The organism is Rhodopirellula sp. SH410, assembly GCF_055811895.1.
On record NZ_CM147949.1, the window covers coordinates 861,724 to 918,486 of the forward strand.

Annotated in this window: 52 protein-coding genes and 1 tRNA gene (2 of these 53 cut by a window edge); 32 read left to right on the forward strand and 21 right to left on the reverse strand. The window is 58.4% G+C overall.

Features of this window, described 5'->3' with window-relative positions; all coding sequences use genetic code 11:
• The 10 genes from SH410x_RS03440 to SH410x_RS03485 form a co-directional block, all read left to right on the forward strand.
• A protein-coding gene (locus SH410x_RS03440; protein WP_473674637.1) for a glycosyltransferase crosses the window boundary here: on the forward strand, positions 1-312 show its 3' portion. Its footprint begins 897 nt before the window's first position; 312 of the gene's 1,209 nt are visible here — the last part of the coding sequence; its start codon lies beyond the left edge, outside the window; the stop codon is at positions 310-312.
• Positions 313-524: 212 nt separating this feature from the next.
• Entirely contained in the window at positions 525-1,709 is a 1,185-nt protein-coding gene (locus SH410x_RS03445) for a glycosyltransferase (RefSeq protein ID WP_473674639.1), read from the forward strand.
• A gap of 69 nt (positions 1,710-1,778) precedes the next feature.
• Positions 1,779-2,318: an acyltransferase gene (locus SH410x_RS03450; protein WP_473674641.1), complete on the forward strand. Its 540-nt coding sequence runs from the start codon at positions 1,779-1,781 to the stop codon at positions 2,316-2,318.
• The gene (locus SH410x_RS03455; protein WP_473674643.1) at positions 2,315-3,649 is read left to right on the forward strand and encodes a glycosyltransferase family 4 protein; all 1,335 of its coding nucleotides are present in this window, start codon (positions 2,315-2,317) and stop codon (positions 3,647-3,649) included. Before SH410x_RS03450 ends, SH410x_RS03455 begins: the two co-directional genes overlap by 4 nt.
• Positions 3,633-3,809: a hypothetical protein gene (locus tag SH410x_RS03460; protein WP_473674645.1), complete on the forward strand. Its 177-nt coding sequence runs from the start codon at positions 3,633-3,635 to the stop codon at positions 3,807-3,809. The genes SH410x_RS03455 and SH410x_RS03460 overlap by 17 nt, the downstream gene beginning before the upstream one ends.
• Positions 3,810-3,996: 187 nt before the next feature.
• Positions 3,997-5,004 (forward strand): glycosyltransferase family 4 protein, encoded by a 1,008-nt coding sequence (locus tag SH410x_RS03465; RefSeq protein ID WP_473674647.1) that lies wholly within the window; start codon positions 3,997-3,999, stop codon positions 5,002-5,004.
• A gap of 194 nt (positions 5,005-5,198) precedes the next feature.
• Positions 5,199-6,578 carry a hypothetical protein gene (locus SH410x_RS03470; RefSeq protein ID WP_473674649.1) on the forward strand — a complete coding sequence of 460 codons (1,380 nt, stop codon included), beginning with the start codon at positions 5,199-5,201 and terminating at the stop codon, positions 6,576-6,578.
• Between the two features lie 100 nt (positions 6,579-6,678).
• Positions 6,679-7,848, forward strand: coding sequence for a glycosyltransferase (locus SH410x_RS03475; protein ID WP_473674651.1), 1,170 nt, complete (start codon positions 6,679-6,681; stop codon positions 7,846-7,848).
• A gap of 2 nt (positions 7,849-7,850) precedes the next feature.
• Positions 7,851-8,390: a WcaF family extracellular polysaccharide biosynthesis acetyltransferase gene (locus SH410x_RS03480; protein ID WP_473674653.1), complete on the forward strand. Its 540-nt coding sequence runs from the start codon at positions 7,851-7,853 to the stop codon at positions 8,388-8,390.
• A gap of 19 nt (positions 8,391-8,409) precedes the next feature.
• A complete protein-coding gene (locus SH410x_RS03485) occupies positions 8,410-9,156 on the forward strand; it encodes a glycosyltransferase family 2 protein (RefSeq protein WP_473674655.1) in 747 nt (248 codons plus the stop codon).
• Positions 9,157-9,163: 7 nt separating this feature from the next.
• Here SH410x_RS03485 and SH410x_RS03490 read toward each other — a convergent pair whose 3' ends face one another.
• The 6 genes from SH410x_RS03490 to SH410x_RS03515 all read right to left on the reverse strand — a co-directional run bounded on the left by SH410x_RS03490 (position 9,164) and on the right by SH410x_RS03515 (position 13,566).
• Complete coding sequence (locus tag SH410x_RS03490; RefSeq protein ID WP_473674657.1) at positions 9,164-10,189, reverse strand: GHMP family kinase ATP-binding protein; 1,026 nt, start codon at positions 10,187-10,189, stop codon at positions 9,164-9,166.
• Positions 10,186-10,791, reverse strand: coding sequence for a DUF447 domain-containing protein (locus SH410x_RS03495; RefSeq protein ID WP_473674659.1), 606 nt, complete (start codon positions 10,789-10,791; stop codon positions 10,186-10,188). Before SH410x_RS03495 ends, SH410x_RS03490 begins: the two co-directional genes overlap by 4 nt.
• Positions 10,788-11,600 (reverse strand): anthranilate synthase component II, encoded by an 813-nt coding sequence (locus tag SH410x_RS03500; RefSeq protein ID WP_473674661.1) that lies wholly within the window; start codon positions 11,598-11,600, stop codon positions 10,788-10,790. Before SH410x_RS03500 ends, SH410x_RS03495 begins: the two co-directional genes overlap by 4 nt.
• 108 nt (positions 11,601-11,708) lie before the next feature.
• Entirely contained in the window at positions 11,709-12,200 is a 492-nt protein-coding gene (locus SH410x_RS03505) for an ExbD/TolR family protein (RefSeq protein ID WP_473674663.1), read from the reverse strand.
• Positions 12,197-12,634, reverse strand: a complete 438-nt coding sequence (locus SH410x_RS03510; protein WP_473674665.1) for an ExbD/TolR family protein — start codon at positions 12,632-12,634, stop codon at positions 12,197-12,199. Before SH410x_RS03510 ends, SH410x_RS03505 begins: the two co-directional genes overlap by 4 nt.
• 2 nt (positions 12,635-12,636) lie before the next feature.
• Positions 12,637-13,566 (reverse strand): MotA/TolQ/ExbB proton channel family protein, encoded by a 930-nt coding sequence (locus SH410x_RS03515; RefSeq protein ID WP_473674667.1) that lies wholly within the window; start codon positions 13,564-13,566, stop codon positions 12,637-12,639.
• Between the two features lie 174 nt (positions 13,567-13,740).
• Here SH410x_RS03515 and SH410x_RS03520 point away from each other — a divergent pair, with 174 nt between their 5' ends.
• Complete coding sequence (locus tag SH410x_RS03520; protein ID WP_473674669.1) at positions 13,741-13,914, forward strand: hypothetical protein; 174 nt, start codon at positions 13,741-13,743, stop codon at positions 13,912-13,914.
• A gap of 36 nt (positions 13,915-13,950) precedes the next feature.
• Positions 13,951-14,451 carry a tRNA (cytidine(34)-2'-O)-methyltransferase gene (locus SH410x_RS03525; protein WP_473674671.1) on the forward strand — a complete coding sequence of 167 codons (501 nt, stop codon included), beginning with the start codon at positions 13,951-13,953 and terminating at the stop codon, positions 14,449-14,451.
• A 541-nt stretch (positions 14,452-14,992) separates the two neighbouring features.
• Here SH410x_RS03525 and SH410x_RS03530 read toward each other — a convergent pair.
• Positions 14,993-16,114: a Gfo/Idh/MocA family protein gene (locus SH410x_RS03530; RefSeq protein ID WP_473674673.1), complete on the reverse strand. Its 1,122-nt coding sequence runs from the start codon at positions 16,112-16,114 to the stop codon at positions 14,993-14,995.
• 236 nt (positions 16,115-16,350) lie between these two features.
• Entirely contained in the window at positions 16,351-16,575 is a 225-nt protein-coding gene (locus tag SH410x_RS03535; protein WP_473674675.1) for a hypothetical protein, read from the reverse strand.
• 482 nt (positions 16,576-17,057) lie between these two features.
• On the opposite strand from SH410x_RS03535, the gene SH410x_RS03540 reads away from it, so the two are divergent.
• The 4 genes from SH410x_RS03540 (at position 17,058) to SH410x_RS03555 (ending at position 20,258) form a co-directional block, all read left to right on the forward strand.
• A complete protein-coding gene (locus SH410x_RS03540; RefSeq protein WP_473674677.1) occupies positions 17,058-17,498 on the forward strand; it encodes a secondary thiamine-phosphate synthase enzyme YjbQ in 441 nt (146 codons plus the stop codon).
• Between the two features lie 132 nt (positions 17,499-17,630).
• Positions 17,631-18,326: an RNA polymerase sigma factor gene (locus SH410x_RS03545; protein WP_473674679.1), complete on the forward strand. Its 696-nt coding sequence runs from the start codon at positions 17,631-17,633 to the stop codon at positions 18,324-18,326.
• Positions 18,320-19,093: a peroxide stress protein YaaA gene (yaaA, locus tag SH410x_RS03550; RefSeq protein WP_473674681.1), complete on the forward strand. Its 774-nt coding sequence runs from the start codon at positions 18,320-18,322 to the stop codon at positions 19,091-19,093. Before SH410x_RS03545 ends, yaaA begins: the two co-directional genes overlap by 7 nt.
• A 103-nt stretch (positions 19,094-19,196) precedes the next feature.
• On the forward strand, positions 19,197-20,258 hold the full coding sequence (locus SH410x_RS03555) for a 3-deoxy-7-phosphoheptulonate synthase (RefSeq protein WP_473674683.1): 1,062 nt from the start codon (positions 19,197-19,199) through the stop codon (positions 20,256-20,258).
• 399 nt (positions 20,259-20,657) lie between these two features.
• On the opposite strand, the gene SH410x_RS03560 is transcribed toward SH410x_RS03555, so the two are convergent.
• Positions 20,658-22,787: a HEAT repeat domain-containing protein gene (locus SH410x_RS03560; protein WP_473674685.1), complete on the reverse strand. Its 2,130-nt coding sequence runs from the start codon at positions 22,785-22,787 to the stop codon at positions 20,658-20,660.
• Positions 22,788-22,852: 65 nt separating this feature from the next.
• Entirely contained in the window at positions 22,853-24,166 is a 1,314-nt protein-coding gene (locus SH410x_RS03565) for a Gfo/Idh/MocA family protein (protein ID WP_473674687.1), read from the reverse strand.
• Between the two features lie 170 nt (positions 24,167-24,336).
• Here SH410x_RS03565 and SH410x_RS03570 point away from each other — a divergent pair, with 170 nt between their 5' ends.
• Positions 24,337-26,238, forward strand: a complete 1,902-nt coding sequence (locus SH410x_RS03570) for a serine hydrolase (RefSeq protein ID WP_473674689.1) — start codon at positions 24,337-24,339, stop codon at positions 26,236-26,238.
• A 65-nt stretch (positions 26,239-26,303) separates the two neighbouring features.
• Here SH410x_RS03570 and SH410x_RS03575 read toward each other — a convergent pair whose 3' ends face one another.
• A complete protein-coding gene (locus tag SH410x_RS03575) occupies positions 26,304-27,743 on the reverse strand; it encodes a PDZ domain-containing protein (protein WP_473674691.1) in 1,440 nt (479 codons plus the stop codon).
• Between the two features lie 167 nt (positions 27,744-27,910).
• Between SH410x_RS03575 and SH410x_RS03580 the strand changes: the two genes are divergently transcribed.
• The 4 genes from SH410x_RS03580 to SH410x_RS03595 all read left to right on the forward strand — a co-directional run bounded on the left by SH410x_RS03580 (position 27,911) and on the right by SH410x_RS03595 (position 33,145).
• Positions 27,911-29,176, forward strand: coding sequence for a GNAT family N-acetyltransferase (locus SH410x_RS03580; protein ID WP_473674693.1), 1,266 nt, complete (start codon positions 27,911-27,913; stop codon positions 29,174-29,176).
• Between the two features lie 59 nt (positions 29,177-29,235).
• A complete protein-coding gene (locus SH410x_RS03585; RefSeq protein WP_473674695.1) occupies positions 29,236-30,162 on the forward strand; it encodes an ABC transporter ATP-binding protein in 927 nt (308 codons plus the stop codon).
• A 75-nt stretch (positions 30,163-30,237) separates the two neighbouring features.
• Entirely contained in the window at positions 30,238-32,088 is a 1,851-nt protein-coding gene (locus SH410x_RS03590; protein WP_473674697.1) for a phospho-sugar mutase, read from the forward strand.
• Positions 32,089-32,248: 160 nt separating this feature from the next.
• Positions 32,249-33,145 (forward strand): universal stress protein, encoded by an 897-nt coding sequence (locus SH410x_RS03595; protein WP_473674699.1) that lies wholly within the window; start codon positions 32,249-32,251, stop codon positions 33,143-33,145.
• Between the two features lie 79 nt (positions 33,146-33,224).
• Here SH410x_RS03595 and SH410x_RS03600 read toward each other — a convergent pair whose 3' ends face one another.
• Positions 33,225-33,674 (reverse strand): hypothetical protein, encoded by a 450-nt coding sequence (locus tag SH410x_RS03600; RefSeq protein WP_473674701.1) that lies wholly within the window; start codon positions 33,672-33,674, stop codon positions 33,225-33,227.
• A 23-nt stretch (positions 33,675-33,697) separates the two neighbouring features.
• Positions 33,698-34,783: a flotillin-like protein FloA gene (floA, locus tag SH410x_RS03605; RefSeq protein WP_473674703.1), complete on the reverse strand. Its 1,086-nt coding sequence runs from the start codon at positions 34,781-34,783 to the stop codon at positions 33,698-33,700.
• A 244-nt stretch (positions 34,784-35,027) separates the two neighbouring features.
• On the opposite strand from floA, the gene SH410x_RS03610 reads away from it, so the two are divergent.
• Positions 35,028-36,203, forward strand: a complete 1,176-nt coding sequence (locus tag SH410x_RS03610; protein WP_473674705.1) for a Gfo/Idh/MocA family protein — start codon at positions 35,028-35,030, stop codon at positions 36,201-36,203.
• A gap of 341 nt (positions 36,204-36,544) precedes the next feature.
• Here the strand turns inward: SH410x_RS03610 and lipA are convergent, their stop codons facing one another.
• Positions 36,545-37,462, reverse strand: coding sequence for a lipoyl synthase (gene lipA, locus SH410x_RS03615; RefSeq protein WP_473674707.1), 918 nt, complete (start codon positions 37,460-37,462; stop codon positions 36,545-36,547).
• 112 nt (positions 37,463-37,574) lie between these two features.
• Here lipA and smpB point away from each other — a divergent pair, with 112 nt between their 5' ends.
• From smpB to SH410x_RS03645, 6 genes are all read left to right on the forward strand, one after another.
• On the forward strand, positions 37,575-38,153 hold the full coding sequence (smpB, locus tag SH410x_RS03620) for an SsrA-binding protein SmpB (protein ID WP_473674709.1): 579 nt from the start codon (positions 37,575-37,577) through the stop codon (positions 38,151-38,153).
• A gap of 147 nt (positions 38,154-38,300) precedes the next feature.
• A complete protein-coding gene (locus SH410x_RS03625; protein ID WP_473674711.1) occupies positions 38,301-38,987 on the forward strand; it encodes an ABC transporter ATP-binding protein in 687 nt (228 codons plus the stop codon).
• Positions 38,984-40,345 (forward strand): ABC transporter permease, encoded by a 1,362-nt coding sequence (locus tag SH410x_RS03630; protein ID WP_473674713.1) that lies wholly within the window; start codon positions 38,984-38,986, stop codon positions 40,343-40,345. The genes SH410x_RS03625 and SH410x_RS03630 overlap by 4 nt, the downstream gene beginning before the upstream one ends.
• Positions 40,346-40,520: 175 nt before the next feature.
• Positions 40,521-40,925, forward strand: coding sequence for an SseB family protein (locus SH410x_RS03635; protein WP_473674715.1), 405 nt, complete (start codon positions 40,521-40,523; stop codon positions 40,923-40,925).
• Positions 40,926-41,171: 246 nt separating this feature from the next.
• Entirely contained in the window at positions 41,172-41,750 is a 579-nt protein-coding gene (locus tag SH410x_RS03640) for a hypothetical protein (protein ID WP_473674717.1), read from the forward strand.
• 11 nt (positions 41,751-41,761) lie between these two features.
• Positions 41,762-42,352 carry a hypothetical protein gene (locus SH410x_RS03645; RefSeq protein WP_473674718.1) on the forward strand — a complete coding sequence of 197 codons (591 nt, stop codon included), beginning with the start codon at positions 41,762-41,764 and terminating at the stop codon, positions 42,350-42,352.
• 296 nt (positions 42,353-42,648) lie between these two features.
• Here the strand turns inward: SH410x_RS03645 and SH410x_RS03650 are convergent, their stop codons facing one another.
• Together SH410x_RS03650 and SH410x_RS03655 are read right to left on the reverse strand one after the other, a co-directional pair.
• On the reverse strand, positions 42,649-42,924 hold the full coding sequence (locus SH410x_RS03650) for a (2Fe-2S)-binding protein (protein WP_473674720.1): 276 nt from the start codon (positions 42,922-42,924) through the stop codon (positions 42,649-42,651).
• A complete protein-coding gene (locus tag SH410x_RS03655; RefSeq protein WP_473674721.1) occupies positions 42,921-44,900 on the reverse strand; it encodes a GntP family permease in 1,980 nt (659 codons plus the stop codon). The genes SH410x_RS03650 and SH410x_RS03655 overlap by 4 nt, the downstream gene beginning before the upstream one ends.
• Before the next feature lie 394 nt (positions 44,901-45,294).
• Here SH410x_RS03655 and SH410x_RS03660 point away from each other — a divergent pair, with 394 nt between their 5' ends.
• The gene (locus SH410x_RS03660; protein WP_473674723.1) at positions 45,295-46,044 is read left to right on the forward strand and encodes a sulfite exporter TauE/SafE family protein; all 750 of its coding nucleotides are present in this window, start codon (positions 45,295-45,297) and stop codon (positions 46,042-46,044) included.
• 44 nt (positions 46,045-46,088) lie between these two features.
• On the forward strand, positions 46,089-49,637 hold the full coding sequence (locus SH410x_RS03665; RefSeq protein ID WP_473674725.1) for a DEAD/DEAH box helicase: 3,549 nt from the start codon (positions 46,089-46,091) through the stop codon (positions 49,635-49,637).
• A gap of 41 nt (positions 49,638-49,678) precedes the next feature.
• On the opposite strand, the gene SH410x_RS03670 is transcribed toward SH410x_RS03665, so the two are convergent.
• The 5 genes from SH410x_RS03670 to SH410x_RS03690 all read right to left on the reverse strand — a co-directional run bounded on the left by SH410x_RS03670 (position 49,679) and on the right by SH410x_RS03690 (position 54,942).
• A complete protein-coding gene (locus SH410x_RS03670) occupies positions 49,679-50,932 on the reverse strand; it encodes a zinc ribbon domain-containing protein (RefSeq protein WP_473674727.1) in 1,254 nt (417 codons plus the stop codon).
• A 147-nt stretch (positions 50,933-51,079) separates the two neighbouring features.
• Positions 51,080-51,274, reverse strand: a complete 195-nt coding sequence (locus SH410x_RS03675) for a hypothetical protein (protein WP_473674729.1) — start codon at positions 51,272-51,274, stop codon at positions 51,080-51,082.
• A 109-nt stretch (positions 51,275-51,383) separates the two neighbouring features.
• Positions 51,384-53,510, reverse strand: a complete 2,127-nt coding sequence (gene uvrB / locus SH410x_RS03680; RefSeq protein ID WP_473674731.1) for an excinuclease ABC subunit UvrB — start codon at positions 53,508-53,510, stop codon at positions 51,384-51,386.
• Positions 53,511-53,768: 258 nt separating this feature from the next.
• Positions 53,769-54,632, reverse strand: a complete 864-nt coding sequence (locus SH410x_RS03685) for an SDR family NAD(P)-dependent oxidoreductase (RefSeq protein ID WP_473674732.1) — start codon at positions 54,630-54,632, stop codon at positions 53,769-53,771.
• A gap of 237 nt (positions 54,633-54,869) precedes the next feature.
• Positions 54,870-54,942: transfer RNA gene (locus SH410x_RS03690), tRNA-Phe, on the reverse strand.
• 144 nt (positions 54,943-55,086) lie between these two features.
• Here SH410x_RS03690 and SH410x_RS03695 point away from each other — a divergent pair.
• Positions 55,087-56,103: a hypothetical protein gene (locus SH410x_RS03695; RefSeq protein WP_473674734.1), complete on the forward strand. Its 1,017-nt coding sequence runs from the start codon at positions 55,087-55,089 to the stop codon at positions 56,101-56,103.
• A 267-nt stretch (positions 56,104-56,370) separates the two neighbouring features.
• Positions 56,371-56,763 carry the 5' portion of a MotA/TolQ/ExbB proton channel family protein gene (locus SH410x_RS03700; RefSeq protein ID WP_473677235.1) on the forward strand. Its footprint extends 288 nt past the window's final position, so 393 of the gene's 681 nt are visible here — the first part of the coding sequence; its start codon is at positions 56,371-56,373; its stop codon lies beyond the right edge, outside the window.

Consider the following 56,763-nt stretch of genomic DNA (forward strand, 5'->3'; position numbering starts at 1 on the left):
ACGACCGATGTGATGCTGCTTCCATATCGCGAACCCTACCGCTATCGTGTTTCGCGAGTGGTGATCGAGGCGATCGTTCGTGGGATGCCTGTGGTGGCAACTCGCCAAACCACGCTGTGGGAACAGGTCAATCAGTTCGGCGTCGGGCTTCCCTGCGAACTGGATGATTCAGATTCGCTTAGCCATGCGATCTGGGAGATTGAAACGCAGTGGCAACGATTCGCACAGCCAGCGATCGACGGAGTCGCAAACGCAAGAAAGCATTTTTGCGTTAAGACGTTTGCTGACCGCCTGCACACGCCCCAAAGCTAGTTCGGTTTCAATAGAACCTCGTGTTGTTCGTTCTCGATGGGATCAAAACCAACTCTGTCGGCTGCTGTGGAAGTGTTTGATCATCGATGGAACAAAGACCGGCAAGGCAACGAGTTGCCTGTGGTGGCCAGACCGATTTTTAAGTCTTCTCGAATTGAAGAAGAAAAAACACCTCAATGGCGACTTCGTGTGGCATCGAGACTTTTAGCCGGATGATCACACGTCCGGAACGAACGAAAGGCAATGGCACATGGGTCTACTTCGCCCCCGTTGGCGAAGGTGGGCTGGCAAAATATGCCGTGCACCAGGCGGCCGCACTCTCTGATGCGGGTGCCAGGGTGGTTTTCTTGGGCTGCACGCACATGCGATCGGCGCTTGAGAGCATTGCGCCGCAAATTGAATTCATTGCCCTCGAAGAACACCAACCAAGACGCGGTCGCATCGCGAAGACGCTAAGCTGGATCCGACGGCTTCGCCGTGAAACCAGGCAGTTGGTGGATTTGACTAAGCAACGCGACGCCTCCTATGTACTATTTGCAAGTTATGCTGAATACTTTTCACCATTTTGGGTTCGCCCATTAGTCCGTCTGCGTCGACAGGGAGTCCGCATGGGAACGGTCGTGCATGACCCAGTGCGAGATTTTTGCATTGGACCAAAGATTTGGCACGACTACTGTGTCGCACAAGCGTATTGCTTTGTGGATGTGGCGTTTCTTCACGACGATACTGAGATCGATTTTGGGTTCCCCCAACGCAAAGTTCATGTGGAGGTCATCCCGCATGGCCCATACCGTGTTCCGGATCCGGGGACGGAGCATTTGCGGGAAACTGTCCGCAAGTCGTTTGGGATCCCATCGTCGGCGAAAGTAATGCTTTCGTTCGGCCACGTTCGCGACGGTAAGAACTTGGACCTTGCAATTCGCGTCCTGGCTAAGTTTGCCAACCTACACCTCTTGGTTGTTGGACGTGAGCAATCCAGTAGCCAGCGTTCCATTGCTGAGTACAGGAAGTTGGCGGATCAAGTCGGTGTTGCGGATCGCTGCCACTGGGTCAACGAGTTTGTCGCTGATACTGCCGTCCATCGGTATTTCCATGCGGCGGACATGTTGTTGCTCCTGTACTCGGCCGACTTTCGATCTGCGAGTGGAGTGCTATCGTTGGCATCGCAGTTTGAAATACCCGTTTTGGCTAGCAGTGGGGCTGGTCCGTTGCGTCGGTGTGTCGAAAAGTATGAACTTGGGATTTGGGTGTCGCCTGATGATTCCGAGGCTGTTGAAGTTGGCCTCGGACAATTAATTATGTCCCACAATTTTGATCACCAGAGGTCATGGGATGCATTTCGACGAGATCATGGATGGCAAAAGAATGCTGAGTCAGTGATTCACAGCCTTGGTTGATGCATTTTTCAACTACTGAAATCCATAAAGAAACCGTATTGTTAATTGAGTCTAAAGCTGATTCGCATGATGAATATTCGTCTCATTTTGGGAGGCCTGCTTTCCTACGGTTACAATTCCGTGTTGGGGAGGATTCCATCCCGCGTATTGCGAAAGTGGTATTTGAGAATTTTCTTAGGCGCTTTTGGCGAGAACGCGAGTGTTCAGTTGGGATGCCGGTTTTTAAATGGACGCAAGGTGCACTTGGGTGATCGCAATGTTATCAACTTTGGTTGCTTGTTGGACGGCCGCAAGTTCAAGATCGTGACGGGCTGTGATGTCAGCATGGGGCCTGAGGCGACCATTTTGACGCTCGGGCATGATCCGCAAAGTCCCACGTTTGAAGATCGTGGTGGCGATGTGATCATCGGTGATCGCGTTTGGATTGGATATCGTGCTCTCGTGATGCCGGGGGTCACAATTGGCGAAGGAGCAGTGGTTGCGGCTGGGGCAGTCGTGACCAAAGACGTGGAACCCTTCACGATTGTTGCCGGTGTGCCTGCCAAACCAATTGGAGCACGCAACCGCGATCTTGACTATCAGTTGGACTATCATCCTTGGTTGGTATGAAAAAGCTGCTCCTGCATTTCGTTCGTTTCGGCCCGTACCATGTGGCGCGGTTGAAATCGGCTTGCGTATCGCTTTCTGCATTCGGGTGGCAGGTGCATGGTTTGCAGGTGTGTTCTTCCGACGCGACCTACGCTTGGGAAGACCCGACTTCGGACGAATCGCTGTTGGCGGCGGGGCTGCCAGTTGGTTGCATCGAAACGCTGTTTCCGGGGCGAGCGTATGAGTCGATTCGTCCCGCTGAAGTGCGGCGTCGCATGGGATCCACGTTGGATCAGTTGGCCCCCGATGGGATTGCGATTGCAGGATGGGCGAGCCAGGACGCTTTGGCGTGCTTGGGCTGGTGCCGCCAGCACGAGCGGACATCGATCCTGATGAGCGAGACCCGGGCCGCCGATGGGGCGAGGCGGTGGTGGAAGGAAGTAATCAAGTCGCGGCGGGTGCGTCGGTTTGATGCGGCGATCGTGGGGGCGGCTTCCCATGCTGATTATCTTCATCAACTGGGGATGCCGCGGTCTCGCGTTGTGATGGGGTACAACGTCGTCGACAATGGGTTCTTTCGAGGCGCGGTGGGGCGTGAGAGAAGCGACGAGTTGGACGAGAGGCGACCGTTTTTGTTGGCGAGCAACCGGTTTGTCGAGATCAAGAATTTGCATCGAGCGATCGAGGCGTTTGGGAAAGCCACGAAGACCGCCCGCTCGAGCCATGGGGATCCGCCAGAGAGCGGCTGGGATCTTTGTTTGCTGGGAGATGGGCCGCTGCGGCAGTCGTTGGTCGATTCTGCGCGGGCGTTGGGGTTGGATGTGGTCCAGGGGCGGCCTTGGGGTGAGGAAGATGACTCCTTACGGACGAATCGAGTTAGGGTGGAAAAGGAATCACGACAGGCGGGCAGCCTATCTGACGGGCCGAGGGTGTTTTTTCCGGGGTTCGAGCAGATCGATGCTTTGCCACAGTATTACGCTCGCGCTTCGGCGTTCTTTCATCCGGCGACGAGTGAGCCTTGGGGGTTAGTGATCAATGAGGCGATGGCGTCGGGATTACCGATCCTGGCCAGTCGGAACGGCGGGGCTGCGGAGACGTTGGTGGTGCCTGGAGAAAACGGGATTTTATTTGATCCGACGGATGTCAATGAGATGGCGGCGGCGATTCGGGAGTTCTTGCGGATGCCGCCAGGCGACGCAGGGCGATGGGGGCGACGATCTCGAGAACTGGTCGAAGAACGGGCGCCGATGTCAGCGTTTGGCGAAGGGCTAAGGAGGCTGCTCCAGGAAAACCTGCTGAATGTTCCTGGGGTGAACGATCGGTTATCATCGGAGCATGTTGACCATCAATGATTCTTATGCAGCGGCCTCCCATGCGGCGGTCTTGATATCGCCTGAAGCGGTCATGATGGTTGACGATTTTGGTCGAATCGATGGTGGCGAGGTGTTAGCGGGCTGGACCGTTGAACTTGAAAAACTCTTCTCGGAACTGGAGCGACAAAGTCCGCAATAGCCTCCCTTGGATCGTTTGCCAGCTTGGGGCACGCGAGCATTTCGCGATTCCTCGTGCCTTGCACGCCGCCGGACGACTGGATCGACTGTTGACGGATGTTTGGTGTCCGCCGGGCTCTTGGCTGCGGAAGGTGCCGGCGCTGTCTCGGTGGCATGATCGGTATCACGGCGACCTCGCGGACGCGCCCGTGAAAGCTTGGCCGGCTTCGTTTATTCGAGAGGAATTCTCGGCGCGTCGGAAACGTCTTCAAGGCTGGGATCGAATTCGGCATCGCAATGAATGGTTCCAAGATCGCGTGGCTGCGGAACTGGGGCGTGTCGACGATTCGGAGCGTCGCTTCTTCTCGTACAGCTACACCGCTTCGCGATTGCTGCCAATATGCCGGCAGCGGGGTTGGTTGAACGTGATCGGGCAGATCGATCCGGGGCCGGAGGAGGAGCGGATCGTGGTGGCTGAGCACGAACGCTACGCCCATGTTCCTTCGCATTGGCGGCCGGCACCGACGGCGTATTGGGACGATTGGCGGGGTGAGATGGAGCTGGCCGACCGGATTGTGGTCAATTCGGCTTGGTCGGCGGAATGTTTGGCGACCGAGGGGATTGATACCGAGAAAGTAGACGTGATTCCGCTGGTATTTCGTAGCACCGGCTTCCAACGTGTCAGCGTCTCGGCTGAATCGACAGGTTGGAAGCCTCCACGACAGCACCGCGAATCTTTGAACGTCTTGTTCCTCGGCCAAATCAACCTTCGCAAGGGCGTCGGGCGTTTGATCGAAGCGATGGGGCTGCTTCGAGATGATTCACGCATTCAATTGACATTGGCGGGACCATCGGAGATCAATGCTTCGTTTTGGGCGGATCTGCCAAATGTGAAGTGGGTCGGTCCGGTCCGGCGCAGGGAGGTGATGGACGTTTACAGCCAATCGGACGTGTTTATCCTGCCGACGCTTTCGGATGGATATGCGTTAACGCAATTAGAGGCATTGGCGGCGGGAGTTCCGGTGATCGCGTCAAAACACTGTGGCGCGGCGGTCACCCACGGTCAGAACGGTTATTTGCTCGATGATTTGGAACCTGGGACCATTGCCCAAGCGTTGGTGCATGCGTTGGAGCATGCTGACGAATTGCCCTGGGCGAACGCGTCGGAACCGTTCGGCATCGAACAACTTGGCGAACGCCTCATGGAGCTCACGTGATGAACGAAGGCAGAATCGTGCATGGTTTCATCAAATCGGAAGTTGCGATGGAATCCAAGGCAGGGCGAAGTCATCGCATTTTCATCTTCCCACTTACTGGCCCCAGATTTCGAGAGTCCTCCGTGCTCTGCTAATTAAATACAAATCCCCCCAAAACGCATTGACGATTCCAGCCTGGAACGCATTCTTCACTGATGCCTGATTTCACCCTCTTTCCGTTTTCGTTCGTGATCGCCTGTTTGTTGCTGGTGATGGCTGGAATGTACGCATGGAACCAGCGTCGCCGTGGTTGGGGAATTCCAGCCCTGGCCGTCATCGTGACGGTGTCGATATGGTATGTGGGTGATGTGCTCTACAACGATTACGCCCGCTACTGCTTGACGATCGGTGACGAGGCCTTGGAGAAGGCGTGGTGGCAAGTGTGTCTTTTCGTGGGGGCATTCATGCTCTTGACCCCTCCGGTGGCCGAGAGTCTTGCCGGTGAGCAACGCCCCAGCCAAGCGGTTGAGATTTTGGAACGGCGTCCGCTGGATAAACCTCACTTGCAGGCCAAGCTTGATTTGCTGTGCAAGCCGTTGCTGGGCATTTGGATCGCGTTGATGCTGGTCGCGTTATATCTGGTTCAAGGCGATGTCGTTGGCCTGTTCGCGCCTTACCTGGGCCACAAGGCAGAGCCTTGGTCTCGGAACCGTATTGGCGGCGGGATTGACGCGTTGCTTGCGTTGGCAGGCTATTTTCAGATTTTTGTGACAGCTAGTTTCGGCGTGATTCTCGCTCTGTCCCGAAATCAACAAACACGTCGAATCGCCTTCGTCGTTTGTCTGCTGGCGTTTCCCTATTACATTTTTGATCGTACGCGAAACACCATGCTGGCAACGGTGATCCCCGGTTTCGGTGCCTGGGTTTTCGGACGGGTGCGTGGTCGGTTGTCAGTCAAGCTCGCTTATATCGGTATGGGATTCATCATCACCAGTCTGTGGTTTAGTTTCGTCCTGGAGAATCGAACAAGCAAAAGTATTGCCTCGGCATTTTCCGGTGGGGTGAGCTTGCGTGAAGCGGCAAGCACCAAGCATCTTGGTTTGAACATGGGCGAGGAGCTTGGCTGGATCAACAAGTTTATCGACCAAGGCAGTTACGAACCGAACTGGGGAATGCGGTATTTTGCCGAGGCGGTCAACCCGATCCCTCGTGTGATTTGGCCAGGGAAACCCTTGATCGGAATCGACTATGCGATCGCTCGCGGCCAAGGCGGCGGGAACGCGGGGAGTGCCGGTGTGTTCGCTACAATCTCAACCGGAATGATCGGCCAGGGCGTTGTGAATTTTGGGCCTTGGCTCGGGCCAGTCGCTGCCGCATTGCTGATGGCGGTTTGGTGTGGTGTCCTAGCCCGGCAAGATCGCATGGGGACTCGCCCGGCTCGTTTGCTCCTATACGCACTCGGTTTGATTCTCACCTTTAACATGGGACGTGACATCACGCTGTTAACTCTTTACCCGTTCATCTTTGGATGGATGGTGATTTGGTATTGGGAGCGGCGTGAACGCGCCAATGAGTCCCGGGCGGCCATGGGGTGAAGGGTGCCCTGGTAAACAAATCGTTGTCTCGCAGTGCCGTGTCGATCCGCATCCTCTTGTCGTTGGTCATTCCCGTGGATAGGTATTGAGCAGTTTTTCGATGCGTGCAACATTTTTAACTCTTTCCGCTTCACGAAACGCAGGCGGAATCTATTTTTGTCTCAATTCGCTGGCGAAGTCGCTCGTGGAGTGCGGTGTCGATACGGATATACTGGCTCCGAGGGATGACCATACGCAGGCTGACCAAAGTTCTTGGCCACCGGTCAACGTTACCACGTTTGACCCGGTGGGCCCCAAGTCGTTTGGATACTCATCCGAAGTTGAAACGCACTTGGCTAAACGTATGCCGGACATCATGCACGTGCATGGATTGTGGATGTACCATTCCTGGCAGTGTCAGCGTTTTGCTCAAGCGAAGCAAATTCCTTATGTCGTTTCGCCGCATGGAATGCTGGATCCTTGGGCGTTGCGGCAGGGACGCTTGAAAAAGCGAGTAGCGGGGGCGTTGTTTGGGCGACGCGTGTTGGACCAAGCGAGTTGTTTGCACGCGCTGAATGAGTCGGAGTTGCAATCGATACGAGCGTTTGGTTGCAAGAACCCGGTCTGTGTTCTCCCCAACGGGATTTCGCTGCCGCCCCCGCGCAATGCGCCAGCGGCTCAAGACGCGCCGTGGAAAGAACAGGTGGACGGCCGTAAATCGCTGTTATACATCGGTCGAATTCATGCCAAGAAGGGATTGATCAATTTGATTCAAGCCTGGGCGAAGCTGGAGCGTTCGATGAGCTCGGACTGGGTGCTGCAAATCGTCGGTTGGGGCCAAGATGATCATGAGGTAGAGCTGAAAGACTTGGCTGAGACGCTGGGGGTTTCCCAAAGCGTGCTGTTCTTAGGGCCCCGATTTGGGGATGAAAAGGATCGCTTGCTGAGAGAGGCTGATGGGTTCGTGCATACTTCCTTTTCAGAGGGATTGCCGATGGCAATCTTAGAGGCATGGGCCTACCGTCTGCCGGTTGTGATGACACCTGAGTGCAATCTGCCCGTTGGATTCGAGCGAAATGCGGCGATTTCAGTCACCACCGATGTGGAGGGAATCGGCGTGGGGCTGCGAGATCTGATGCAGTCGACCGATGTGCAGCGGGATCGAATGGGGCAAGCAGGTCGGACGCTGGTCGAAGATGAGTTTTCATGGCCGAAGATTGCTGCGAGCACGCAAGCGGTTTATCAATGGCTGCTCGGTGGCGATCGGCCTGACTGTGTCAGGAGTGTTTGACGATGCCCATCAACCTATTGAACTATCGATCAAATCTTGACCGCGGAGCGAGTCGGCCGAAGCAGATCGGATGGGCGATCGTCCAGTTTCTGTTCTTCTCGCTGCCGTATCCCTTGCCCTCTCGCATTCGTGTGGGGCTACTCCGCTGGTTCGGTGCATCGATTGGACACGGAGTCGTGATTCGAGCTGGTGTGAAGATCTCGTTTCCATGGCGGTTGGCGGTGGGGGATTATTCGTGGATCGGTGAGGACGTGATGATTCTCTCGCTCGATCAGGTGACCATCGGGTCGCATTGCTGTGTTTCTCAGCGAGCGTTTTTATGCACAGGGTCGCATCGGTTTGATCGGCCTGGGTTTGATCTGGTGACCAAGCCGATCGAGATCAAGGATGGCTCTTGGGTGGCGGCGCAAGTGTTTGTCGCTCCCGGGGTGACGATCGGCCCGAACAGCATGTGTGTGGCTGGCAGTGTTGTTCTGGGAAATGTAGTGGCCGACACGACCGTGTGGGGCAACCCAGCGATTGTGAAGACTGTGGTTCGTTGACAAGAGTACAGGCGAAAGAATGAAAATCTCGGTCATTACGGCGGTCTACAACCGGGCCGATACCCTCGGTGATGCGATTGACTCGGTCTTGGCTCAGCGCGATGTCGAGGTGGAGCTTGTCGTGGTTGATGGGAATTCGACGGACGAGACACCGCGTGTCGTTGCAAGTTATGGGGATCGCGTGACACGTTCCATTCGCGAAGCGGATGCAGGGATCTATGACGCACTCAACAAAGGGATTGCGGCGGCGACCGGAGATGTGATCGGATTTCTTCACGCGGATGACTGGTTCGCCGATGAGGGCGTGCTCCGGCGAGTCTCCGATGGGCTGGCCGACGAAGCCATCGATGGCGTTTACGGCGATTTGGTCTATGTCGACGCGGAGTCGCCCGGACGTGTTCGTCGCAAGTGGATATCAGGTGAGTACGAGGTCTCCAAATTTCGCCGTGGTTGGATGCCACCTCATCCCACGGTGTATTTGCGGCGGCGGTGCTATGAACGATTCGGTGTGTTCAATGATCGCATGAAGACGGCGGCCGATTACGAGCTGCTGGTACGGATGATGGTGAAGCATCAAGTTGCGATGCGTTATCTGCCGCAGGTGATGGTCAAGATGCGAGTCGGTGGTGCGAGCAACGCATCTCTCCGCAATCGGATTAGCGCCAACGCGGATGATCGTGATGCGTGGGTCAGCAACGGTCTGCTGCCGCCGTGGGGATTGCGGCTGACCAAGCCGCTGAGGAAACTACCGCAGTTTTTGCGGTAGGCCGAGGCTAGTCCATTTCAGCGAGGCGGCCGGTGGACAGAGGGCGTGCGATGAAGACTTGGAGATCGGAACTGTTCCAACGCTGTTGGAACTGCGTGGCGGATGCTTCATCAGGGTGCCAAGCAAACACTCCCGGTCCCCAGCTGCTTTGGCCGACCCCTGTGAATCCTGCGGCGCGCAGCCGTGCGATCAGTCGTGTGGTTGCGACTCCATTGTAGGCACCGCCTTGGACGGGAGCGAATAGTTCGCCGCTGCGTTGGTTGTACAGTGTGGTAGCGGCACAAAAGGACGCGAAGTCAGCATCTTGAATTGCTGGCACGAGCCGCGTCCTGAGAAGATTCGCCAGTGCGTCGCGACGCTCGGCCGCCGCAGGGCCGAGTGCATCGAACTTGGCCTGCTCTTGATCGCCGCTGACGGTACCGGCACTCTCGGCCTTCGCGATCGGCAGCAGGATTGCAACTCGCCAGGCGGGCGGCATCTCCAAGCGTATGTCGAGTGTGTTGAGCGGAACGTTGCCGGTCGCGGGCGTGAGTCCCTCGGCAATGAACCCGCCACTCAAATACCCGTGGGTGCCGACCGCTGAGCGTCTGCCGCGATCTGCGGCACCGAGCCAGAGTTTGCCCTCTCGCGGCGGCATGCTCCGCAGGTCAGCAGCCAGGTTTAGCGAAGGCGAGACCGGTGTCACTCGCAGGATCGCTTCCGCGATCGCCAGGGAGAGCTGTGTGCCGCTGCCCAGTCCAGTGTGGGAGGGTGCCGCGTCGAGCACCTCGATGTCGACGGGCGGTAGACGCGCCGGTGAGCCTATCGCATCAGCAATTCGCTGGGCAATCGCGGTAGCACGCTGGTGGAGTTCGCGGCCCTGGGAATCGGGATTCTTCTCATTTGCCGTGCACGAGAAAGCGGTCGACGCTCTCGCGGTCACGATCGTTTGGGGCGTGTCGATCATCACGCCGCAACCGCCAAACGGCGCGGCGACATCGAGCAGCCCGAAGTGCAAACGAGCGCCTGTCGTGATCCGAAGTCGCTGCGTCATGCCGGATTCTCGGCCATGGACGTTAAGTGCTGCTCGATGTAGGCCTGCACGAGTTCGAAGGCCGCCAACTCGTCCGGCCCCGCCGTTTTCTGCACGGGGAGACACAATCGCTGCAACTCTTCTTCGATTTGCGCCGGGGCGATCAAGCCGATTCGTGTCGCCAGGATCGCGGCCTCAATGACCGCGTGTTTGGCTCGGTTAAATCCGAAGAACGGCCGAACGACTCCCTCGGCAACGCAGTCTGCAATCAACTCGTGCCGTGGAGGGGTGCCGCCCGCGTGCGTGACTTCAATGGCGAACCAGCGGTGGCAATCGCGGAGCCGAACGTGTCCGGAGGAGGCTTGTTCGGCCGGGCAGGTCAGCCCGGTTGGGTCGACGCTTCCAATGGCCGTTCGAGCGAGCAGCAGCACGTCGTCGGTGACATGAATGACAGCTTTTCCAGTCGCCAGCAAGTTGCGGCAGGTGCGTGAGCCTTCGTAGGGACGTAGGCAAAATGTGGGCAGCGTTTCGTTGGCCCTTGGCGGGCGAACGATCGGGCCCAACGGTGCAATGTTCACTTGTCCCTGGGGACTGACGGTCGTGACAATCGATTCCAGGATCATTGGGGCGCCTCGCCGGCTAGCGGAGTTGTGCGTGCCGGCAGCGGTCGCGGTTGGGCGATTGAGAGCGTGGGGAGAGGCGATTTGCGATACAGAGCGGTCGTCGGTATGGTGTTTGTGTTTTCGGTCGATTCCAGCTCGCGGTGGGGATAACCGGACCGTGACATCCAAACGACGGGGCGCCCGGTACCAACACTTGCACCGAAAATACGGCGGGCGCGTTGGTGATGGCGATCGACCAGGGCGAAGAAATTCTGAAACAGATCATGGCCATGCTCGGTCAGCAATGACTCGGGATGAAACTGCACCCCGTGGACGCAGCGTGCATGATCGGAAACGCCCATCACGATGGATGGGGACTCGGCGGTTTCCAAAGTATAGGCGGTGATGTCGAGTGACGTTGGCAGGGTTGCCGCATCGACGCTGAGGGAGTGATACCTCCCCACTGAGATCGATTGCGGCAAGCCGCTGAAGATGCCTGTGGAGTTGTGGTTGATGATCGAGGCCGTCGCATGGGCGGGCGGAGAGACGATCACGTTGCCGCCATACGCAGCGGCAATCGCCTGGTGTCCCAAACAGATGCCGAGGATGGGGATCTCGCCGGCGAGTGCCCCGACGACATCGAGGCAGCATCCCGCTTGCTCGGGCCGGTGAGGCCCCGGCGAGAGCACGATCGCTTCGGGTTGCAACTGGTAGCACTGGTCGACCGTGATTGCGTCGCTGCGGATCACCCTCGTCGCCTTGCCGGCGAGCCGCAGGTATCGCGCCACGTTGTGCACGAAGGAGTCGTAGTTATCGAGCAGTACGATCACGATGATTCCAGCAAAACCGAAAAGGGGGGCTGACCCTCTCACGTGATTTTCCGGGCAATGAGTAAGCAGAATGTCTGGAAAGGGTCAGCCCCCTTTTCAGATCGACGCTTAGCGCCGTGGTTTGGCAAATTTGATTTTCTCGATCAATTTGACGACTTGATTGCCATCTTTGTAGCCGCTGACGGCTGTGATCGCCCGAATCACATACTCATATCGCAGATTGTAATCGGTATCGATTTCCACCTCCGGACCCTCACCGGCTTCTTCGGCGACGGGGCCTGCCGAGGCGATCTGCCCCACGATCGTGGTACGCAGTTTGTCGAACCCGGCGGTCCCGATGCCCATTTGAATATCGTTGAGTTTCATCCCCGAGAGGTTCCCGGTGTCATCGGCGAGCAATCGTAGTTTCAGCGGCAGGTCCGTTGGATCGATGGTCGCGTTGGAGGTGCCCGCCAACGGCATTTTGATGCTGAAGTCGCCTTCGAGTTCGACGACTTTGAAAGTCATCACGAAGAAGATCAGCAACAGGAACACGATATCAATCATGCTCGTCATGTTCAGCTCGTTCTTCTCCGGAGCCGGTGGGTTGCGGATTTTCATGACTTGTCCTCTTTCACTCGCAGGGCGAAGTTGACGAGTTTCGAGTCCTGGCAAACCCGCACGATTTCTTGAATCTCGCCAGCCGCACAGTCCTTGTGTCCCCGGATAACCACGTTGGCATCGGCGGGCGTTTTGCCTTCACCGCGAATGACCGCGAGTTCGCGGTCGAGACCGAGACGCAGGGTTTCGGCAGTGTAGTCGTCGCCGCCCAAATAAATTCGCCCATCGGCGGCGACATGGAGAACAATGGGCGATTCGAGGGGGGCTTCGGGCGGTTTGACGAGTTGGCTGTTGGGCAGCACGACATGATCGTTCGCTTCGGTTTGGGCGAAGTTGATCAGCACCATAAAGAATGCGATCAACTGGAACGTCATGTCAATCATCGGCGTCATATCGCCTTCGGCCATGTCAGCCGGCTTTCGTTTGACACGCATGCTCAGCGACCTCCGGCCTTGGGCGCTGTGTCTTCAAAGCGGCTCATCAGGTTCTCGCTTTCGACGCCCACCTCAAGCAACAAGCGTGCGACGCGGTTGCGGAGGATATTGTAGGCTGCGATCGCGGGGATCGCGATAAATAGACCGACCAGGGTGGTGAACAGTGCGGTGGAAATACCCTCGGCGAGCGCGGATGGCTCGGGGGTCGTCCCGCCGTTGGCAATGACCTGGAATGATGCGATCATCCCTTGCACGGTGCCGAACAATCCGATCATGGGGCTGAGGTTGCCGATCAGCGCCATGTAGCTGAGTCGGTGTTCGAGCTTCATGCTTTCCTCTTCGCCAACCTCTTGCATGCCCTCAAGTGCCTTGGGGTAGCCTCGCGAGACTTTCGCGAGACCCGCAGCCAGGACTTGGCCGAGGACCGATTCGTCGTTCTTGGCTAAGTCATAGGCACCTTGATTGTCATTCTCGTCGAGTCGCTGGCCGAATTCCTCAACCAAATCATGGGGGCAAAGCGTGTCGCGGCGGGCGGCCAACATATTCATCACGAACAGCGAGACGAGTGTCACCGAGAGCGCCAGGAAGACAATCACGTAAGGGATGCCGAGCGATTTGATGAACCAGGTCAGTAGCGACTGGTCTTTCTTCTTGGTGTCCGCACCGCCGTTGGCGCCCGCTTGGCCGCCGTCGGCCGGGCCTGCGACCTCCTCCTCGACGATCACCTCACCGCCCCCAGCATCAGCGGGTTGCTCGGCGGGCGCTTCCATTTCGTCGCCACCTCCAAACTCGGCCGCGGCATCGTCTTGAGCGCTGGCGGTGGAGAGTACCAGCGGGCTGGACAGCGACAGACCAATGACGAAAATCGCAAGCCAGGACGCGAGACTCCTGCTGGAGAAAGCGTCGCTCAACGGGGCGGAAATAGATTTCATTGAGAGACCTTCAGGAGAACCGGTTGGAATCGAGACGTTGAATCATCCGCGGCGCGGGTGATCCGAGAAAAGGTGGAGGGCAGTGGCATCCGCGTTGGTTGGCCACTACTGATAGAATAATCGACATCATGCTCGCTGGCATCACCCTGAAGAGGGCATTTTGGAGACATCACCATGACGGACGACTGGGACGACACGGACGAGTGGGACGATGACGATTATGACGAATTTGTCCAGCAGGAGTTTCCTGATGCGAGCACACGCAGCGGCGGATTGCCGGCGATGTGGAAATGGACCGCCTGGACGTTGTTGTTGATGATTGTCCTGTTCTGGGCTCTGTCGCTGTAATTTACTCCCCAGCCCTGCAATTCCACCAAAGATCACATGGAAAAACCTTCTCCGACGCCAGCCACTCAGGCACTCGATCCGCCCGCCCACGTGGTGCTCTACCAGCCAGAAATCCCACAAAATACGGGTAATATTGGTCGCACCTGCGTCGCGGTGGGGGCAAAGTTATGGATCGTGCAGCCTGCGGCGTTCTCTTTTGAGGAGAAGCGTCTGCGGCGGGCAGGTCTGGATTACTGGCAACATTTGGATATTGAAATGGTGCCGGACTGGGATACGTTGACGAAGCGGCTTGATCCAGCCCGCTTTTATTTCTTGTCGCGATTTGCCAAACGCACGCTCTGGGACGCACCGCTGCGCCGTGGCGACGTGTTTGTCTTTGGTCGTGAAACGAGTGGTTTGCCGGCTCAAATCCTCGATCCCCAGGACGGGCGAGCGGTCCGTCTGCCGACGCAGCCCTTGGTTCGCAGCCTGAACCTCGCCACGACCGCTGGGATCGTGCTGTACGAACATCTTCGCCAGTGCTCGATGGTGAGTTGAACGGCCGCAATGGTACCGGGGCGGGCCGCCCATCCGGTCGCTCAGTTCGAATTTCGCCGTTCCAGAGGACTTCTTCGGCGGAGTCGTGCCGGGCGCGCTGCAAGCGAGATGTTTGCGGGCACGGCAGGCGACTGAGTGCCTGCTCTTAGTCGGGTGGAGCGATGCCTGCCGGATGGCTTTGCCTGCGGTGCTGATCCTGGTGAGCGCATAAAAAAACCGGCAGGCTATCTCCATCGAGACGACCTGCCGGTCCAATTCGGTTTCAGCCACGCGGCGGCAAATGGAGCCGCTGGGAGAAACGCGTGAGTCTCGGCGTGCTACTGCACGTGCCTTGGATTGACTCAGGCGAACCCTGAAAATGATCCCTCTGCCGATGTTATGGGCTGAAACCTGACAAGCCTCACAAGGCTTGCTGAATGCATTTTAGGCAACACGCCGTTTGCTGCAAGATTGATCGGGTGTTTGTTGGCGAGAGATGAGGCGATTTAATCAAGAATTCACAGGTTGCAGGGCCTGGCTTCCATTTTTTTGCGGTCGACCATCAAATGAGGACACGTTGCCCATTCGCGCTGCTCTGTTCCGCCGCTCGGAGGATGGCCGAGGCCTGGAAGGCTTCTTCGAGCCCGCTGAGATTTCGCACCAGACTGGTGACGGCGCGGTGAAATTGCGACAGCATTTTCTCTCCGACCGGCGACTCGCTCTCGAGCGACTCCTGATGCCGCCCTGCATCATCGAACCAGACCAGGGTGCCGGGCAGGTCGATGAAGGCGACGCCGTTTTCGCAGCACACCTGCATCGCTGCGGGCGGGCGAAACCCAATCGCTTCCTGCCATTTGGCGGGAATGTAGTTGCCGCAACTGACCTGGGCAGTCACCGCGCCTCGGTTGGTAGGTGCTCGGTCCGTCTGTGGCCTGTGTGGAGTCCTGCTGGGAGCCGCAAACTGCAGGCTCAACGCTCGGTAATCCCAGGGGCTGGTGGAGTCACCATTTGCCGACATCACGCTCTCGGCGCTACCACCGACGACGTAGGCGCACCAATCAATCAGTTCGATGAGTTGGTTTCTCATCGTCGCCCGGGCCTCGATATGTCCACGAGCGGTTTCGGTCGCGTGCTCGCTGCCCCCGTGCTCGTGCTGGCGACCACGGACGGGATCGGTCGGGTCGCCACGCCGTGACAAACGTGTTTGCTGCTCCAGGAGACTAAGACGTTTGTGACAGAACAACAGCCGGGGCGGGCCGAGATGCGTCGCAATGAGTTCTTTCAGGCGGAGTGTCGCGGGAGCAAAACGTCGCGGGAAGCTGGCCATGAACGCGACGCCCGAATCCTCGACAGACCGGCGGAAACCAGCGTCGGCGACCGGGTCAAAGTCTAAGCTACCCGCCCAGTAGATCGCTTTGCCATGACTGCACGCGGCCAGCGCGGGGAGGTGTTTGAGCCATGACTGTTCGAGCACCAGGACGGCGTCAATATCATCACGGCCGACCATTGCCTGGTATCCGTCGACCGGATCCGCCTGAAATTCCGTGACTGCATTCTCTGCAAGTTTCGATACCGAGCAGTAAATGGCACGAACGTCGAAACGCTCATGGAGCATCCGCAGGGCGGGGCGATGAAGAGTTTGCCAGTGGTCACCAAGACCGATCAGGCCGACACGAAGCTTCACGAAAAGCGAGTCCTGAGAGTGAGAGTCCGCGGATCACACATCATTTCGTAGGATGGGACCATGGCCCCGCCGGAGACCGAGACCGATCCGAAGTTGATACGCATCGCAGCGGCAATCATAGCAAACGATGAACAGTGGTGGGGGTGCGGGCAACGACTCGGGCCACGAAAAAACCTCGATTGCGTGGAGGCAACCGAGGTTTCTGGGTCAACTTGCATTGATGAGCGGGCGGCGGGTTACTCGCGAGGACGAATCGCGCCGGTCAGTCCACTGTAATCCACGCGGTCGGTGGTATGCCAAAGCGGCTGACCGAGTTCGACTCGGCGGCGGAGCACCTCGATCTTCTCAGGACTGCCAGCGGGGGCGTCCGTGGCGGTGAAGTGTTCATCCTCTTGCGGGCTGAAGTCTTCATCGTGACCATAGCGAAGGATTGCTTCGAAGACGTTCTTACAATGAGTCATACGTTTTCTGAGTTCCCAGAGACACCGCGGCCCCGTCCGGGGATTCGCGGCTACAAAAATTAACTTGACCGTTCGCCAGTGAATTCGTTTCGATGGCGGACATCACACGAGAGGATTATTGGCGAGATTGGGCCGTAGTCAAGAAAAATTTTCGCCACGAACACGCGTAAAGTCGATCACCCATGACGCTGACTGGGACTGGTCGGTTGGCAACGAACAGGTAATTCGTAACGTAAATCCGCGGGCCAAAATTGCAACCAGAACGACACAGATTGTTCAAGGGGGCACTATCTTACTGTGCCTCCATTTTGAAGGGGCCCTTGTTGAGGTTGACAGAAAAGCGTTGATTGCTATGCGAACAAGGCGAACGGCTCAGACGACCTCATTTTCGCGCCATTTGGAACAACCTTCCGGACCGTTCGGGCACGCAAAGTTTTTTTATTTTTTTTACGAAGTCTTCTTAATTCAGGACAGTTTCGGCGATGATTTGGACGCAAACCGACCTCCGCTTGCCTCCACGCTCGCGTGGATTTCATTTGATCACGGCCGCCATCGAGGCCGCCGCACCCGAACTTGCCCAGGTTCGAGTCGGTTTGCTGCACTGTTTTATCCAGCACACCAGCGCCTCGCTGACGATCAACGAGAACGCCGATTCCGACGTCCGGGTGGATTTTGAAACCGCGATGAATCACATCGTCCCTGAGAATCTTGCCTATGTTCACACACTCGAGGGGCCCGACGACATGCCCGCCCACGTCAAAGCGTCCATGATGGGCGCCTCGGTGACGATTCCCGTCCGTGACGGACGGTTGCGGCTGGGGACCTGGCAGGGAATCTACCTCTGCGAACACCGTGATCACGCTTCGTCGCGTCACGTCGTCTTGACCCTGCAGGGCCGCGCGATCAACGACGCCGTCGGGTGACAACGCTTCGCGATGGTGTTCAGACGGCCCCGCTGGTTTGAGCTTAGATGCGCTGGTTGATCGCGACTCGCGGCGGGGTCGGTCGACAATGTCGGATCGTACGGACTCGATCCTGTTGTTAGATTGATAATCATGAACTTCTCCCGATCCGAACCGGAGCCCGCCTCTGCTGGCGCGATGCCTGACGCTGCGGAGACCGCCTTGATTGCTGCGATCCAGGCGGGTGACGAATCGGCATGGCGGCGGTTGATCGACCAGTACGAAGGTCGGTTGCTCGCCTATGTCGTTCGCCGGTTACACGATCGCAGCGTGAGCGAGGACATTGTTCAGGAAACGCTGATCGGGTTTCTCGTTTCGCTGCCTAATTACGACCGGCGCCGTCGTTTGGAAAACTATCTGTTTTCCATCTGCGGATACAAACTGACCGATCACCTTCGCAAAACCGGACGGCGGCCGACACTGCCACTTTACGGCCGCGGTGGGACGGGAGACGGGACCGCTGGCGAGCTGCCGATCCCGGGTCGCGGACGGGTGGCCAGTTCGATTGCACGCAGCGCCGAACGGATGGAGTTGGAGCAGGATGTCGTGGCTGCCGCGATTGCCGATCAGATCGCTCACTGGCGGGAGAGCGGTAATTACGCCAAACTGCAGGCGATTGAAATGTTGTTTGTCGCCGGACACAGCAACCTTGACGTGGCGAAACGCTTGGACCTTACGCAGCAACAGGTGGCCAATTTGAAGAGCGATTTTCTCACCCGTATCAAAGCGATCATTGCCCGTCGAGATCTCGATGCGGGCGTCTTTCCAGAACTGAATGAGCCATGTTGATTGTTCTTTCGCCTGCTAAAACGCTTGATTTCGAATCGGAAACGCCTGATTTCGCCGCGACCGAGCCCGCCCTGATCGCCGAGAGCCAAGAATTGATTCGTTTGCTGAAGCAGCAAACGCCAGGCGATCTGCGGAATTTGATGGGCATCAGCGAATCGTTGGCGGAACTCAATCACGCCAGATTCCAGGATTGGCATGCCCCGCACCCACGTACGGGTTCCAAACCGGCGATCTTTGCCTTCCAGGGCGACGTGTACCAAGGATTGCGAGCGGAGACGTTCACGGCCAAGCAAATCGAGCGTGCCCAGGATCAGCTGCGAATCCTGTCGGGGCTTTACGGTGTGCTGCGACCGCTCGACCGGATCCTGCCCTACCGGCTGGAGATGGGTACGTCGCTGGCAAATTCGCGTGGCAAGGACTTGTATGCGTTCTGGGGCGACCGGATCACGGAGCAGATCGCTGAGTCGATGCGCGCCGGTCGCTCCCGTTATCTGCTTAATTTAGCCTCGAACGAGTATTTTCGTTCGATCCACGCGTCGGCGCTCCCGGCCCCGGTGGTGGCGCCGGCGTTCAAGGAGTTCAAGAACGGCAGTTACAAAATCATTAGCTTTTTCGCCAAAAAGGCACGCGGCACGATGGCGGCCTGGGTGCTTCGCCACCGTGTCAGGACCTTGGCGAAGCTGACGCAATTTGCCGAGGACGGATATCGCCATGATGCGGAATCGTCCACCGACCGCGTTCCGGTATTTTTGCGAGGCCCCCGTTGATCTTTGGCGTTGATCAACGATAGTCGTATTGGAAAGAGAGGCAGATCCCTTTTTTCACAATCTCCGATTTCCCACTGACCCTACCATTCGTGTAGACGACTTGATGACCGAAAAGACTCAAACTCCGGCAACCGATGATCTTCGGATTCGTGCAATGAAGCCGCTGATGCCGCCGCAGGAACTGATGAGCGAAATTCCGGGCTCGCCAGAAGTCGCCGAAACGGTGACGGCCGCACGCGATGGCATTCGGCGTGTGCTCGGTCAGGAAGACGACCGCTTGGTCGTCGTCGTTGGTCCGTGTTCGATTCACGACCCGGAAGCGGCGTTGGAGTATGCGAAGTTGCTCGCCGTCGAGCAGCAAAAACATGCTGGCGAATTGTTGATCGTGATGCGGGTCTACTTCGAGAAGCCGCGAACCACCGTCGGTTGGAAGGGGCTCATTAATGACCCCGGACTCGACGATAGCTTCGAGATCAATCGCGGTCTGCGCACCGCCCGCGGCCTGCTGCGAGATATCAATGCGTTGGGCTTGCCGACAGGTACCGAGTTTTTGGATCTGATCAGCCCCCAATACATCGCTGACCTCGTTGGCTGGGGAGCCATCGGGGCTCGGACGACTGAAAGTCAAGGCCATCGTGAGCTGGCATCGGGGTTATCGTGCCCGGTGGGATTCAAAAATGGAACGAGCGGCAACGTCCAAATTGCCGTTGATGCGATTTGTTCCGCCCAGCGACCGCACCATTTCTTGTCCGTGACGAAAGAGGGCACCTCGGCGATTTTCGCGACCACCGGCAACAGCGATTGCCACGTCATCCTGCGAGGCGGAACGCACACGAATTACGATGCCGCGAGTATTGATGCGGCATCCGATCTGCTCGCCAAAGCCAATCTGCCGGCCCGGATCATGATTGATACCAGCCACGCTAACAGTCGCAAAAAGTACGCTCGGCAACGCTATGTCTGCCGTGACATATGCAGTCAAGTCAGCGATGGTGACTTGCGAATCATGGGCGTGATGGTCGAGAGCAACCTCGTCGAGGGCAATCAGAGCCTCGGCAAGGGGGGGCTCGTGCGGGGGCAGAGTGTCACCGACGCGTGCATCGGTTGGGGCGAAACGGAACTGATCCTGCAGGATCTCAGCGACGCAGTGATTGCCCGCCGCTAAGGGGCGGCCAAGAGAACGAGTGCTGCGAATTCGCGTCGTGAGTGTCCCCCAGCGGTCGCTGGAACCTGACTGGGCAAATTGACAATTTGCCGTCCGGTGGGCGCATTCACGCCAGAGGCCTGGGAAATCAAAACGTTCAATTGCAAAATGCGAGTGGCCTCACGGTCACGAGGTCTTTTGCATTCTGCAATCCTTCTTTTGCAACGAATCGCACGCGCCCGCGTCCATGTCACTTGGCAGCACCTTGCCGCCATCGATGTGGCGGGTGCTACCCGAGGCCGTTGGGGGGACGTCGGCGCGATTCAGCTAATCGACCCGCCCACGCTAGCGTCCGTACGATCGTCTCTCGCAAACGTCGTACGGCCGCCTCTCGCTAGCGTTGCTAAAGGTTCCGATCGATCAATCGGGGATGACTAACACGATCGGGTCATTTTCCTTGAAAGCCGATTTGCCCGCTCGGCCGTCGAGGCGATACTCGATGGTGAGCTGTTTGGGTTTTCCAGGGGCCGGATCGCCTCCGAAATTCGAGTTGTAGTTCGGGTTGGCGAGCCGGATGATCGGTAGTTTGCCGACTTGTTTGCGAAGCCGTTCGGTGACATCGACCTGCTCGTCCTCGGCACCATACATCGCGCGAACGATTTCCACGTTCACTTCTTCGATGTCCAACTCGGCGAGTAGTTTCTCGAGTTCGGGAGACGATTCGAGATCGCGAGCGATCGCCATGCCCACGGCTTGGGCTTCGCTCTGGAGTGATTCGTTCTGACTGATTTGCACAGTGAGCTTTAACATCGTCAGGCTCGGATAACGCCCGGCGGCATCCAAAATCAATCGTTTCTCATCGTCACGGTCACAGAATGACATGGCGGTGGTTGTCATTTCGTCACGCTGGGCGGGCGGCATGGGAAATTGGCGAAGTAAACGCAGGTAACCACGGGCGGCGCGGATACGGTAGGGATGATTGCCATCGGCGGCGATTTTCTCCAGGACGTTTGCCGCGTCGACGGTCATCCAGCCCCCGAGCAACCGGGTCGAAGCGTTCTGGAGTGCTGGCGAGTTGCCCATCGCGGCCTTCTCGATAGCTTGGAGTGCATCGGAATCGCCCATTGCGGCGAGTATTTCGAGAATTTCCAGCTGAGCGGTGGGGTTTGCGTTTTCCATGGCGGTTTCGAGTTGGTTGACGCAGGCCGCTCGATCGGTCATCCGCACGCAGGCGGCGCGGATCGCTCGCAGGGCCGCAGCATGCACGCTGCTGTCTTGCTGGCTGCCATCCGAAAACGCTTGTTTGCTCAGGATGGGCAGTTCGTCGAGGGTGGCAACGTCGCCCAGTGCCGCCAAGGCGGCAGCTTGAATCGCCACGTCATTCTGTTTGGCGGCGTCGACGAGCAAGTCGATGGCATCAATTCGACGTGCTCCGATCACCTCGATCCAGGTCTTCAATGCATCGCCCTGAGCTTGATGTGCTCGCTCGACGATGGCGGCATTCATGTCCTCGTCACCGACGTTCTGCAGCGCCGTGCGTCCCGCCGAAGCGACGACGTCGTTATCGTCCGTTGCGGCGGCGATGAGTGCATCCAGACACGAGGGGTCGCCGATGCGCTGCACCACGCCAATGGCCGCTGTTTTCACGTCGATGTCGGTATCGGTTTTCGCGGGCTGTTGAATCGTTTCGAGCATGGCGGGCAGCATGGACGCTTCGCCACGATCTCCGAGTGCGATCAAGAACAACGCGGCTTGCGAGGGTGGCACGTCGGATCGTGCAGCGAGCAAGCCATCGGCGACGCCGTCACCGCTGAGTTCCCGAGCGGCCGTCAGTGCGATGTAGCGAATTCGTTGATTGTCCGATTCCAAACTCGTCACGAGCAGTGCAATCCCGTCTTTGCCTCGCGACAAGATCGCACCCCGGGTCGCTTCGACTTTTCGTGGGTTCGGTAGTTCTTTATCGAGCACTAAATCGTAGAGTTCGATGGCCTCGGCAGATGGCAGTTTCTCGGCGCAGCGAATCAACCCCTCAGCAGCGGCCGACCGAATGTTCATTCGTGATTCAGCCAGGGCACCCGTTAACGCCGCGATCGCATCGGTGCTACCAATTTTCCCCAGTGACATCGCTGCCGCTTGGGCAACCATGTCGTCGTCACTGCCGAGTTTTTGAGTGAGCAGTTCGACTGCCGCCTCTGATTGTTTGACGCCGAGCGAGTTGATCACACCAACGAGCGGAAGTCCTTCGAGTGTCGACGCGGCATCGATCAATGCCGCTTCGGCGGAGTCGTCTTGGATCGCTTCGAGGGTGATGCGTGCCCACGAATTCAATTCGGGATCGGGCAGCAAAGCGGCGACAGCGGGCACGCACTCAGCGGAGCCAAATACGGCAAGCCGTTTGCACGTGATGGCTTTATCGGCTGACGGTGCGTCGGCCGAAGTCAATGTCGCAATCATCACCTCTTCCGTGGGAACGTCCTCGCCCCAGGTTGTTGTGGGGGAACCTATCGATACGAGGCCAAGTAACAGCAGGAAACATTGTTTGACGAGCATGGTGGTATTAATAATGGATTGAACGAGTGGATTGAAAAAAACGTCAAAGAGAGAGGCGGGGAACTTTAGATCTGCCAAGGTTCCCGGAATGCTTCCCCTCGCAACCGATTGGCTTCGGGGTCGTCGATGAATTGATAGGTCTGCGGATCCAGGTTGACATCACGTCCCAAGAACGCCGCCACGTTGGCGGCATGGCAGGTGATGTGCGCGTAGCAGGCGGCTTCGGCATTGGCTCGCGGCTGGCTGCGGGTTTTGACGCAGTCTAAGAAATCACGCACATGGAACGTGGCGGGATAGCCGCCAATTTCAGCGACCTCACGCCCGGCGAGCAGCTCCGGTGAACTGAGTACGAACTTGCCGCTATCACCGGTTTCGATCCAGCCATCATCCCCTTCAAACCGCACGGGGCAGGAGCCGAGCGGTAGCCAGCCGTCATCGCGAATCACCAGTTGCACGCCGCTGGGATACTCGGCCAGAATTCGCTTGTCCTTCGGGGCATGGTAATGGATGGCTGCGGTCGCGTCGGCACGGGCCGCCCATTGGCACAGGTCGACACAGTGCGAGCCCCATTCGAGAACACCGCCACCGGTCAGCCCGCCGCCTTTCTCGAAATTGAATCCGTCCAACCAAGCTTTGTTGTACGGCCGATACGCCGCGGGGCCGAGATACATGTTCCAGTCCACTTCCTCGATCGGTGGCAAGTCTTGGGCGGGCAGCCAACCACTCATCTTGGTTTGCATCCCGGCAGGCTGAGCATGTACCTTCCGCAGTGTGCCTAATCGTCCGGTGCGCGCGAGCATGCAGGCGAATTCGAAATGGGGCAAATTGCGTCGCTGTGTTCCGGCTTGGAAAACGACGCCACTGCGGCGCATCGTCTCGGCCAGCTGCAGGCTCTGGGCAATGTTCTTGGTGCAGGGCTTTTCGCAGTAGATGTCCTTGCCCGCTCGCGCGGCCGTGCAGGCTGCGGTGGCGTGCCAGTTCGGACCCGTCGCAATCAAGACGGAATCGATATCGTCACGGCCGAGCAGTTCCCGGAAGTCCAGATAGGTGTCGCAATCGGTGTTGTTGTGATGCGCGTTGACGCGATCTTTCACGGCCGTGCGCTGGGTCTCTTTGATGTCAGCGACCGCGATGAACTGCACATCGGGTTGTTCTAGAAAACACCCCAGGTCGTAGGTCCCCCGCCGACCAATCCCGATGCCGCCAACGGTGATGCGATCGCTCGGCGCGACCGCGCCGCCCAATCCAAGCGTGGACGCACTGACAAAACGAGGGATTGCCAGCGAGCTCGCCGCCGCGGTACCCACTGCCAGCGATTGACCCAGAAAACGCCGTCGCGACGGCAGGCCGATGGATTGCGTCTTTTGTGACGAACGCATGTGATAGATCCCTTGATTGTTATGTTGAAAGACTTCATGGCTGAAGACGCTATTCTACATCAGCCAGATCGAGCATTGTCAAACGAGCGGCAATGTCGTCGGGGAACGAGTAAGATGATGGGATTGTTAGCCGCTGACGTCCCCCCCATTCGCTTGCCAAGAGTTTCCTGATGAATCGATTCGCAAAACGTCTCGCCACATTGATTTTGGGGTGGGGCGCGATACTGATGCCCGCCATTGCTCACGCGGAGATCACGTTGCCTGCTGGCGAAGTCGGCACGTCCCTGTTTGACGGGGAGACTTTTACTGGCTGGCAGGGCCTGACGGACAAGTATTGGTCGATTGAGGAGGGGACGATCGTTGCCAAAAATGATCAGCCCAACCCGGCGAGTACCTACCTGCTAACCGAAAAGTCCTACCGTGACTTTCGTTTGCTGCTAGAAGTGCGACAAACGATGGGGAAGCGTTATTCAACGATGCATTCGGCGGTGTGTTGCCTCGGTGAGATCATCGAAGATGCGGGTCAGGAGTTCGGGTTCCGTGGGCCGTTGTTGATGTTCTGCCAGGACTGGGGGCTATGGGATGCCCATGGTCGCAATCGCGTGTTTCCCGCTGACCACGCCGGTCCCTACCATCCCGACGTAGAAAACGTGGGTGAGTGGAACCAGATTGAGATATTGGTTCGAGGCGATCGCATTCGAGTGGCCGCCAACGGTCAGTTCGTCATGGACCTCACGGATCACGCCGATCGGTTCCAAGCCTCGCCGATCGGGCTTCAACTGCACGGCAATCGGCAGCCTCAAGAGTATCATTTTCGCAACCTCGTCTTGGTCGAAGACCCCACCGATGGCATGGCCACCATTGCTACGGTCGCGTTACCGACTGCTGCCCCGCAAGATGTCGGGATGTCTACCGACAAGTTGGATGAGATCGACGAGTTGATGCAGCAGTCCGTTGCCGAACATGCGATTGCGGGCGGGGCAGTCATGATTGCCCGCGATGGCAAGGTCGTCCTGCAGCGGGCGTATGGCAAACGCGACATCGAAGCGGACGAAGGGATGCAGGATGATACGATCGTTCGTATCTATTCGATGAGCAAAGCGATCACAACCGCCGCTGCGATGATGCTCGTCGAGGAAGGCCGCATCCGCATCGATGATCCCGTGGCAAAATATTTGCCCGGACTTGCCCATGTCCAGGTCGTCGACGGTGACACCACACGCCCGGCAAGGCAGACGATGACGATCGCCGATCTAATGCGGCACACCTCTGGCTACAGCTACGGCGATGCAGGTGTCCCCGCCTACGACAATGCCTTCCGGAAGCTCGGCATGCTTGATCGTGATGTATCGAGCAAGGAGTTTCAATCGCGGCTCGCTGATTTGCCATTGTTGTTTGAGCCGGGAACCGATTGGCACTACGGGATCTCAACAGACGTGTTGGGGTGTGTCGTCGAAGTCGCGTCGGGGCTCTCGCTCGAGGAGTTCTTTCAAACGCGAATTTTCGCACCCCTGCGAATGGAGGATACCGGGTTTTGGGTGCCGCCGAACAAAGTCGGTCGTTTCGCAGCCAACTACACCAGCGACAAGAAAGGCAATCTAACAATCCTTGATGCCCCATCGTCCAGTCGCTATCTGGAGAAGCCCGCGTTCTGTTCGGGCGGCGGCGGGTTGGTCTCAACGGCCGGTGATTACATGCGGTTTCTGATGATGATCGAAGGCGGCGGCCAACTCGGCGGCGTGCGGTTACTCAAGGAGGATACCGTGGCCCTGATGACGACCAATCAATTACCGCAAGATGTCGGCTGGATCAAATTTGGCAAAGAGGCACGCACCGGGGTCGGGTTTGGATTCGGTTTCTGCGTCCGCGAGGAGATGAGCGATTGGGACCCGCAAGGCCGAGTGGGCGAATATGGTTGGGGCGGCGCCGCGAGCACACACTACTGGATATCACCACAGGACCGCCTCGTCGTAGTCACGCTTGAACAGGTCATGCCCTACCAGTGGCTGACCGAGTCCAAGCTAAAAGGTGTGATCTACGATGCCATGGATGCACCCACCGAAACGAGATGATTGCGGATTGAAAAGTCGCGGAGCGACGGCAGCGTATCGCCTGGGGCCGCTGACGCCCGAGAGGATCACTCGTCGTCGGGGAGTGCCAGGGGGTCGGCCTCCGGCTCGGGTGTTTTCTCCGGTGTAGGTGCTGGTAGTTCGAAAACGTTGTTTGCCACTTTGGTTGCGGCACCTTCGGCCGAGTCGCTGTCGGTGACTGGCGTGCTCGCAGACGCATCCGTTTTGCCGGACGTGTTGGGCGAGTCTGCTTGCTTGGCGGCACCATTGCCGAAGAAATTACCCAGGGCGGCGCCGACGCCGCCGAGCAGATCGCTCTGCGTGCTCGCTGCACCGTCTCGGCCGGCTTGTGGGGCGGGACCGTTGGTCAGGTTGGACGCCGATTTTGCTAGATCATTGGCTCGCTGAACGAGCCTGCCATCACGGTCACCCATGTGCACGACAAGTTCATGCATGGTCTCGCCGCGAACAATCCCGAGCGTGATGGAATCGCCGGGTTGCCTGAGGGCGAGTTCACGGATCAGTCCCCCCGTGTCGCGAATCAGTCGTCCGGCGGCCGAGACGATACGGTCGTCGACGTGGATCCCGCCGACCCCACCGGCTGAACCGTCAGTAACATCGACCACGATCACGCCACGCTGCGGGCGCGCGTCGCGGGCAGTGATCCCCAGCGACGCACGAGGCCGCGCCGGTGTGGGGGTACCCGGTAGATATGGGCGCTGTAGGGATCCTCGAGCTGCCGCCTGACCGTCGGGCGACTCGATCGGTGAACGGATGATTGTCGAGCTGTCGATCGGTGGCTTGGCTGCCGATCGCGCCGCCGCTGCTGTTGTTGGATCAGCTGCTGCGATGCCATCAACCTGCGCCCCCGCAGGATCGGCTGCTTGCCAGGCGGGCAATTGAACCTGGTAGAGTTGCCCGGCGCGGACGATCTGTATGGTCGCACGTTCACCTGGCGGAATCTGTCGCCGAGCGGCGACAATCGCCGCCATGGAATCGGTGCGTCTGCCATCGATTGCAACGATCACATCACCGCGGCGAATCCCGACTTCCTGAAGCGGTGAGTCAGGGCTAAGTCCCCGTACTTCGAGGCCTCGGCTGGGGCCAAAACCGACGGGGGCGATCTCGACTCCGAATGTGGGTTCAGACGCTTCACCGGTGCCAGCGGGCGGGGTGGCATACCTCCCCGATGGCTGTCTCTGCAGTGACATCGGCGTCGGCGTCGCGAGTACGCGTGGCGTCGCGAGTACGCGGGGCGATTCCGGTGACGCTGTCTGATCCGAATTCGGCGCGCCAGCGGGCGGGCGATATTCAGACGGTCGCGCCGGCGGCCCCGGTGGTGGTGGGGGAGAAGCCATCCGCGACTCGATCCGCGCCCGGATGCGGTTCATCAACCCCTGGGCTGACGCCGCCTGGCAGAAGACGCACTGCGCGGCAAACATCAGCATGGCACTGGGTAACAGGATGCTGAGGAGGCGTCGTTTTTTCGACGGATCGAACTGAATCATGAAATGCACTCGAGAGTTTTGGGATCAGATCCCATGTTATTTACTTCTGCGATCACTAAGATAAGGTGCGCCGAGCACACGGAAATCGACGAATTTTTGAATCCGCATCCTTCCACGACGTTGTCGACCCCATCGGTAGGTAGACGTCGGTAAGTAGATTCGCCCTCATGACCCGCGAGTCAATTCCGTCGCTTCCCACTAATTTAGCTGCCGCAGCGGGGGAAAGCCACGGCGAGTCCATCAACTCGATCGACGTGTGGGAAGTTGCCGTTGCGGAATTGGCAACGGTTCTGCCGCATGCGTTCAGTCGTCTCTCGCCCACCCGAGCATGTCTTCTTACCGAACAAATACGAGAGATTTTACGCTCTGAATCCGAACATCGCTTGGTCTGCATCGCGGCTTCATCGGGGCAACCGATACTGGAGGAGAGCGTGATGGCCATCGCTATCCTAGCACCGGATAGCGACACGGCGACCGTGCTGCATGTGGATTGGGCTCAACCCGATTCCCGCCACCGGCGAATTCGCCCGACAGTTAGGCGGGATCGGCACCTTGCCACCCTGGGCGTGTCGGAATCCCATGGGGCAGCCATCTGGCGGAAATTGGAATCCATTTTCTCGCTCGCCCATGTTCGTTTCGTCCAGTGGGCGACCGATGTGGTGTCACCTCAGCCGCTTGGGGCGAATGCGACGTCGGCTCCCAATGCGGAGGTGAACTCTCCGGTCCGCATGGCGTCACCAAGGGTCCGCATGGCGTCATCCATCGCTCAGTGGCCCGAGGCTATGAATTTTACTCAGATTGGAACGCTCCAATATTTATCATTGGACCGAGACGCAGCGGGGACATGGGACGCCCCCCCGCAGCGAAGTGACGACGGGGATTCGGCTCATCGGGAACGTCGCAATGTGATCTTTGAGCCGCTCGATCAAGCCGAGGGTGCTCAAACGGCGGCATTTGAACAGCTCGTTGAGCAGACCTATGTGGATTCACTCGACTGCCCACCGTTGGCCCAGTTCCGTACGGCACACGAGATTATCCGGGGTTACCGCAGCGCTGCGACCTACACGCCTGAATTGTGGTACACGGTCGCGGCAGTTGGGGATCCGGGCGATGAACCGATCGCGATCGGCTGCGTCGTTTTGGCCCGCCACCCCGCCCCGTCCGCTGCGTCCGCCCCGTACGCTCATCCCTCTGAGCCAATCCATACGGGATGTGTGATCGAGTTGGTCTACATGGGAATCGTCCCCGAGTACCGCGGCCGAGACTATGGTCAGGCCATGATCGGGATGATCGCGGCGATCTGTCAGCAACAGGCTGCCGAGCGATTGATCCTCGCGGTCGATCAAGCCAACGCTCCGGCGCTCGCCGCGTACCGCCGGTCCGGTATGCTGCGTCTGTTTCGTGAAACGGTATGGGGCCGATCTGTTGTATGATAACGGTTCTCCGACGAGTCGCTTCCATCAGTTTGTCTGATTTCCATTAGAAGTTTCGCATGATCCACCTCGAAGGCTTTGGCAAAGACTACGGCGACTTCACCGCCGTCGAAAGTATCGACTTGAACATCGAGGCCGGCGAGACGTTTGGGTTCATCGGTCCGAATGGAGCGGGCAAGAGCACGACGATTCGCTTTTTAGCAACGCTGCTCAGGGCCACTCGCGGCCGCGGCGAGGTTGCGGGGTTCGATGTGATGAGCGACCCCATGGGGGTTCGCCGCTCGATTGGATACATGCCCGACAACTTCGGTGTTTACGATGGCATGAAGGTGTGGGAGTTTCTCGACTTCTTTGCGGTCGCCTACGGCATCGGTCGCGCCGCGCGGGGGCCGATTATCGACAATGTGTTGGAGTTGCTCGATCTCGGGCACAAACGCAATGACTACGTCAACGGGCTCTCTCGGGGGATGAAGCAGCGGCTGTGTTTGGCGAAAACGCTGGTCCACGATCCGCCCGTGCTCATCCTGGATGAACCCGCCAGCGGTCTCGATCCGCGCGCTCGGGTGGAGGTCAAGGCGTTGCTAAAAGAACTGCGGAAGATGGGCAAAACCATTTTGATCAGCAGCCATATTTTGACTGAATTGGCCGACTGCTGCACGTCGATTGGAATTATTGAACGCGGCCAGCTACTGATGCACGGACCGATTGAGCAGGTGTACCGGAAAATTCGTCGCAACCGGATGGTTGAAATCGCATTTACCGAAAACGGTGAAGCGGGCATTTCGATTCTGCGCAGCAGCCCGGCGCTGCGGGATCTCGAGATCCGTCCCGACCGCGTCATCGCCGAACTCGAGACCGACGACGAAGGACTCGCCCAGTTGCTCGATTATTTGATTGCCCAAGGCGTGAAGATCCGGTCGTTCAACGACCGCGACCCCACACTCGAAGACGTCTTCATGACGGTCACGCAAGGTCTGGTCAGCTAGTGGTCGCGGGCCTCGCAAAGTTCTAAACTAGTGGGGCACATTGCATCCCGATTTCCTCTTCCTCTGAGCACCACAATGGCCTCCGACCCCGCACTTTCCGAATCGCCGCAAGTCCAAGCTGCGTTGACCGCTGTCGAGAACGCCTGCCAGGACGGAAAGATCACAGCGGGGGCGGTGGAGAATATTCGCTGTTGGTTGATCGAGAACCGTTATCGCGATTATCGAGACAGTGTGCTGCGTCATATTTCGGAGCAGCAGTGGCAGAAGCTCGATGATGTCTTTTGGACGATCATTCCGTTTGGCACCGGCGGCCGCCGCGGGCGGATGTACGAGATTGGTTCCAACGCGATCAATGATCGCACGATCGGCGAGAGTGCTCAGGGGCTGGCCGATTACGTTGTCCGCTACCATGGCGGCAAAAAATCGTTGTCCTGTGCGATCGCGTACGATACCCGGCACCGTTCGCGGCACTTTACCGAACTGTGCGCCGAGGTGATGGTGGCAGCGGGCATTAAGGTCTATCTACTCGATGACTATCGGGCCACGCCGCAGCTTTCCTATGCCGTTCGCCATCTGCAGTGCGATTGTGGGATCATGGTCACCGCCAGCCACAATCCGCCGAGCGACAATGCGGTCAAGGTGTACTGGTCCAGCGGCGCCCAAGTACTGCCGCCGCACGATCAAGCGATCATCGCAGGCGTGATGAACTGCCAAGAGATCAAGCGGGCGAACTTCCAACAAGCACTGGCCGACGGTCAAGTCGAAATTGTCACCGACCAGATTGACGCCGCGTACCTCGACGCTGCGGCGGAATGTCGATTCCCGGGGCCGCGGGATGTGCGGATTCTGTACTCGCCCTTGCACGGGGTTGGTGAAGCCGCGGTCGTGCCACTCTTGCATCGTGACGGTTTCGAGGATGTGGTCGTGTACGAACCGCATCGGGAACCCAGCGGCGACTTTCCCAACGTGCCCGGGCACGTGTCCAATCCCGAGAACAAAGCGGTCTTCGAAAAACCGATCGAGCAAGCCCGCCGCGAGGGTTTTGATCTCATCATGGCCACCGATCCCGATTGCGATCGTCTCGGCGTGGCCGCGCCGCTGGGCACTGACACCGCTGGCCCGTGGGGCACGTTCACCGGCAATCAAATTGCCGCACTCCTTGCCAATTTCATTCTCGACAAAGCGGCAGCAGCAGGGAAGATTAACGATCAGTCCTACGTCGTGAAGACACTCGTGACGAGCGAGTTGGTGCGCCGGATTGCGACCGCCCACAACGTCCGCTGTGTCGGCGATCTACTCGTCGGTTTCAAGTACATCGCCGAAACGATGGATCTCGAGGGACCCGAGAACTTCTTGTACGGTTGCGAAGAGTCGCACGGCTATCTCGTCGGCTCGTACGCACGCGACAAGGACGGTGCGGTGGCCTGCATGTTGATGAGCGAGTTGGCCGCTGAACTGAAAGCCAAAAATCAATCAATGCATGATTACCTTGGCGAACTCTATCGCCAGCATGGACTGCATCGCGAAGATCTGATCAATGTGTTCATGGAAGGCAGTGAGGGCATGGCCGCAATGAAACTATTGATGAAGGCCTTTCGGGAGAACCCGCCCCGCAGTCTTGGTGGCATGACCGTTGGGCATGTCCGCGACTACGAAAGCCAAACCCGCACGACACTCGGTGAGTCACCCGTGGTCGATCCTCTGCAGGGACCCGTTGGCAACTTGATTATTCTGGACATGCTGGACGAGGGCAATTATGTCGCGGTCCGCCCGAGCGGTACCGAGCCCAAGGTGAAATTCTATATCTTCACGCGACTGGATGCTGATGATTCACAGGACTTGGAAGCGGCCGATACAAAGCTCGGCGATCGCATCGCGGCGATTGAAGAAGACGTACGAGAGTTCGCGCGAGTGAGTGTGATGTAAAGCGATGCCTGTCGCTGGGGGGCGTTGTCTCAAACGCGTGATCGGACGGCGGATCACCGCAACGGGGTTTGGGGTGGAGGCCAGGGGCCTGTCCCCAGATGGTAGAATGCAATCCCGCGGGGCCTTTTGACCGCTACCTAGCTCAACAGGAGAGCCTTCGATGAAAATTTTGCTTGCTGTGGATGGATCGGATCACTCGCTAACGGCCTGCCGGTATCTGGCTGCGTTTCCGCTGCCGAAATCGATCGAGGTGGAGATTTTGATTGTCGTCAACCCACCCGACGTCGTGCGGACCGGGCAAGCTGAACTCTGGTACCCGCAGTACATCGAGTACCAGAAGGAAATGACTCGGCAAGCGATCGAGTCGGCACGGGAGGCGATCAGCCCGCTCGAGGCGGCGGTCACCTCGCATCAAATGGCGGGACATATCGGGCAGTGCATCGTTGATCGAGCCGAAGAGCAGCAAGTCGATCTCGTCGTGGTCGCGGCCAAAGGGCATTCTGCATTCGAGCGGGTCATGCTCGGCAGCGTCAGTGACTACGTCGCCACTCACACGGCCTGCAGCGTGCTGGTTGTCCGGGTGGCAACCACGGCCGACGGCAAGCCCGTGCAGGACGTGCCTGCGGGGAGCATCGCTCAAATCGCGATCGCGGTGGACGAGCACGAGGCATCGATCAAGCTGATGGACCGGTTGTGCCAGTTTGATTGGACAGAGGATCACTACATCACTGTCGTGACCGCATCGGTGAAGTTGGAGGTGTTTCACGAAGACATTCTTGCCACGACGATGGAAGAGGCGAAGTTGCGCCGTGCCGAGGCATGTCGCTGCGCCGATGACGCCGCGGATCGATTGGCTCGGTGCGGTGTGAAGGCAGACTGCTACAGCATCGAAGTTGGACATGTTGGCGAAGGGCTGGTCGAATACATCGCTCAAGCTCGCAGTGACCTGATCGTGCTCGGCGACACCGGACGCGGACCCGTCACACGGTTTTTCCTTGGCAGCACCTCCCGCTACGTCCTGCATCACGTCCACTGCAGCGTGTTGATTCTCCGCTGAAACTCGCAGCATCGGGTGCGATCGAGACGGTGGCGGGGCGATCCGGCACGTGTTAGCGAACATACTTCGGCAGGGGGCCTCAATACTGCGGACGATTAAGAATCTCGCGAATCAAGAATGCTTGGCGCAGACCACCCGGTGTGCGGATGATCTCCTTCAGGGCATCAGCGGGGCGGGGTTCCGATTGCCGCGGACTGTCGTGTTCTGGACTGCTAATCCTCGCGGCAGTCATGGCTCGTGGAGACGAATCATTTGACGGTGGCGTGTTTCGGTGATTGTCTTGATCGTCAACGACGTGCACCGCATCGATGATTTCGACGTCTCGCTCGTCCAGGATTTCAACTTCGGCGTCGTCGAAATAGTCGGTGGCTCCCTCAACCAGGCGTTCCTGACTCGCATTGGTGTAGGGACTGGGGCGCAAGCGAGCCTCTTGGTTCCGCTGTTGTTCTGCTTCGGCCAGCCGCTCAGCCTGCTTGCGTTGTCGCGTCTGGGCAGCCTGGCGTAGGAAATCTTCGAGATCTTTGGACATCGTGCGAGCCTCCCGGCCGGTGATTATTGGTGGGCGTTGATGCTGGCGGATTCGCCACCTTGTCCCGATAGCGACCGCCGCATTTCGGTATCGGCGATGATGTTTTGCATTCGGTAGTAATCCATGATCATGAGATTGCCACTGCGAAATGCTTCGGCCATTGCATGAGGCACGGCTGCTTCGGCCTCGACGACTTCTGCTCGGCTCTGCTCGATTCGGGCTTGCATCTCTTGCTCTTCGGCGACGGCGGCCGCTCGCTTGCTCTCCGCGTTGGCGCGGGCGACGGCGGTATCCGCCTCGGCTTGATCCGCTTGCAGGCGTGCGCCGATGTTGGCACCGACATCAATATCGGCGATGTCGATGGAAACAATTTCGAACGCGGTCTGAGAGTCCAGCTTTTTGGCCAGGACAGCTTTGCTGATTACGTCTGGATTCTCTAGGACCGCCTTGTGATTGGCCGCGCTACCGATCGCGCTGACGATACCTTCGCCGACTCGCGCGATGATGGTTTCCTCGGTCGCACCGCCGATCAACTGTTGCAGATTCGCACGCACGGTCACCCGGGCCTTCACTTTCAGCTGGATTCCGTCCCGGGCGACTGAATCGAGCGAGGGTTTTGCCGAGCCACGGGGCGGGCAATCGATGACTTTGGGATAGACACTTGTCTGCACAGACTCGAGCACGTCCCGTCCAGCCAAATCGATTGCTGTGGCTTCGCGAAACGTCAGCGAAATCGTCTTGGCCTTTTTGGCGGCAATCAATGCCCGGATCACTTGCTGGACGTTGCCGCCGGCGAGGTAGTGAGCTTCGAGTGCGCCGCCGGTCAATTCAGGATCGTCCAACCCCGCCTGAGTCGCCATGATTTTGGCGCGTACGATCGCCCGTGTGTTGACCTTGCGAAAGGTCATCGCGATGAGGTCGGAGAACCCGATATTGGATTTCGTGAGTACCGACTGAATCCACAGGCCGAAGTATTTTGCAAAGACAAAAAACACCAGCAGGATGAGCACAAAGACGAGCAGAGCACCGATCAATACGAGTGTATTGAAATTACCCAACCCCGCGCCTAAGGCGAATGTCCAGTCGGGAGTCGGCAGGAGAGGATTCATGGAGTTTCTCAGAAGACACGTGCGGGTGAGTGAGGTCAAATGGCAGATCTGTCGCCCGTCCATTGTAACATCGCCGAGGGCGAGATTGCGGGCAGCGTTGGGAATTTAAACGAGTCCTTGATCGGGTGAGGTCGGTCGCGCCGTGGCTGTGCGTTGCCTCCCCACCCGTTATACTGCTGCCCTGCATCGAGCCGCCGGGCTCGAGGAATTTGAACGAACAACCTGCGCGAAGTGAGCAAAAAAGATGTCGAAGCGACCCCTGAATGTTGGTTTGATTGGCGGCGGCGGCGGTGCTTTTATCGTCCAGCCTCACCAACGTGCGATCCATTTTGATGGCACCCGACGCGTGACGGTCGCGGCGCTGCACCCCGACGCCAAAATTGCCCAATCCGAAGCCGCCGCCTGGGACTATCCCATCAAGGGCTACGACAGCTACGACGAAATGATCGAGCAGGAGTCGGCCAAACCGATTGGTGAGCGGATCGATTATGCGCTCATCGTCACCCCCAACCACGTTCACTTCGATCCGGCGATCAAGTGCGTCCGCGCCGGCATCCCCGTGTTCTGCGAAAAACCGCTAACGATCAATCTGGACGAAGCCAAACAGCTCGTCGCGGCCGTCAAAGAGGCCCAGGTGCCCTTCGCGGTATCGCACACCTATCTCGGGCACTGGACCAGTCGCTTTTCACGTTTCATCGTCACCAGCGGGTTGCTCGGCGACGTTCGTTGGGTGGACGCGTACTACCTGCAAGGCTGGCTGGCCGAGCGGACCGAAGATTCGGGCAACGCGCAAGCCGAATGGCGTGTCGACCCCAAGAAATCAGGCGCAAGTTTGTGTGGCGGTGACATCGGCACCCACGCATTGATGCAGCTTCGCTACGTCACTGGGTTGAATGTTGAACGCGTGCAGGCACACCTGGAAACCTACGTGAAAGGCCGGATGCTCGACGATCACTTCACCAGCTACGTGGAATTGTCCAATGGCGGCAAAGGGATCGTTCGTGCTTCGCAGATCGCGATCGGACACAAAAACGACCTCGGCATCGAGGTCAACGGCACCAAAGGCACACTGTCGTGGCGTCAGGAATTCCCTGAGGAAGTGAAAATCCAGCTACCGGGTCAACCTGATCGCACCTATTTCCGCGGCGCCGTTTCGGCCAATGATGGCTTCCTGGGCGACCTGCCCGAAGATTTGATGGCCGAACCCAACGTTCCTGCTGGACACCCCGAGGCGTTCCACGACGCGTTCGCGAGACTGCACCGTTGTTTTGAAGCGGACGTGCGGCTATTCAACGATGGCAAACCGTTCGATTGCGACGGCAGCAAGTACGCCAACATCGACGACGGTTACACCGGCATGGCGTTCATCGAAGCCGCTGTGAAGAGCTCGAAAGACGGCAACGTGTGGGTGAAGATGTAGAGCTGCTCGAGTGGCGGCAATCTTTCCGGCCGGAGGACGACTTCCTTCGTGCCGTTAGGCATGGCAGCATTTAGCCGCAGGTTGACGTGTTTGAAATTGTGGTCGAACGCTCCGCGGTCGATCATTCCGACCGCGGAGCGTTCGGCCACCTATTTGCGTTCGGTCACCTATTTTCCGCTCGTTCCTAATCTCTGGAACGGCTACGGCGTGGGCGATCCGCTACCGAGGGCGTGGCCCTGGGCGAGGCAATCCGCTGGGCCCTTGGCCCGAACTTGGGGCACTGGGGCCCGAACCTGGGGCCCGAACGGCGTCGCCCATTTGCAAGTGAAAGCGTCAATTTCTCAGGTCGTTTCGGCCATGTCGCGAGCGTGGTAACTGCTGCGGACGAATGGGCCGGAGGCGACTTTCAAAAAGCCCATTTGTTTCGCGAGGTCGGCCAGTTCGTCGAACTCTTCTGGGGGCACGTACCGGACGACGGGCAGGTATTTTTCACCGGGCTGCAGGTACTGGCCGAGGGTGAGGAAGTCGACACCGTGCTCGCGCAGGTCCGCCAACGCGTCGAGCAGCTCGCCGCGTTCTTCGCCCATGCCGAGCATCAAGCCACTCTTGGTTTTGACGGTCGCATCGTATTTTTTGACTTCACGCATCATCTGCAACGTCCAGGCATAGTCGCTTTTGGGGCCTCGGACGCGGCGATACAGCCGTGGAACCGTTTCCATATTGTGGTTGAAAACATCCGGGCGAGCCTCGATCACGCGGCCGAGTGCCTCTTTGCAGTGCACGAAATCGGGTGTCAGGACCTCTGTCGTCGCCCCGGTTCGCTCGCGGACGGCGATTACGCAGCGGTAGAAGTGATCGGCGCCGCCGTCAGGAAGATCGTCCCGCGTGACACTCGTGATGACAACGTGCTTCAATCCCAGGCGGGCGGCAGCCTCGGCCACTCTCGCTGGTTCGTCCTCCGCGGGGGCTTGCGGGGGTCGTCCCCGATTGACCGCACAAAAACCGCAGGGCCGCGTACAGACGTTCCCCAGGATCATAAATGTCGCCGTTTGTTGGCTATAGCACTCCATCCGGTTGGGACATTTTGCGTTCTCGCAAACCGTCTCCAGCCCGAGTTCGTCCATCAATTGGTCGGTGAGATGATTCGAATTAGATTTCGGAATCGGGCGTTTGAGCCAACGGGGCAACCGCCCCGTGGCACTAACGGACGTGCCCTCAGGCATCTCGGGTTCGGAGACTACTGGCAATCGAAAAGCCATCGGTACTTTCACGTTCAAAATCAGGAAAAATTTTCGCGACCAAGCCATATTGTAGCCGCCCCAACAAAATCTCACCATTGCTGGGGCTGCCCTTTACCACACCCGCGATACAATGTCCGCCATGTCGAAGTCCAAAACAAAATCGCATAAAACCTCACTGACCGCTGCGGGCAGGAAAGACGCCGATACCAAGGCTAAGAAAAAATCGGGCGGCAAGGCTTCCGGAAAGCAGGTGGCTCCGTCGACGACGCCTGTTGCGGAGAATCGTAAGGCCAAGTTCCGATACGAGATCCTGGATTCCATCGAATGCGGCTTGATGCTTAAGGGCAGCGAAGTGAAGTCCATGCGCGATGGCAAGCTGTCCCTCGACGAAGCTCATATCCGCGTCACCAATGGTGAACTGTGGTTGGTGGGCGCTGATCTGGCCCAATACACCAACGCTGGACTGTGGAATCACGACCCCCGACGGCCCCGCAAACTGCTCGTCCACCAGCGGGAATTCGATAAATTCGCCGGCCGCGCCTTTGAACGTGGGCTGACGCTGATCCCGCTGCGAGTTTATTTCAACGATCGAGGCATCGCCAAATGTGTGATGGCGTTGGTCAAAGGCAAGAAAATTCATGATAAACGCGAAACCCTCAAGAAACGCGACACCGATATGGGCCTGAAGCGTGCCATGCGAGCTCGCTAGGCACCCCGTGGCGTAGGCATTTTGCCTGTGTTGTTGGAGGCTTTGAGAATATGGATTCCGCCGTCTGGCGACGGCAGCTACGAAATCATTCCGCCGTCTGGCGACGGCAGCTACGAATACAGATCTCCTGAACGAATGCCTGATGCGATGTTAAGTATTGTCGACCTGGTCAAGAAATTTCAGCAACCCGGCGGTGGTGAGCTGACCGTGCTCAACGTGCCGCAGTTCGCAATGGCCCGGGGAGAACAAGTCGCTTTGATTGGCGAGAGCGGTGGCGGCAAGACGACGTTATTGCACCTGATCGCCGGGATGTTGAGCGCGACATCCGGTTCCGTCCGCGTGGACAATCTGGAGTTGACGAAACTGAGCGAGCAGGGTCGCGACCGGTTTCGTGCCGCGACGATCGGGTACGTATTTCAAACCTTTAACCTGCTGCCCGCTTTTTCGGCGCTTGAAAACGTCAAGCTCGGAATGACGTTCGGCCGCGGCGGAGTGGACGGGGGTCGAGCGATGGACTTGCTCGAACGCGTCGGCCTCGCTGACCGGGCGCACTACCGTCCCAAGCAGTTGTCCGTCGGTCAGCAACAACGCGTGGCCATCGCTCGCTCTTTGGCGGGTCAGCCCAAATTGCTGCTCGCCGATGAACCAACGGCGAACGTCGATCCCGCCAGCGCGGATTCCGTGCTCGACCTGATTATCAACTCGTGCCAGCAAGATTCGATCTCGCTTTTGATGGTCACCCATAGCATGGACGTCGCTGATCGTTTCAAACGCATCGATCGGCTCGAAGACATCAATCACATCGCAGCCCTCCACCATCATCCGACTTCATGAATCTTCTGTTCATCGCATGGCGTAATTTTCGTTACCGCGCCCTCTCCAGTTTTCTGACGACGTTATCACTGATGCTCGGCGTCGGTTTAGTGGTGATGGTGATGGCGATCTACGGCATCATCAGCGAAGCGTTCGTGCGCAACGCGTCGGTTGGCTACAACCTCGTTGTGGGGCCGCGAGGCAGCGCCCTACAACTCACCCTCAATAGCGTCTACTACCTCAGCCAACCGATCGAGAACTTGCCGTACACGGAGTACATGGAGTTCTTCCCGCAGGAACAGCGGGCAGCGATGGTGCGTGAGTTTGGCGGTGATCCGGCGTTGGGCGAGCGAGACGGCGTGTACGCAGGGTACGTCGCCGGTGGGTATGTGATTCCACTGGCCCTGGGGGACTACTACGGCGACTTTCGCGTCGTTGGAACGACCCCTGAGTTCTTTGAAAAGCTGCGGCATGGTCCCGACGTGGACCAACCGTTCGAGTTTCGCGAGGGACGTGCGTTCGAAACATTCACACCCGAGAACCAGTATTTCGAATGTGTACTCGGGTCACGGGTGGCCGCTCAGTCGGGCCTGCATGTCGGCGACACCATGAACCCGACCCACGGTGATCCGGAGGGCAAGGGGCACGGCCAGGGATTCAAAGTCGTGGGCGTGCTCGCACCCACAGGCACTCCCAATGACCGAGCCGTGTTCGTCAACCTGGAGGGGTTTTACTTGCTCGAAGGGCATGCCAAGCCGCTCGAGGAGGGCGCCATCATCGAGCCACCTCAGCGAGATCCGAACGATGAACGACCGCCCCTGCTGATGATTCCCGAGCGGGAAGTGACGTCGATTCTGGTTCGCAATGGCAACCTGATGTTTGCCCCCGGAATGCAGAATCGGATCAACGAGAGCGGGCAGGCCCAGGCGGCCGCGCCGATCGGCGAGATTAATAAATTGATGTCTGCCATCGTCGGGCCGCTTCTGTCGGCACTGCTCGTGATCACGCTGATCACGTGCGTTGTCGCAGCATTTGGCGTACTCGTGGCGATCTACAATTCCATGAACGACCGGCGGCGAGATATTGCGGTGATGAGGGCGCTCGGGGCTCGGCGGGGCAGCGTCACGTGGATCATTCTGTTCGAGAGCCTGATTATTGCCGTCGTCGGGGGCGCCGCAGGCTGGCTCCTTGCTCACGCGGCAATTTTGGCCGCAGGGTCGTTCATCGAGCAGCAAACCGGCGTCCAGGTCGGCATGTTCTCAGTGACTCCGTACGAGTGGTTGGTGCTGCCCTTCGTGATCTTGTTGAGCTTGCTCGCCGGAATCGTGCCCGCCATGGCTGCGTATCGGACCGACGTGGGGTCCAATTTGTCGGCGTAATTTTAGACGAGAATCCCCATAGCTTCTGTATTTCCTCCAAACCGACTATATTGTCAGGGTCGGCTGGAGATGCGAGTGCATTGGGTCGGCGGGAATGGATCTCTCCCGAAAAACACAGCTGCCCGACGGATGATGCAGTGTACGTCGTCAAACGCCTTGCGGGTTACGGTCATTCATGGGTGTCGAGTCGGAGCTAAACAGTCGCAGTTTTCAGGACGCCATCTCGCGTCATGATATCGCTTCGATCACCCGTCAGCTCGTCGAAAGTCAGTTCGTTCTGATTCATTTGGGCGACGAGTCGGAATCGGATGAGGTGCTCGGTGCGCTCACGGCAAGCCGGGGGGACCACGATTACCTGGTGGCGTTTTCCAGTCAAAAACACGCCAGCGAGTTCGTTGAGACCCGCAGCGATCTGTTTGAGAGCGAATCGGAAGTCGGTGGATTCTGGGTCGATGGCCGCACAATGCTCGATTATCTCGACGACGAACTCGGCATCTTGCTCAATCCCGACGGCGACGGCCATCGGCAGCTCGAAACCGAGCTGATCGGCGAGATTCTGGACGAGCTCAACCTGCAGTAGCGATCGGGTCTGAGGCCTGCCGTAGCGTTCGATTTTGAGGGCGGTGCGGACCCCATGTCACGCGGCCCTTGGGGCGTGTCGCCATGGTAGAATCGACCTCTCGATTTGCCCGCCCGTCGGCGATGAACCGTTTGGGGCAGGCCTTCGTACGTTCCCCCACAGCCCAATCCGCCGTCACTCGCGGCATCGTTCGTCTGGGCACATTTTCACATCTGCTGCTCTGCGCACATTTCCAGGAAAGTTTTCATGTCACGTCACGGTCGGTTGATGAGTTCCTCGCAGTGGTTTGTTCTCTTGGTGGCGCTCACCTATACAGGTGCTCTGGCGGGTTGTCGGCCAGCCGCAGCGCCACCGGAAGCTCCGAGCGCAGATGGGCACGATCACGATGGACACGACCACGACCACGATGGACATGATCACGATGGGCATGACCATGATGGGCATGACCATGATGGCGATATCGACATCGACAACCTGACGCCGCTCAAGGAGACCCCGCCGCTTGAATCACTGAGCCAGGGCGTCGATCAATTGGTTGTTTTACGTGATGCGATTGCGAAGGGGTTTGCCGACGACGACGTCGACTCCATTCACGATCAACTGCATGATATCGGTGATTTGCTGGGTCAAATCGAGGATGCAATTCCCGGTAGCGAACTCCCGGACGATACGAAGAAGCAAATGGAGCAAGCGGTGGAGACTCTGTTTACTGCCTATGGAGACGTGGACGCAAAACTCCACGGCGATGAAGGCAAAGAGTACCAGGACGTTTCCACGGAAATTAATACCGCGGTTGATGTGTTGACCAAAAATTCCTCCTCTTAATCGGCACTCCCATGACATTGCCTCACTTCTTTCCACGCATCGTTCGTTTCACCGTACCCGCGTCGCTTGGGTTGCTCGGATTTTTTACCTTCGCTGGGCTGGTGGGATGTGACGGTGATCGTTCGTCTCGGGCGGCTTCGGAATCGAGCGGTCCAACGAGTGCGCATTTGCTCAAGGCACAGCCCTCGGATCCGATTTCGTTGACGCAGGCTGCTGAGGAATTGTCAGGAGTGGAGGGCGCCGCAGGTGAGACGGGTTCACCGCGAGAGGTGGTCTTGATTGGAAAGATTGACGCGGGGGATTTCCCCGCGTTCCAGGATGGCCAAGCGACGTTCCTGCTCAGTGAGCTGCCCGCAGACGGGCACGGTCTCGACGATCCAGAGCACGAAGACAATTGCCCGTTCTGTAAACGCCGCGCCGAAAAGGCTCCCAAAGCGTTCGTCAATATGGTTGGCCCTGACGGCAACACTTTGAAAACCGATGCCCGCGATCTGCTCGGAGTGGCCCTCGGTGACCGCGTCATTGCGGTGGGGACGGCGACGTATGACAAGTCCGTCAACGCGATCACGCTGCAGTGCAGCGGGGTGTACGTGGGGCGTTAGGGAAACCGATTGCCAATTTGCAATCTGGACCAAAGCCGGCTGTTGATTTCGCCGAAGTTCGACCGGCAGTCCTTAGCCGAATGCCGTCAGGCATCGGGTGACGCCCACCGCCCAGCCGCTCACGTCACTCGGCTTCGGAACGAGCGGAAAATGACTGGCTGAAATGGTGGTCGAACGCTCGGCGGTCGACCATTCCGACCGCGGAGCGTTCGGCCATTTCTTTTCCGCTCGTCGCCAGGAAGTCAACACGCCGCTGGCCGATGTGAGTCAGCGATCGCAGAGGAATGGTCGCAGCGCTACTCCTCTTTTGACCGGTTCTGCTGACGATAAGCCGCCCGCTGCCGAGTGTATTCCTCGGGGCTGGGCAGGGGTTCGTTGCTTTCGCTCGCGGCACCGGCGGTCTCGCGTTCGAGCAGTCGTGCCAGGAACGGGCGGCACCACCCGCAGCCGGTCCCTGCGCCGTAGCACTGCGACAATTCACTGGCTCGGCGCGGTCGTTGCACACGGATGTACTGGATCACTTTCCGTCGTGTCACGTGAAAGCATAGACACAGCTCGTCATCGTCGCTCATGGGGTGGCGGTCACGATCGGCAGGATTTGGCTGAGGATGATCGTGGTGGCCAAGCCGCCGAGGGACAGCATCGCGAGCAGCGGCGTCCAGCAACGGAGCGCCTCGGCTTCGGTCAGCCCGCCCATTTTCGTGAATACCCAGAACCCGCTGTCGTTCATCCAGCTGCCCATCAACGCGCCGCTACCCACCGCGGTGGCGACGTAGACGAGGTGGAAGGGGGGCTCTTCATTGCCCATGATCGCCGCGATCATGCCCGCCCCCACGATCATGGCAACTGTGCTACTGCCCTGGGCGACTTTGAATACGGCAGCGACCGACCAAGCCAGCAGCAGGATTGCAATACCAGCGGCCTGGCGGCCTGCGAAATAGTCGCGGATGGTGTCTCCCACGTTGGTCTGGAAGAGCATCGCTCCAAAAGCACCACCGGCCGCGGTGATCAAAATGATGACGCCACCGCTCATTAAGGATTCCTCCACGTCAATGCCGAGGTCACGCCAGGACAGCGAGCGGACGACTTTGAACGTCAGCATCGCCGTGAGTGCCGCCAACAGCAAGGCGAAGTTGGGGTTGCTCCATAATCCTAATGCGCTGGCGACTTTTCGCGTCGGGGTGTCCCAGCGATGGGGGGCGACTAATTCAGGGTACGACGCATCGAGCAGTGCCCGGTTCATCCGCCGCCGATCGACGGGCTTCATCCGCAGCTGGTCGGCTTTCTGCAGTTCGGCAGTGATCTTGGGGATCGATACGTCGGCAAACGCGTCGGCGCTGTAGAAATCAGGGTCCAGCAAAGCTTCGTTGATAATCGCGACGACCCGCTCTTTTTCGAGGTCGTTGACCGCCGCGGTGGTTAAACGCTGGCGTTGTTGAGGGGTGATCCGCTCGCTGGCCAGGATTCGTCCCGCGGGTGATTTTTCGGTGGCAGCGTCGAATCGTCCCGCCAGTAGATCAAAATTCTCAACATCCGTGGCCAGCACGGCGGCCCGATCCTCGCGGTCAGCGAGCGTCGTGGCCAGCGTACCGGCACCGATCAAGACAACGGGCAAGAGCACGGGCAGCAGCGAGACGAACAGGCCCGGCAGCTTATCTTCAGCGAGCGGTTGATGGCGATCCTCCCGCGCGCTGATCGGACGCATGGGGATCGGCATCTTCTTATCGACGTAGATTGAAAACAGCAGCCCTAGAATGGCTGAGGGGATGGCCACCATCACCCCGATCATCATCATCATCCCGATGTCGACGCCCAAAATAGCCGCGACCAACAGCGGGCCGGGGGTGGGGGGGACGAGCGTATGGGTGATGCATCCGCCGGTGGCGATCGCCATTAAATATCGCAAGTAATGCTTGCCGGTACGGCGGTGCAGCGACCGGGCGAGCGGCACGAGCAGGTAGAAAACCGTATCGAAGAATACGGGAATGGCCAAGATGAACCCGCTGATCATCAGTCCCAACGAGGCCTTCTTTTCGCCGGTCGCGTTGACGGCCGAGCGGACGATGCGGTCCGCTGAGCCGCTGTCGAGCATGCATTTGCCGATGATCGCTGCCATCGCGATCACAATCCCAACCCCGGCAGCGGAGGATCCAAAGGAGCTGACCACCGCGTCCATCCGGTCGCCCATGGAGGTGCCCTGCACCTGCCCCACCAGCACACTGACCAAGATCGCAGAGATAATCAACGCTAAGAACGCATTGAGCTTCAGGCCGATGATCAGCGCGAGCACCGTCACGATGCCGACCAGGACCAGCCACGCAGGTGTCCAGTCGAGTTCTGCGTCGCGGTCGACCTCGCTGGCGACGGTGGCACCCGCGGGAACGTCTGCGGAAACCTGACCCTCGGCGGCGATGGATGCGACGGGCGAGTCCGGGGTTGGAGTCGCGACATCTTGGGCGGCCGAAACCAGGGGCAGTATCGCGGCCAGCATCCCGAAAACAAAAATGAAAAATCGGAGGCGAGCAAGACTGGGAGCGTGGGTGGGCATTGTCGTGGGGTTTACTTAACGGAAAGTGCGGCTTGATCGGCGACGGGGTGAGGATCTTAGCATAAGCGAAGCGGTGGGGGATATTTCGATGCGTAGTTTTCAACCGCGGTGCCTGCCTGTTTCGGGAGATGACGGGCGTCCATGGACTTGCTCGCGGATCGCTGTGCCATCGAATGTTGGCTGTTTAACGCCCCGCCCCGCCGTCGCGGTGGCCGTGGATCGGCCTCGATAGCGACGCCCACGAGGCGTCGCTGGATGCACTCGGTCAAAAGCTGGCGGAGAGATAGGGGGCACAGACCGTCGGTTGTGTCTCAGCCTGATTGTCGTCATAAAGTGGCCCCCTACCCCTTTCGGAACCTCGCGACCCAACAAGGCCGATCACCTGGATATTTCGATGTTGACGATGATCACGCCCCTGCAGTGGGCGTGTTTAATTTTAGGTGCGGCTGGGATCGGGTTTTCCAAATCGGGGTTTCCCGGTGTCAGCATGCTGCACGTGGTGTTGTTTGCGTTTGTCTTTGGAGCGATGCCATCGACGGGCGTGCTGTTGCCGATGTTGGTTGTTGGCGACGTCTGTGCGATTCATTTTTTTGGTCGTGAAGCGAATTGGCGGCACGTTCGGCGTTTACTACCGCCGACGATGGGGGGGATTTTAATCGGCTGGCTGATGATGGATCGACTCGACTCCGACCAGTTCAAAGGGATCGTGGGCGGCATCATTCTTTCGCTGTGCGTGGTCCAGTTTGTGCGGACCTACCGTCCCGGTTGGTTCAACGAGTTTCCGCATCAAACCTGGTTTGCGATCGTGCTGGGGTTGTTGGCGGGGGTGACGACGATGCTCGCCAATGCCGCCGGTCCGGTCGTGGCGCTGTACCTGCTCGCGGTGGCACTGCCGAAGTGGGAACTGATTGGCACGAGCGCATGGTTGTTCCTGGTTTTGAACGTGCTGAAGTTACCGCTGAGTTTCAATTTGGGCTTGATCACCAGTTCGACCCTGCTCGTCGGCGTCGTGATGGCACCGGTAATCCCGCTGGGGATGCTGGCCGGACGTTGGCTAGTTGGCCGGGTGTCGCAGAAATGGTTTAATTTAATTCTCCTTGGTTTTACCGCCATCGCCGCGATTCGACTGATCGGTTGGATTTAAGCTGGCCCTACCAACCGCGACCTTGTTTTGCATGGATGTGACTGATGAACCAACGCAGTGGACTCAAGCTTTCGCAGCAACTTCAGGAACTCTCATCGTTGGTGGGCGGCAATCCGAGCCAGATCAAGAGGATGCTTGAAAATCTTGGCGTGCGGGTCTCGGCAAGCGAGTTGAATACCCTGTCACAGGCCGGACTCTTCGATTCAGACGAGGAATTCGATGCCACGCTGGCCGAGCAGTGGGCAGAAAAGTTCGATGCCCACTACGACGCGGCGCCCGAAGAGTTGGTCAGCGTGGCCCAGGAATTCGACTTTGACGTCACCGAAATTTATACCAACGGCGAAATCCACGGCGTCTGCCGAACAGAGGGGAACGTCTATCCGGTCTTTGCCAGGACATCGAGAACTGGTCCGCCGGCAGGCTGTGGGTGCCCGCGTTCGCAAGGCAGCCGGCTCTGCGTTCACGGGGTGGATTTTGGCTGGTACCTAGTCGGTGAACTCTATGATGAGTCGAGTCTGCTCTGCAAACGCGTCAACGCTGAACGGTTTTCACGAGGCAAGCCGACCTACGAGCACTTTCAGCCGGACCCGACGGCGCGAATTTTTCATGAATTTGATACGGCGTTGCAGCGTATCGAGGATTCGGGTGAGCAGCCATTCGTCCAAGCCGATACGCTCGCTCTACGCGAGCCAGCCCTGGCCGGTCGCTTGGCCTGGCGGGTCGAGGTGGATGATGACGCCATCGAGGTGTACCCGGTCAGTCAGCAGCCGAAGAAACGCGGTAGCGGTTATACCAAGGGCCGCCGTATCAAAATTCAGACGGCGATGTACGAATCGGGACTGCAGCGGAGTGCTCAGGATCGCCGCGTTTTTGACCACGTCAGTATCCAGGAGAGTTACTACAGCTACCGCAATGAATGGGAACTCGATTCATTCGCGGCACTGCAGACTTTGGTCGATGCAACCAACGTGTTTTTTGATCAAGGCCTCGCCACGATTCGGCACGACGATTTTGAATTCGAAGTCACGCCCGTCGACGATCAGTACATGATCATTCCTTTCATCGCCGCGGACAGTGACGAACAGCAACAAAGCCATCGTGAGACCTCGATTTCCGCATTCCGCGCTAAGCGGGACGGTGTCCCGGTGGAGCGATCGATCCAGGTTGCCGCCAACCGTGACGGCGTGGTGCTGCGTTTGGATGTCGGGCGGCAACTGATTTCATTGATTGAGATGGATCCGTTGGAAGTGCCGGTGATGTTGATGCTGCTAAGGTTTCCTGGGGTGGCCGCCGAGCATGGAGGCGAGCTCGTCAAGCGACTCAAACCCTTGCAATCACGATTCACGATCCGGTTGCCCGAAGCATTATTAGGGCCGATCGTGGACGTGCCCTCGCAGCCCGTCGTGCTGTTGCGTAGCAATGCTGATGGTGCCCTCGACGTCGCCCTGCGGATTCGCGACACCGAGGGCCGGGTTCGAGTCCCCGGCAGTCGACCGGCGGTGAGCGTCGGTGATCAAGATGGCAAGCCCGTTCAGAGGCGGCGTGATATCGCTCGCGAAATCCAGCAATCGCAGTGGCTGGCCGAGACGCTCGGTTTTCGCTTCTACGAATCCGATGACTCGATGGAAGGTGAGCGTTTTGCTGCCCATATCACCGATTTCGGTGATGCATTGAACTTGATCGAACGCTTGCAATCGTGGTCCGGCGGCGCAGAGGAATCGGCCATGATTGATACTGATTTTGCGGACATGCCCGCCCCCGAGGTGCTCTGGGATCGCAACAGTGAAAAGCCCGTCTCGGTGCTCGGAAGCATTTCCAGCAACAACGTGCGTGTCGAGATCCACCGCAAGCGGGATTGGTTTGGGATCTCTGGTCAGTGCGAAGTGGGCGATCGAAAGATCGATCTCGGGGAGCTGTTAGAAAATCTGTCGGCAGAGGATGCGGGTGCTATCCACGGTGATTTCATTCGTCTCAAGGATGGGCAGTGGGCACGGATCGGCGAGAAGTTACGGCGCCGGCTGCGGCGTCTGCGTGATGCGACCCATGCCGATCGCAAGACGATGAAAGTCGATGCGACCGCGGCTCCCGCGATCCGTGATTTTCTCGATGATGGCGAAATTGAATTCAAAGCCGTCAAGGCGTGGCAGAAGTGTCTCGATCGGCTCGCCCGCGCCGAATCACTCGATCCGCAATTGCCCGCTGGGCTCGACGCCGATCTGCGTGACTACCAAGTCGAAGGATACCGCTGGTTGCGGCGACTCGCCGAGTGGGGCGTTGGCGGCGTGCTCGCTGATGACATGGGCTTGGGCAAGACACTGCAGACTCTCGCCGTCCTGCTCGATCGCAAAGACGAAGGCCCCGCCCTGGTGATTGCGCCCACGAGCGTGGCGTTCAACTGGATTCGAGAGACCGAGCGTTTCACGCCGGGACTGGCTGTGCATCTGTACCGCGAAACCGACCGTGCGGAGTTTCTCACGCACGTCGGCCCGGGAGATGTCGTCGTTTGCAGTTATGGTTTGGCGTTGCGTGACAAAGAGGCCCTCGCGGGTGTCGAGTGGGGCACGATGGTGCTTGATGAAGCCCAGGCGATCAAGAACAGCCGTAGCAAAACATCCAGGGCGATTGCTGAGATTCCCGCAGCATGGACGTTGGCATTGACGGGCACGCCGGTGGAAAATCACCTCGGTGAATTGTGGAGTCTGTTCCACGTCGTTTCACCGGGGGTGTTTGGCGGTTGGGAGCAGTTCCGCAAGCGATTCGCGCTGCCGATTGAAAAGAGCAATGACGAAGCGGCGCGGCTCGGGCTGGCCGAACGACTCCGCCCCTTCGTGTTGCGACGCAAGAAATCGGAGGTCCTCAGAGATCTTCCGCCGCGAACGGAAATGAATCTGTACGTGGATTTGTCCAAGGAAGAACGGGCCGAATACGAGCGCGTGCGGCTCGAAGCGATCGGCGAAGTTGACCAGTTGGAGGCCACCGTGACGACGCAGGATCAGCGGTTCCGCATCCTGGCGTTGCTGACGCGATTGCGTCAAATCAGTTGTCATCCCAAACTCGTCAACGCATCATATACCGGCGACGCAGCCAAGCTCGTTCAGCTCCGTGAAACGCTGAGCAACCTCAAGGAAGAGGGGCATCGAGCGTTGATTTTCAGTCAGTTCACCCGGCATCTGGCGTTGATTCGTAGTGAACTCGAGCAATCCGGGTTCACGTACGAGTATCTCGACGGATCGACACCGGCCCAGGCCCGCCAGGATCGCGTCGATGCGTTCCAAAACGGATCCGCTGACGTGTTTCTGATCTCGCTCAAGGCGGGCGGCACGGGACTGAATTTGACCGCCGCCGATTATGTCATCCACATGGATCCGTGGTGGAACCCAGCGGTCGAAGACCAAGCCACCGACCGCGCTCACCGGATCGGCCAAGACAAACCGGTGATGGTGTACCGGATCATCGCCCGCGGCACGATCGAAGAAGAAATCTTCGCTTTGCATGAGACCAAACGGGACTTGGTCGCCGGCGTGATGGAGGGCACCGCTGCGGCCGCGAAGCTGAACAACGACGAGTTGATTGCGATGCTGCGGAAGGGGTAGTGCGAACGACGGCACAAAAAATCGCTCGAGCCTTATCGTGTTCACTTCCCTCGCAGGTGAATCGTTCGCGTTGCAGGATCGACTGAGTCAACTGCCAGAGAGCGGTCGCCCCCCGCTCTCTCGGCGATCTGGTCGACTGGAGCCATCTGATAGAGCCACACCTCCAGTTTTGATCCCTCCTGGCTCGACTTCCAAAATCTCGGTGGGGCACCCCCAGTGAGCCGCTTGAGGATCCTCTCGACGTCGCCGATTTTGCTTGTGTCGACGATGAAATGAACCACGTCGGAACTTGGAAACCCAAGTGGGTTAGGAGTCTCGACAACAGGCGTCCGCGAGGATATCTCCGGTGGAGGAGTCGGTCGCCCTGCCCTTCGAGGCGGCACGCGAAAAACGGGGTCGGTTGGCGGCATCGCTCCGCCTGAATTCACACCGGGATTCTGAACCGCTGAAACCACGAGGATTAAAAACATTAGGGTGCACTGGAGTGCATACCCGCCGGCAATCGTTCGCGCTAGCCCGATCAGGTACCACAACGCAATCACTGCCGCAATTGACAGCGGAACTAACAGGAACACCGCCACACCCCCGCCGGTGATCCCGCTGAAGTCGAGAGAGGCACCGCCATTGGTCCGTCGCATTGCCTTGACGATCGCCAAAATTACGATAATTGCGACGCCACCGGAGCCGATCGTGGCCGCGGATTGCAGGAACAACTCGCCCGCTTTCCCCAGGGCACCAAACACTCGCCGCATGACGTAAAAGCGAGGGATGAAAAGCAAACCAACGACGATTGCCCCCAGTACGATTTCCGCTATCCCAAAAATTAAAAGCGGCCAGGGCGCGATCACGCTCGCCACCAAGGTCGCCACCGCGAGCACCGAGACGGTGAGCGCTAGCCAATATTTCTTGAGGAGAGATCCGATCTGGATCGTCCCCTGCGGGCGGGCTCGAGGGCGAGGAGTCGGTTGTGCAGTTGAGAAGGCTGCATTTCCAGCCTCCTCGCCAACCGCTGGAAAGTCAAACGGATGTGGCTGCGCCGTTTTCGGTGTCGGCTTCGTTTTATCTTTCGTAGGTCGAGCACGCGGTTGTCTCGGTGCCGCTGCGCCCGATGCAGACGCAGGCGTTGTCGGCTGAGCTTTCGTGGGCTGTTGCGAAGACGCCCTGGCTCGCGTGGCAAATATTCGACCACATAACGGGCATTTGGCCTGCTTCCCCAATAACGATTCATTCAGGGTGAGCGGTTTCTCGCACTGGGGGCAGCGGACGCGGATTGTTTGCGGTTGCTCAGTACTCATTGCTCACATTCATATCAAAGCCGCTTAGCATCGCATGAAGAAAAATGGACGTCGCCACGCTCGCCAGAGCGTGGGACCTACCGCCTGGGACCCACCGCCTGGCGACGGTGGCTACGGGAGAATTCGTCACTTGTTGTTCACGCGATGCTAACTTCCATAACACCGAGCGAAAAAATCGATAGCAATCCGTTTCGCCATCTTCGCTCGATCGTGATATTCTTCCAATTTGTATAGCAGATTGGCACTGTGTTGGGTTGTGGCATCGGATGCGGAGATGGCTTGGCAGACAGACGTGGATGGCGTGTCGGCGATCGTTCCATCGGAGACCAAGAGATTGTTCATGACGGGTGACAAGGAACTCTCGGTAAGTAATGCCCAGTTGTCTTGGCTCCTTTTCCTGGCGTTCCCTCGCCGCGTGTGGTTGAAATGAGGAGTTGTCCCGCTTTGGCGACTAGCCGCGGTTGGGGCGAGGAATTTTGGCTTGCGAGGGATTGATGCCCTTTTGTTTCTTGCCCGCGCGACGGCCCTTTCCGCGGCCGCCTGAGCTCTCGCTCTTTTCGGGCAGTTCGATTTCCGAGAGCGGTTTGCCGATGTGGTCGCGGAGTTGACCGACCCGGTCACGGAGTCTCGCGGCGCGTTCGAACTCGAGATCCTCGGCTGCTGACATCATCTCTCGCTCGAGTGCCTCGACATACTCCAGCGTGATGTAGGTGATCTCGCTTTCCGCCGTCGCCTCACGGTGCGCGGCACGATGTTTGGCCGCATCCGATTCGATTCCTGCGCGAACGGATTTGAAAATGGTTTTGGGGACGATTCCGTGTTTTTCGTTGTAGGCGTGCTGGATGGCGCGGCGACGTTCGGTTTCATCGATCGCCAACTGCATCGAATTTGTCATCTTATCGGCGTATAAAAACACCCGTGAGTTCGCATTCCGGGCGGCACGACCAATCGTTTGAATCAAACTGGTTTCGCTCCGCAGGAATCCCTCTTTATCAGCGTCGAGAATCGCAACGAGAGAAACCTCGGGGAGGTCGAGGCCCTCCCGCAACAGGTTCACGCCGACGAGGCAATCGAATTGGCCGGTCCGCAATTCTTGCAGCAGGTCGACACGTTCAAAGGCATTCAATTCGCTATGCAGCCACCGGCACCGCACCGCTTGTTCTTGGAAATAGTTTGACAGATCCTCCGCCAAGCGTTTTGTGAGCGCCGTGACGAGAACCCGCTCGTTCCGCGCCGCACGCAGACGGACTTCTTCGAGCAGGTGATTGACTTGGCCGCGGGCCGAAACGACTTCTACGATCGGGTCGAGCAATCCTGTGGGGCGAATGATCTGTTCGACGACTTCGCCACCGGTGCGTTCGAGTTCGTAGTCGCTCGGCGTGGCGCTGACAAAACAAATTTGCCCCGTGCGTTCCACCCACTCATCAAACTTCAGTGGCCGATTATCCAAGGCACTCGGCAAGCGAAACCCGTGTTCGACGAGCGTGGTTTTGCGACTACGGTCGCCCGCGTACATCGCGCGGACTTGCGGCACGGTGACGTGGGATTCGTCGACAAATGTGAGCATATCTTCGGGGAAGAATTCGTAGAGCGTATCCGGGGTGGCACCGGGTTCCTTGCCCGAGAGCGGTCGCGAGTAATTTTCGATGCCTGGGCAATGGCCGACTTCGGCGAGCATCTCCAGGTCGAATTTGGTACGGGCGGACAAGCGTTGGGCCTCGAGTAACTTGCCGCGGCTTTGGAAGACTTCGAGTTGCTCGGCGAGTTCCTCCCGAAGCGATTTCAACGCCGCTTGAATGCGGTCTTCGGGCATCACGAAGTGCTTGGCGGGGTAAATGTAAAGGTCGTCGACCGTGCGGATCGTCTCGCCCGAGAGCGGCTTGATGAGCGAAATTCGTTCAATTTCATCGCCCCACATTTCAATGCGGAAGGCGAACTCCTCGTACGTCGGCCAGATTTCGATGGAGTCGCCCCGGACTCGGAACTTGCCCCGTTCGAACGCGAAGTCGTTGCGGTCGTACTGCACGTCGACGAGTTTGAGCAGCAGATGATCACGGCGTGTCTTTTCGCCGCGATGAATGTCGATCACGAGTTCCTTGTAGTCCTTCGGGGAACCGAGCCCGTAGATGCTGCTGACCGAGGCCACGATGATCACATCCCGGCGGCTGACCAGTGAGCTGGTCGTGGCCAATCGGAGGCGGTCGATCTCTTCGTTGATCGACGAGTCCTTCTCGATATAGACATCCCGCTGGGGAATGTAGGCTTCGGGTTGGTAGTAGTCGTAGTAGCTGACAAAATAGTGGACGGCGTTATTGGGAAAGAATTCCTTGAATTCGCCGTAGAGCTGAGCCGCGAGCGTCTTGTTGTGGCTGAGGATCAATGTCGGTCGACCCAGATTGGCGATCACGTTAGCCATCGTGTAGGTCTTGCCCGTACCCGTCGCCCCGAGCAGCGTTTGAGCGGGCTTGCCCGCCAGAAAACCGGCTGTCAATTTCTCGATCGCAGCGGGTTGGTCCCCCGAGGGGGCGAACGGTTGATTGAGGTCAAACTGGGCGGCGGGGAGGGATTGCGTGCTCATAGCGACTGATTTTACCGATTCGGGGTGGCTGGCACAGGCTAGATTCTTTACCGCCCGTCCGAGAGTCAGACGGCGGGCACTAACCCGCACGTGGTGTCCTCGCTCCAGTCCCTGCTCTTGGTTGATCGCACAATACCACGCGTCAAGAAGCGAAAAACCAAGAAATCCAAACAGCGGTTCCTCGCCGGCGAAGGCACGGCGGGGTGCCTTCGATACCCAGTGTGGGCATGAGGATCGCGTCCAGGCGACGGTTGAGTCTTATGAGCTGGCTGGTTCTGCCGCGGCCAGTCGGGCGTCTTCCTGGCGGGCTTCGTCGACACGGTACATTTCTTGCCAAGGCAATTGGATGCCGCCGTCGATGGTCAGCGTGCTGCCGGTGACGTATTGGCTGCCAGGATCGCATAGGAAGACGACGCCGCGGCCGATTTCATCGATCCGTCCGAGGCGTCCCCACGGCAGTTTGGAGGCGCGATCTTGCAACGTTTCTTCGGTGAAGAACTTGCGTTCGCCAGGGGTGTCGATCCAGCCCGGGTGGATCAGGTTGACGCGAATCCGGTGTTGGGCCAATTCGACGGCGGCGGTGCGGGCCATCTGGTCATTGGCTGCCTTGGCCATGTTGTACGCCATCGCGCCGGGCATTGCGATTTTGGCGTGGGGGCTGCTGATGACGACGATATTGCCGCCGGCTCCCGCGTCGACCATCTTTTGGGCACCTGCGCGGACGAGGTGGAAAGCGCCCCACATGCTGACGTCGATGGTTTTTTGAAACTCACTGAGGTCCGACTCCAGCATCAGGTGCCGGTCGCTGTAGGCGGCGTTGCTGACGACAATATCCAGCCCGCCCATTTTCTCGGTCGCCTGGTCGATCAATTGCTCGACCGATTCGCGGTCGGCCATGTTGGCGGGCAGCGTGTGGGCGGCGACTCCGTGTGCGCGGCACTCCGCGGCGACTTCGTCGGCTTCGCCAGCATGCGAATTGTAATTGATCGTGACCTCCGCTCCGGCTTGCGCCAGGGCCACGGCGATCCCGCGACCGATCCCGCGCGAACTGCCTGAGACGATCGCCCGTTGGCCTTGGAGCGGTTTGGAGGGGGCGTTGGGTTGGGTTTGTTCAGCAGTCATGGGAAAATACCGGATCAAAACGAGGGCAAAAAACGACCGATGACGTATAGATTAGCGAGAATCGAGTCGGGGTCGAGCAGGTTTGCCGGGGGGCGGCAAAAAAAGAAAACTCATCCAGCGCGGCAAGGGGCCCCGCGTGAAATTGACGGTGCGGGGCGAGGCTGCGACGCGAGTCGCTCGGTGGCGAAAGATTTCACGCTCCTGAGGAGCGTGGCCGACCGAAAAAAAATATGAAAGTGGTTAGACGCGGGCTCGAACCGCGGACACCGGCCTTTTCAGGGCCGTGCTCTACCAACTGAGCTATCTAACCAGAACAATTTGCCCTCCGAGTAGGATACAAACAGTTTCGATCCTGTCACCGGGTGGCTTTTTTGTTCAACTAAGTAGAAAACTACGCTATCATGTGGGTCCCCGTCAATCGGCCCCACCACTCTTTTTTTTTAAGCGACTTCTCATGGGCACGGCCGCACCCCCAAATTCGAACCCCGACACGACCAAAGTTCTCGACGCAGAGGACGCTGCCAGCAGTGAAAACGGGAAGTCCCGCAAGTCATCTGGTGCGGCGAGCGCGAGCGCCAAGGTCGAGCTAAGCCCCGCACAGGCCAAGCGGTTGGCCGAGCGTGAATCACTGCGGACGAGCAAGTTCGACGCCGTTTCGTCGCTGTTTCTGGCAGTGATCATGTTTCTCGGCGTGTTCGTGTTCATGTTGTTTATCGTGTGGTTAACGATGCGGATGCCCGAACGTGTGAAACCGATCGAGCCCATTATCGAGAATGCGGCGGGGCGCGCGGACAACGCGGAGGGCTTTGAACGCGATTTCGAGCCACCGGGGGCGGAAGAGGTCGAGGAATTGACGGAACCGACCCTTCAGGACACGATCGAAGCGGTCACCGATGCGGTCAGCAGCGTGGCGGCGTCACTCGATACGATGAACACCAACGCGTCGGCGAGCACGTCTGGATCGGGCAAGGGCGACAGTCGCCCGCCGGGGCCCGAGGGCGAGGGCGAAGACATTGTGCCGCGTTTTGAACGCTGGCAGCTCAATTTCTCAGCCAAGAACATCAAGGCCTACGCTCAGCAACTGGATTCCTACGGAATTGAACTGGGGGCGATCGGCGGTTCACAGGGCGTTGATTACGCTTCGAATCTCTCCACCCGGCCACAGTCACGGCACAGTGATGACAGCAAGGCGGAAAAACGGTTGTATTTCATGTGGACGACCAATAGCCCGTTGAAAAGCTACGATATCCAGTTGCTCGGCCAAGCCGGGATCACCACCAACGGAAGGCAAATTATTAAATTCATCCCCCCCGACCTCGAAAATCAGTTGGCGCACACCGAACTGGAGTATGCTGCCGCTAAGGGCCACAAGAGCGTCACTGAAATCGCAAAAACTGTTTTCCAGAGCAAACCGGCCGGAGGCGGCTTTGCATTCGAAGTGACCGAACAACGTTACCGAAACAAACGCTAGGCAATGGCTGAGCAATAAAATGCGTCGAATCGGCGGTGGCGACCGTCGCCAGACGGTGTGATCCACGTTTTGGCGAAGGTAGCTACTCTGGTGATCCACGTTTCGGTGATCCACGTTCTAGCGAACGTAGCTACTCTGGTGATCGATGTTCTGGCGAACGTCGCGAGCCCGTGCAAGACTGTCTGAACCCTCTCCTGTGAACCTCCTTCTCTGAACCCTAAGTAGGATTTGACCTTGTTACTTTTCGCTGCCGCTGACCTCTACACGATGATTTCCAACTCCACCTACGGTGCGTTGGCGATCGTGGCGTTGTGGGGGCTGTATCAAATTGTCATCGTGTGGACCCGTGTAGCTCAAAAACGATTTAAAACCGAAGAGCAACAGGATGCGTTCATGGACGATTGTGAGCAAATGCTCAAAGTTGCCGATTTTGAGGGCGTCGAGGAATACTGCGAGGGCGACGTCCGCGCGATCCCGCAAATGATGCACATGGCGATCGATAATCGTGGCGAAGGTTTCCGCCGGGCTCGCCAGATCATGATGGACCGGTTCCAGCGCGACGTGATGAGCGATTTGGAGTACCGGCTCAGCTGGGTCAGCACGGTAATCAAGAGCGCGCCGATGATCGGGTTGTTCGGGACCGTGTTCGGGATGATGGGT

Excerpts from the sequence above, each read along its gene's own strand:
- SH410x_RS03630 (WP_473674713.1), top strand. The coding sequence starts at position 38,984 with ATGAATCTTCTGTTCATCGCATGGCGTAATTTTCGTTACCGCGCCCTC.
- SH410x_RS03600 (WP_473674701.1), bottom strand. The coding sequence starts at position 33,674 with ATGTCCAAAGATCTCGAAGATTTCCTACGCCAGGCTGCCCAGACGCGA.
- SH410x_RS03515 (WP_473674667.1), bottom strand. The coding sequence starts at position 13,566 with ATGAAATCTATTTCCGCCCCGTTGAGCGACGCTTTCTCCAGCAGGAGT.
- SH410x_RS03650 (WP_473674720.1), bottom strand. The coding sequence starts at position 42,924 with ATGAGCGACGATGACGAGCTGTGTCTATGCTTTCACGTGACACGACGG.
- SH410x_RS03520 (WP_473674669.1), top strand. The coding sequence starts at position 13,741 with ATGACGGACGACTGGGACGACACGGACGAGTGGGACGATGACGATTAT.
- uvrB (WP_473674731.1), bottom strand. The coding sequence starts at position 53,510 with ATGAGCACGCAATCCCTCCCCGCCGCCCAGTTTGACCTCAATCAACCG.
- SH410x_RS03505 (WP_473674663.1), bottom strand. The coding sequence starts at position 12,200 with ATGAAAATCCGCAACCCACCGGCTCCGGAGAAGAACGAGCTGAACATG.
- SH410x_RS03660 (WP_473674723.1), top strand. The coding sequence starts at position 45,295 with ATGTTGACGATGATCACGCCCCTGCAGTGGGCGTGTTTAATTTTAGGT.
- SH410x_RS03625 (WP_473674711.1), top strand. The coding sequence starts at position 38,301 with ATGTTAAGTATTGTCGACCTGGTCAAGAAATTTCAGCAACCCGGCGGT.
- SH410x_RS03560 (WP_473674685.1), bottom strand. The coding sequence starts at position 22,787 with ATGCTCGTCAAACAATGTTTCCTGCTGTTACTTGGCCTCGTATCGATA.
- SH410x_RS03665 (WP_473674725.1), top strand. The coding sequence starts at position 46,089 with ATGAACCAACGCAGTGGACTCAAGCTTTCGCAGCAACTTCAGGAACTC.
- SH410x_RS03645 (WP_473674718.1), top strand. The coding sequence starts at position 41,762 with ATGACATTGCCTCACTTCTTTCCACGCATCGTTCGTTTCACCGTACCC.
- lipA (WP_473674707.1), bottom strand. The coding sequence starts at position 37,462 with ATGGCTTTTCGATTGCCAGTAGTCTCCGAACCCGAGATGCCTGAGGGC.
- SH410x_RS03685 (WP_473674732.1), bottom strand. The coding sequence starts at position 54,632 with ATGACTGCTGAACAAACCCAACCCAACGCCCCCTCCAAACCGCTCCAA.
- SH410x_RS03540 (WP_473674677.1), top strand. The coding sequence starts at position 17,058 with ATGATTTGGACGCAAACCGACCTCCGCTTGCCTCCACGCTCGCGTGGA.
- SH410x_RS03570 (WP_473674689.1), top strand. The coding sequence starts at position 24,337 with ATGAATCGATTCGCAAAACGTCTCGCCACATTGATTTTGGGGTGGGGC.
- SH410x_RS03555 (WP_473674683.1), top strand. The coding sequence starts at position 19,197 with ATGACCGAAAAGACTCAAACTCCGGCAACCGATGATCTTCGGATTCGT.
- SH410x_RS03510 (WP_473674665.1), bottom strand. The coding sequence starts at position 12,634 with ATGCGTGTCAAACGAAAGCCGGCTGACATGGCCGAAGGCGATATGACG.
- SH410x_RS03535 (WP_473674675.1), bottom strand. The coding sequence starts at position 16,575 with ATGACTCATTGTAAGAACGTCTTCGAAGCAATCCTTCGCTATGGTCAC.
- SH410x_RS03610 (WP_473674705.1), top strand. The coding sequence starts at position 35,028 with ATGTCGAAGCGACCCCTGAATGTTGGTTTGATTGGCGGCGGCGGCGGT.
- SH410x_RS03525 (WP_473674671.1), top strand. The coding sequence starts at position 13,951 with ATGGAAAAACCTTCTCCGACGCCAGCCACTCAGGCACTCGATCCGCCC.
- SH410x_RS03460 (WP_473674645.1), top strand. The coding sequence starts at position 3,633 with ATGTTGACCATCAATGATTCTTATGCAGCGGCCTCCCATGCGGCGGTC.
- SH410x_RS03595 (WP_473674699.1), top strand. The coding sequence starts at position 32,249 with ATGAAAATTTTGCTTGCTGTGGATGGATCGGATCACTCGCTAACGGCC.
- SH410x_RS03445 (WP_473674639.1), top strand. The coding sequence starts at position 525 with ATGATCACACGTCCGGAACGAACGAAAGGCAATGGCACATGGGTCTAC.
- smpB (WP_473674709.1), top strand. The coding sequence starts at position 37,575 with ATGTCCGCCATGTCGAAGTCCAAAACAAAATCGCATAAAACCTCACTG.
- SH410x_RS03565 (WP_473674687.1), bottom strand. The coding sequence starts at position 24,166 with ATGCGTTCGTCACAAAAGACGCAATCCATCGGCCTGCCGTCGCGACGG.
- SH410x_RS03485 (WP_473674655.1), top strand. The coding sequence starts at position 8,410 with ATGAAAATCTCGGTCATTACGGCGGTCTACAACCGGGCCGATACCCTC.
- SH410x_RS03480 (WP_473674653.1), top strand. The coding sequence starts at position 7,851 with ATGCCCATCAACCTATTGAACTATCGATCAAATCTTGACCGCGGAGCG.
- SH410x_RS03470 (WP_473674649.1), top strand. The coding sequence starts at position 5,199 with ATGCCTGATTTCACCCTCTTTCCGTTTTCGTTCGTGATCGCCTGTTTG.
- SH410x_RS03585 (WP_473674695.1), top strand. The coding sequence starts at position 29,236 with ATGATCCACCTCGAAGGCTTTGGCAAAGACTACGGCGACTTCACCGCC.
- floA (WP_473674703.1), bottom strand. The coding sequence starts at position 34,783 with ATGAATCCTCTCCTGCCGACTCCCGACTGGACATTCGCCTTAGGCGCG.
- yaaA (WP_473674681.1), top strand. The coding sequence starts at position 18,320 with ATGTTGATTGTTCTTTCGCCTGCTAAAACGCTTGATTTCGAATCGGAA.
- SH410x_RS03580 (WP_473674693.1), top strand. The coding sequence starts at position 27,911 with ATGACCCGCGAGTCAATTCCGTCGCTTCCCACTAATTTAGCTGCCGCA.
- SH410x_RS03675 (WP_473674729.1), bottom strand. The coding sequence starts at position 51,274 with ATGAACAATCTCTTGGTCTCCGATGGAACGATCGCCGACACGCCATCC.
- SH410x_RS03545 (WP_473674679.1), top strand. The coding sequence starts at position 17,631 with ATGAACTTCTCCCGATCCGAACCGGAGCCCGCCTCTGCTGGCGCGATG.
- SH410x_RS03490 (WP_473674657.1), bottom strand. The coding sequence starts at position 10,189 with ATGACGCAGCGACTTCGGATCACGACAGGCGCTCGTTTGCACTTCGGG.
- SH410x_RS03635 (WP_473674715.1), top strand. The coding sequence starts at position 40,521 with ATGGGTGTCGAGTCGGAGCTAAACAGTCGCAGTTTTCAGGACGCCATC.
- SH410x_RS03495 (WP_473674659.1), bottom strand. The coding sequence starts at position 10,791 with ATGATCCTGGAATCGATTGTCACGACCGTCAGTCCCCAGGGACAAGTG.
- SH410x_RS03455 (WP_473674643.1), top strand. The coding sequence starts at position 2,315 with ATGAAAAAGCTGCTCCTGCATTTCGTTCGTTTCGGCCCGTACCATGTG.
- SH410x_RS03640 (WP_473674717.1), top strand. The coding sequence starts at position 41,172 with ATGTCACGTCACGGTCGGTTGATGAGTTCCTCGCAGTGGTTTGTTCTC.
- SH410x_RS03575 (WP_473674691.1), bottom strand. The coding sequence starts at position 27,743 with ATGATTCAGTTCGATCCGTCGAAAAAACGACGCCTCCTCAGCATCCTG.
- SH410x_RS03695 (WP_473674734.1), top strand. The coding sequence starts at position 55,087 with ATGGGCACGGCCGCACCCCCAAATTCGAACCCCGACACGACCAAAGTT.
- SH410x_RS03475 (WP_473674651.1), top strand. The coding sequence starts at position 6,679 with ATGCGTGCAACATTTTTAACTCTTTCCGCTTCACGAAACGCAGGCGGA.
- SH410x_RS03655 (WP_473674721.1), bottom strand. The coding sequence starts at position 44,900 with ATGCCCACCCACGCTCCCAGTCTTGCTCGCCTCCGATTTTTCATTTTT.
- SH410x_RS03670 (WP_473674727.1), bottom strand. The coding sequence starts at position 50,932 with ATGAGTACTGAGCAACCGCAAACAATCCGCGTCCGCTGCCCCCAGTGC.
- SH410x_RS03590 (WP_473674697.1), top strand. The coding sequence starts at position 30,238 with ATGGCCTCCGACCCCGCACTTTCCGAATCGCCGCAAGTCCAAGCTGCG.
- SH410x_RS03450 (WP_473674641.1), top strand. The coding sequence starts at position 1,779 with ATGAATATTCGTCTCATTTTGGGAGGCCTGCTTTCCTACGGTTACAAT.